Consider the following 57,671-nt stretch of genomic DNA (forward strand, 5'->3'; position numbering starts at 1 on the left):
GCTCAAAGACGAGGATCCGCGTGAGATACAACGGCGCGTTCACGGCCGTGGATGGCTGCCGCACGGGGTTGCGGGAAATCTGCTTTTTGAGGTCACATGCCTCTTGGTTCAGGACATGGCTAGTAAGGTGGCGAATTATCGAGGCACGTTGCGACCTCCAGTGGAAGTGGATGTGCCCGCTGGTGGGGTGCGTATTCGAGGCTGGCTTCGGGACGTGACGGAAAAAGGCCGTTTGGTCTACCGCCCGGCAAAAATCAAGGCCAAAGACCGTCTGCGACTTTGGATTCGGCATCTGGCTCTGTGCGCCGTTCACCCTTCGGGCATTCTTCTGGAAAGCGTTCACATCGGCACGGGGAAAGATGGTGTCTTTCGGCTGACTCCCGTGGACGATCCGCACAAACACTTGGCGGATCTTGTTGAGCTCTGGCGCGTAGGGCATCAGCGCCCCTTGCCGTTCTTTCCTGAATCCAGTTGGGCCTATGCCGAAAAGAGCGGCAAAGCGTCGGCGACGGCTTCCCCGGCGCAAATTTGCGGAAAAGCCTGGAAGGACGAGTACAAGAAACAGGGGGATGCGTATCGGCCGTCAGTTCGAACGGCCTTTCGCGGCGTCGATCCTTTGAACGACACCTTCGTTGATGTGGCCCTGCGCGTTTTCGGCCCCATATTGAAGATGATCGAAGCCTCGAAAGCCTAAAGAAAATCAGATGAGCCGTCGAATGGCCGTTCGGGCCGTGTGATCAACAAGAACTTTAGTAAAGCCTGCCTGTGGAATCAATGAATAGGATCATGACACAAAGCCTAGATTCGTTTCAGCTCCCCTTGAACGGCGTGCGGCTCATTGAAGCCAGTGCCGGCACGGGGAAAACGCACAACATCGTCACCCTCGTCCTTCGCTTTATTTTAGAAAAGAACCTTTCCATCGGCCAAATTCTCGTCGTCACCTACACCAACGCGGCCACCGAGGAATTGCGCGACCGCATTCGCCAGCGACTTCATGAGGCGTGGCGGCAGATGTCCACCGGGCAGTTCAACGATCCTGAGCTCGCTGCATTCTGCAAGACGCTTGATTCATCCCAGAGGGCAAACTTTTTACGGCTTCTCAGAAAAGCCGTCTGCCGCATGGATGAAGCGGCCGTTTTCACCATTCACGGATTTTGTCAAAGGGTCCTTCAGGAATTCGCCTTGGAGTGCGGGCTTGCCTTTCATTGGGACGTGTTGCCCGACGATGCCGCCTTGTATCGAGAAGCCGCCGCCGATTTCTGGCGCCACCTCATGAAAAAAGCGCACCCCATGGAAGTGCTATGGCTTCTTGAGAACTGGAAAGGGCCGGACGGATTGCTGCAGCACCTGGCGCCTCTCAAAAGCCCTGTGCCTCCAAAGATTCTCCCCGAACCTTCCGCGACACATGGGCCGAACTTTTCTCAGGCGGATGCATTGTTTCAAGTAATTCGAACCATGTGGCTCGAACACCAAAAAGACATCGAAGACACTCTTCGCAACCACAAGGGACTCGATCGCAGGACCTATAACAATAAAGCTGTGGACGATCTTCTTGAGACCGTGAAAGCACTCTGCGCCTCCAACACACCGCCCCCCACGCTGCCACCCTCCTTTGAAAAGCTGACCGCATCAATGCTGGCCCGAAAGACCAAGCCCGGAGAGAATCCACCCGCTCATCCTTTCTTTGAACTTTGTGAACGCTTCTGGCAGTTTATGCCAAAGCTGCTCGAAGGGCATCGAATCGAGCTCTTGAAGTCCGCCGAAGCTTTTGTGAGGCAAGCCGTATGGCGACGCAAGGAGGCCGAGCGGGTTCTCGCCTTTGACGATCTTCTGGTACGGCTCGAACAAGCCCTTTCTTCCGACCCATGGGGTCGAGTCCTTTCCGAAAGGATTCGGCAAAAATACCCAGTGGCCCTCATCGACGAATTTCAGGACACCGACCCCCTGCAATACGCCATTTTTCAAAAAATTTATGCCACACCGAACGGGTCTGCGCCTCTGTGCCTCATCGGCGACCCGAAGCAGGCCATCTACAGCTTTCGCGGCGCCGACATCTTTTCCTACGTGCGCGCCAAGCGAGATGCCGGGCCCAAGAACACCTACACCATGGACACCAATTGGCGCTCCTCATCGGGGCTCGTTACCGCCGTGAACCACCTCTTTTCCAGGCACCCTTACCCTTTCGTCTTTCATCAAGACATTCCCTTTCAAGCGGTGCGCAGCGCTCCCACGGCCGACACCAGGCCGCTGTGCCTTGATGGCAAGCCTTCCGCGGGCCTAATGGTACGCTTTTTGTCGTCGAGACATCTCGACACGAGTAAAGAAGGCTTCATCCTTTCCGAAGCGGCACAGAAGGGCGCTGCGGCGGACTGCGCGGCCTTCATCGCGACCCTTTTAAACCTTGCCGACCAGAACCGGGCCACCATCGGCGCAGGCCGCCTCAAGGCAAACCACATCGCCGTGCTGGTGCGGTCCCACCGAGAAGGCCGCATCATGCAAGAAGCGCTGCGACAGAGGGGCGTGGCCAGTGTGAGTTTGCAAAGGGAAAGCGTTTTCGATTCCCAGGAGGCCGAGGACCTCACGGCAATCCTTGGGGCAGTGGCCAATCCCGCCAACGAACGCCTGCTGCGCACGGCCTTGGCCACGGAAACCCTCGGCTGGAACGCATCCCGGATCATCGCCATGGAACGCCACGACACCCTCATGGAAGATGTGCAATCCCGGTTTCATCGCTATCGAGAGCTGTGGAATCGTCGTGGGTTTCTGGCATCGTTCATGGCCCTGCTCAAGGAAGAAAACGTCCCGAGCCACGTGCGATCCCTTCCCGCCGGAGAACGACGTTTGACCAATCTGCTGCACCTTGCGGAACTGCTGCATCAGGCCGATCAGACCCATTCCGGAGTAGACAGACTGCTGCGTTGGTTCAAAGATCGTCGACGTGCACAGTACGCTCCGGAGGAAGAACAGCTGCGCCTGGAAAGCGATGAAACTTTGGTGCAGGTGGTGACGATTCATAAAAGCAAGGGTCTGGAATACCCGGTCGTGTTTGTGCCCTTTCCCTGGACCATCAAACCCCGAGGCGCCCAAAAGAACGATCCGGTGCGCTTTCATGACCCTCATAACCTGTCGCTTCGTGTGGATTTGGGGTCCGTGAATATCGAAGAAAATCGGCGACGCGCCTACCGGGAAGAGATGGCGGAAAACATGCGCCTGCTCTACGTGGCCTTGACGCGAGCCAAGTCCCTATGCGTCCTATGCTGGGGCCGCATTCATGGGGCCTCGGCTTCGGCCATGGCGTATTTGCTGTTTCCCCGCCTCAATACGGACCCTCTTCAGGAGTTGCCGCAAAGCGCCATGGACAATTTCTTCAAAGATGAAGACCTGAAAAACAGCCTGGAAGACATCGCTCGGTCTTCCTCGGGGGCCATCACCGTGGAAGATGCCGATGTGCACGGTCGGGCACGCCGGCATCCTTCCAGCGAGAAGACTCCCGAGTTTCGGGCGAGGAAATTTCACAGGGATTTGGGTGTGCCGTGGCGCGTCACCAGCTACACTCACTTGGCCCTGGGAGCGGAACCGTACACGCCCGACGACGATGCCGTGGCGGAGGAAGAACCTGAGCGGGGCGCACACGATCAGGAAATCGAACCCGTTTTTCTTTTCCCTCGAGGCCCACGAGCAGGTCAGTGTCTCCATGAAATCTTTGAAAAAGTGCACTTCTCCATGGCATCGGCTCAAGACTTGCAGGCAAACGTGGCCGCCGCTTTGGCGCGTCATGGACTGGAACCTCATTGGCAGGAGCCGGTCCTTTCCATGGTCGAAAACGTTCTGGAAACCTCTCTCCACCATGACCACGGTTCGCTCACCCTCAAAGACCTCGAGGCCGGGGATGCTTTCCCCGAATGGGAATTTCACTTTACCTTGGGTCCACTGGACCCTTTGCGCCTTTACAACGCCTTGAAGGATACGGCCTTATACGAAAGGTCGGTCAATGGGTTGCAATTCGAGATGCTTCAGGGGCTGGTGCGAGGCTTTATCGACCTGGTCTTTCGACGCCATGGCCGCTATTTCATCGCCGACTACAAGTCCAATCATTTGGGAAATCGCGTGGAAGACTACGCGCGTAGCCGGCTCGAATCGGCCATGCATGAGCACCGCTATCCTCTGCAAATGCTCTTGTACACCGTGGCTTTGCATCGATACCTTTCGGTTCGCCTACCCGATTACGACTACGACACCCATTTCGGGGGAGTCTTTTACCTGTTCCTGCGAGGCATGCGCCGGGATAATCAAGGAAGCACAGGGGTTTTTTATCACCGTCCCGAAAGAGGCGTCGTGGATCGGCTGGAGGATCTATTTCGCCGAAATGGCCTTGAGGACCACACGCATGGAGAACGGATTGGAGGCGTTGGACCAACTGGGGACTCTGCGCTCCATTGACCGCTGCTTTGCGCAATGGGTTGCGGCAAGAGACTCCGATGGGCTGCAGAGTGCTGTAGGATTGGCGGCAGCTCTGGCGAGCCTGCGGCTCAGCCATGGGGATGTGTGCGTCGATCTGCAGGATTGGGCCGGAAAACCCCTTTTTTACGAAGCCCGAACCAGCCAGGCGCACTTTGTGGGGTTGCCACTGGATAACTGGCTCGATGCCCTGGCCCAGTCCCAGGCAGTCTATCACGTGAATGCCAATTCCACGCCTGCCACCTCAATTGATCAACGCCCCCTTGAAAAAGCCGCCGTGTCGCAGGCCGCCATGCGGCCCGATGGCCACGAAGCCTTTGTCCCAACTCGCCCCTTGGTCCTGGACGGGACGCGGCTCTATCTTGCCCGATACTGGTTTTACGAATGCGACCTGGCGCGGCGCCTAAGAAAAGTTGCCGAGGGCTGGATCGATCTTGCGCCGCAAGCCGTGCGTGCCGCCATCGAAGCAGTTTTTTCGCCGGTTTCGCAGGACGATGCCATAGACTGGCAAAGGGTTGCCACGGCCGTTGCCGCCATGAAAAGACTGTGCATTATTTCTGGAGGTCCCGGCACGGGAAAAACGCACACGGTCGCCTGCATTCTCGCCGTTCTGCATCAGCTCCACGGACAGCGGCCTCCGCGCATTGCCCTGGCCGCTCCAACGGGCAAAGCCGCGGCCCGCATCACCGAGTCTCTGCGCCAATCCCCGGCCTCCTTTGCCCATAGAATCCCGTGGAAGGAAAACTTTCCCAAAGAAGCCATGACACTTCACCGGCTTCTCGGAGTGCGCCAGGGACGCGCCGTCCCTCGACACAGCCCGGAAAATCCTCTTCATCTAGACGTTCTGATTGTGGACGAGGCCTCCATGATCGATCTGCCGCTCATGGCCCATACGGCAGCCGCTTTACCACCTCATGCCCGGTTGATCCTCCTTGGAGACAAAGATCAGCTGGCCTCGGTAGAAGCGGGCCATGTGTTTTCCGACCTGTGCGGGCGACTTTCCCAGGGGCTCGTTCATCAAAAGAATCAGGGCCTTATCAGAAGCCGCGAATGGATGGAAAAGCTTCAGGCGGTAACAGGCATGACATTTCCTGAATCATCCTTCTGTGGCGTTAAGGCTCGCTCCCCTCTCAGTGAGTGCACGGTTTTTTTGGAAAAAAATTATCGCTTTCCGCCTCATAGCCCCCTCGGCCGTCTGGCTGCAAGCATTCGGGCCGGAGCCTTCGATGCCGAGGTTTTCAAGGGAAAGCCGTTTTCACCACCAAAGGTCCTACCACGAGCGGAACATGCCGAGGTGCGGTGGCGCTGGGCCCAAGAACACGAACTCTTTCAGGCCTTGAGCCCTGTGGTCAATGGGCGCTTTCAGAAGGTGGCCTGCGCCGAGAGTCTTCAAGAGGCCTTCGGAGAGCTTGACTCTTTTCGCATTCTATGCGCGGTGCGGGAAGGCCCCTATGGAGTGATGGCTATTAACGATCTCGTGGAAACGGCTCTAGCGCGATGTCAACGCATCCCGGCAGGAGCCCGTGCCTACAAGGGCAGGCCCGTGCTCATTCTTGAAAACGATTACCGCGTGGGTCTTTTCAACGGCGATGTGGGCCTTCTGTGGCCAGACCCCGAGGACAATCGCCTTAAAGCCTGGTTCCGTAAGATGGATGGCACTCTTCACAAAGTGCCTCTCTCTCGCCTGCCTGCTCATGAGACCGCCTACGCCATGACGGTGCACAAGTCCCAGGGGTCCGAATTCTCCCACGTCCTCGTGATCCTTCCGGATCGCCACGTCAGCGTACTTACCAGGGAACTGCTCTACACTGCGGTCACCCGCGCGCGGGACGGCGTGGAAATTTGGGCTCACGAAGACATTCTTAAAAACACCTTACAGCGCGTGACCCAACGGCGCTCCGGCCTGGGTTTCCGCCTGTGGGGCGGCCCGTGAAAACCGTCCGTGCCTTCCTCAGCTCCCTCGGCCCTCACGCACCCTCAGCCGTCACCTTTCTAAGGACAGCTCATTTCCACTAGGCCACGGCCAAAGGCGGGGTGCGATGGGCGTGCTTGGAGCGGCCGCTGCACCGTCGCGCAAGGCCTTCGGCACAGGATTTCCGCATCATGAAAAACCTCGTCGCGTGGTCGCTTTGTTCTTTAGGCACCGTCCTCGTGCAAAATGAACCTGACAGCCGGTGCCGAACGGGATATAAGAACCAAAAAGCCAAGCACGGCGGCGGACTGTGTTCGTAGGAGCGCCGCAAGGCCCAATGCTCTTTCCGCGACCGCATGTTCCTTGAATTTGCCTGTCTCCTTTATCTCCGTGGCGCCGCTCCTACGGATGATGATTCGGGATCGGCCCGCTCCATCAAAGGCCGACAAGACGGCATCTTCGTGTTAACCCAAGGAGGTGAGCCATGAGAATCACACTGACGGCCATCAAGGCGGACATCGGCAGCGTCGGAGGGCACATTCAGCCCAGCCGCAGGTTGTTGGAAACGGTGCTGGAGTATGTCAAGCAGCACCACCGGGGACTGCTCATCGATTTTCGGGTCACCTACACCGGCGATGACATCGCCATCCTGTGCACGCACACCGGGGGGGTGGGCAATGAGGATGTGCATCGATTAGCCTGGGAAGCTTTCAAGGCGGGAACGGACGTGGCCAAAGATCAGGGGCTCTACGGCGCAGGCCAGGATCTTCTCAAAGACGCTTTTGCGGGCAATGTTCGAGGGCTCGGGCCTGCGGTGGCGGAAATGGACATCGAAGAAAGAACGTCGGAGCCTTTTTTGTTTTTCGCCGCCGACAAGACCGATCCCGGCGCCTACAACCTGCCCCTCTATTTGGCCTTTGCCGATCCCATGTATTGTTCCGGTCTCATACTTTCCCCGGGCATGTTTCAGGGCTTTTCTTTCACCATTATGGATGTGAGCCATGTGGAAGCCGACCGCGTCATCACCTTGAACGCTCCGGAAGAACTTTACGACATGGCCGCTTTGCTGCGGGATCCCGAACGATTTGTCATCGAATCCATCCATTCTCGGCAGACGGGGGAGCAGGCCGTGGCGGTGAGCACCACGCGGTTGCACAACATTGCCGGCAAATACACTGGAAAGGACGATCCCATCATGCTGGTTCGCGTGCAGGGAGCGTTCCCGGCCACAGGAGAAGTCCTGGCACCGTTCAATCTGGGAGCGTACGTGGCAGGGTTTATGCGCGGCAGCCACAACGGGCCGTTGATGCCCGTCAAGCAGAATACAGGAACGTCCTTCTTTGACGGCCCTCCGATCGTCTCGTGCGCCGCTTATTGCGTTCATCATGGGCGTCTGTCCGGAGCCGTGGACGCTTTTGATCATCCCTACTGGGATCGCGTACGCCAGAAGGTCTCCGACAAGGCCACGGAAATTCGTCGTCAAGGCTTTTTCGGCAATGCCATGCTGCCGTACGCCGAATTGGAATACGGTGGCATTGTCCAAAAGCTCAAAGACTTGGACCAGCGCTTTCAGCTCCGCTGATTTCACGGGCAGGCGCATGTGGCCCAATAATTGCGGCACAGATTGCCGTCCTCTTCAAATCGCCTAAACTTTATAAATGGGGACAAGCAAAAAAGGAGCCGTGATGCCACTCCATCACGGCTCCTTTTTTGCCTATCCGCCCTTGGATAAGCCACTGGTCGGGACGGGCGGATTTGAACCGCCGACCCCTAGCTCCCCATGCTAGTGCGCTGACCAGACTGCGCTACGCCCCGACACTGTCGCGCTCTCATAGCACCAAACCCTCGAACCTGTCAAGGGAACCGGACCGAGCGGTTTTCACCGATTTTTTCCTTTTCGCTGGCAGGGCGCAATCCCAAGGTTTTCATCTTTCGATGCAGGTGGGTTCGTTCCAGGCCGATGTTTTGGGCGGTGAGCGATACGTTCCAGTCAAATTCCCTGAGTTTTCTCCACAGGTATTCCCTTTCGAAATGGGCGCGGGCTTCCCTGAAGGTCGGGCACCCATAGGGGTCGGTTGTCGATTCGTCGTGGCCTAGCCGGTGCAAAAAATCCCCCGGCAAATCCTTGAGGGTGATGGTGCGAGAGGGTGTCATAATGACCAGACGCTCCACGAAATTTTTCAGTTCCCGCACATTTCCCGGCCACGCATACCGACTCAGCAAAGGATAGACTTCCGGGGCGATGACCTTGCGGCCCATGGAACTTTCTCGAGACAATTGATCCAGAAAATCCTCCACCAGCAAGGGAATGTCCTCCAGGCGCTCCCGCAAAGGGGGCACGTGAATGGGAATGACGTTCAATCGAAAATAGAGATCCTGGCGAAACCGGCCCGCTTGAATTTCTTCGGCCAAATCCTTGTTGGTGGCCGCCACGATGCGCACATCCACGCGAATGGTTCGAGAACCGCCCACCCGTTCAAAGGACTGTTCCTGCAAAATGCGCAAGATCTTGGCCTGAGTCTTGAGGCTCATGTCCCCAATCTCATCGAGGAACAAGGTGCCACCGTCCGCCAGGTCAAATTTCCCTCGCCGCCTTTCCTGAGCCCCCGTGAATGCCCCTTTTTCATGGCCGAAGAGTTCGCTTTCGATGAGTTCTTCGGGAATGGCGGCACAATTGACTTCGATGAGAGGCCTCTCCCTTCGGGCACTGAGAAAATGAATGGCGCGCGCAGCCAGTTCTTTGCCTGTGCCGTTTTCTCCGGTGATCAGCACCGTGGCATTGCTGGGAGCCGCCCGTTCGATGAATTCCCGCAGCCGCACGATGGCCGGGCTCTGGCCCGTGATTTGGTACCGTTTTTCCGCCTTTTGGCGCCAGATAAGATTGTCCGACTCTAGCCGTGAAACCTGCAAGGCATTTTGCACGCTCACCAACACCCGTTCCAATGACAAAGGCTTTTCCACAAAATCAAAGGCTCCCATACGGGTCGCTCGCACGGCGGTTTCAATGGTGCCGTGCCCGGAAATGATGATCACAGGCAGTGACGGATATATCTCCTTGATCTGCCGAAGCACCTCCAAGCCGTCCATGCCCGGAAGCCAAATGTCCAGCAGCACCACATCGGGAAGCTCCTTGCGCAGTTCCTCCAAAGCCGCCTCGCCGGTGGCGGCCAAGACCGCCTCATAGCCCTCGTCTTCTAAAACGCCCTTGAGGGATCGAAGGATATTCGGTTCGTCGTCCACCACCAAAACTTTCAATGCCATGGCTTTTCATGCCCTCCATGCCGTATTGTGGAGCGCCCCGTGCGGAAGGCTTTTCCGGCGACGGGATCATTAGGTATCGAGCCGACGAGCGCTTGCCCCGCGAGATTTTTCTGCCGGGCACGTAAGGGTCTCGCCGGCTGCACTGGTCGACCGCAGGCCGCGCTTTCTGGTCGGCGTTCCCTCGGGCGTTCTGCAAAGCCTTTTGGGAGCATGCTCGAGAGGGCGCAGCGCAGGGATCCTGTAGAGGCAATGCAAGGAGCGAAACCTCATTGAGGTTGGCAGCAGCCGATTCAAGGATAAAACATTTGAGCCCTACCGCATAAATCAAGATGTGACCCCCGTTACGGGGCATTGTCGCCAAAGGTCGCCGGCAGTTCGATGACGAACACCGTGCCGCGCGGTTCGTTGTCTCGAAGCCGCACAAAGCCATGATGATCCGCCACGATCTTGGCCACAATGGCCAACCCTAATCCCGTGCCCTTTTCTCTGGTGGAATAATAGGGTTCAAAGGCCCTTGCCTTGGCTTCCACGGACAATCCGGGCCCCGTGTCCGCGCATTCCAATCGAGCGATTTTAAGAATAGGATCATAGTCCAGTCGAATTTCCACCTCTCCCTCTTGACCGTTCAGAGCCTGCACGGCGTTTTCCAACAGATTGTTCAAGACCTGGCGAAACTGATCCGGATCCAGCAAAAGGTCCGGAAAGTCCTCATTGAATGTGACGTGAAACCGAATGTTTGTATAAGTGTGACGGTACAACGTGACGGCTTCCTGGGCCAAGAGCTTTAAATTGCAAGGCTGAGGGCGGGCTTCCGGCATGCGGGCAAATTGAGAAAATTCATTCACCAGTCGCTTCATATGGTCCACCTGCTGAATAATGGTTTCTGTGCATTCGCGGACCACCGTATCCGCCACCGCCATGCCTTTATCGCAACGGCGCTGCAGCCTTTGGGCGGAGAGTCGAATCGGAGTGAGGGGGTTTTTAATTTCATGGGCGATGCGGCGCGCCACTTCCCGCCAGGCCGCCGCACGCTGCGCCCTTTGCAGTTCGCTGAGATCGTCCAAGACGACCACGGCACCCTGAGGCCTCTGGTTCTCATCTTGCAAAACACTGACCTTGACCAGCAGAGCTAGGGGGCGGTTGCCCACCAGAACCTCTACCTGTTTTTCCAAGTAGGTTTGCCGACTGATGCCATAAAGCCGGAGAAAGGATTTAACCACGTCCATGTGTTCCGGCTGCAGAAAATCCCCGTAATGCCGCCCCGTGATCTCGTCGGCGCGAATTCCGGACATCTGTTCGGCCGCCTTGTTCATGGCCCGGACTCTTCCATCCGCGTCCACTCCCACAACCCCGGCGCCAATATTGGCCAAAACGATTTCCATATACCGGCGCCTCGCTTCCAATTCCATATGGCTTTCCTGGAGCGCTTGATACGCCTGGGTCAGTTGTTCTCGGTTCGCTCGCAAATCGCGCACCATGTGGTTGAAGGAGGCCATGAGCAGGCCCATTTCGTCTTCTCGGTCCACGTGCAGGCTCACGCCCAGATCCCCTTGAGCCACTTGGTTTGTGGCCGTCAGCAAGCTTTGAATCGGGCCGGTGATGTGACGCGCCAAGTACAAGCCGAACCAGATGGCCGCAAAAGCCACCAAAAGCGTCACAATGGAAAAGGCAATCACATAGGTGATTTTCAAGGGGGCCTGAAAGAGCTTCAATTGCCGGTAATTTTGATAGCCCTGCACCACCGTGTTCAATTGCGCTGCAAGGTCCGGCGGGAATTTTCGCAACACCCCCAGGTAGCTCGGCTGGAACGGTTCATGGCGTGCTTCGCGCAGAGGGTGCCACACCACAAGGGCGTCCCCGTCTTCTCCCAAGGGCATCAGCAACCCCTCCATCATCGCCCTCGAATCCCGAAGGCGTTCTTGAATTGTTTGGGCAAGAGCCGTCTCAAACCGTGCCCACTCCGGCCGCTGCCAGACCACTCGCAGTGCCTTTCCCTTCCCGTCCACGACAAAGACGGCGTCCAACTGATGCCTCTGCCAAAACATGGGAGGCACATCGAAAAGGAACACGCCGTTTTCGTGGGCGGACTCCTGGGGAAACACCTCAGCCTCCACCAACTCCAGTTCTTGGAGCAGATCCCGCTGCACCTGGCGCACATACCCCTTTCCCAACTCCACACTCTGCGCCAATGACTGCTCCACCTGGGCGCTGAACCAATAATCCAGACTAAGGCTCATGAACTGCACGGCCACGCCAAAAAGAGGCACGGTGGGAATGAGGGTTAAAGCCACAAAGGCTAGAGTAAGTCGCGTGCGAAGTCTGTGGCCCAGCACGCCTTTTTTGCGTTCAAAGACCAACTTTACCAACTGGCGAATCACCAGATACAGAAGCAGAAGCAGCAGAATTAGGTTGATGTTCACCAGGGCGATGAGCAAAACGTTGCCGAAAAGGGGCAGTTCCGATTGGTAGTGAAAGAGCCAACCCTGAAGGGATCCCAAGACCAACACCACGGTCAGGACCGCCAGAATCACGACCCTTTCTCGTCGACGGCGTCGGCGAATCATGGCGGCATCTGGGGACTTCATGACGGCATCTCAACGGGTCGGTGCGTGGGTATAAGCGGCGGTCACCCAAGGTGTTTCAAAATCCCATAGACTCACGAAGAAGAATATGTATCGAAGAATGGAAGGCACTTGAGCCTTGGACAGTTCCGCCTTGACTTGAATGAGGTAGGTCTGATCCGGAACCAACCGCCACAGAGCCATGACCGGCAGGCCCCTCACCTCGCTCATCCATGCTTTGGCCTCTTCCCAACGCTTGGTCGAAAGCCACGAGCTGGGGTCTTCCGCGCGGGAGACGAAATACTGCTCATGCAAGGTGTCGTAGCGAATTGTGCGCTCCACGGTGGCTTGCAGCAAACGCTCACGAATCCACGGCAGCCCCGCCTTGTCCACGACAAGGTGAATGCGAAAGGTCGTGGGCACGCCGCTCTGTACGGCCTGTTCCATGTCCTCATTGAAGCAGTTGTCGATGCGAAAGCTGATTTTGAGGCTGGGCGGGTCGGGGTAAACTTTTAAGTTCATAATATCGGCCCTGTTTCGGGCCCATGCCGGGTCTGAAACCGCGACCATCATGAGCCAAAGACACTGTGCAAAAAAAAACGCCTTGCGCATCGCGTCAAACCCTTCCCCGTCATGGATGTGCTGGGAACGGGATTCTAGCGAAGGCGCTCGGCGTTGACAAGAAGATAGGCCTTTGCCTTTGGGCCTTTGGCCTCAGGCAGGCACCACCGGTGGTTTCCAGTAAAGGTTCGGACGCAGCGGCATGAGCCGTCGCGCAGAAGCCGCAGCGGCCGGCATAAAGCGCACGTATCCAGGTCTTTCGCACAGCGCGCGCAAGAGCCGATTGTGCAGAGCGTGCCCTGCCTTGTAGGCTTCAAAGGATCCAAAGACCGGGAAGGGGCACAACCCCAAGTCGCCCACAAAGTCTAGGACCTTGTGCCGCACACACTCGTCCCGGTACCGCAGTCCGTCGGGATTGAGCACATTCAGGTCGTCAAAGACCACGGCATTTTCCAGGGATCCACCCAAAGCCAGCCCGCGACTCTGCAAACTCTCCACGTCCCTCAAAAACCCAAAAGTGCGGGCGGACGCCACATCCCGAGCAAAAGAGCCCGGATCAAACGACCAGGTCAAGGCCTGACGTCCCACCAAAGGATGGGGAAAGTCGATGGTGTAGCAAATGCGCAACACATCGGAAGGAAACACCTTAATATACGCATCTCCCTCGCTCACCATGAACGCACGCTGAACGCGCAAACACTGCTTGGAAGCCCTTTGGGCTTTCACGCCGGCATTTTGAAGAATTTCCAGAAACGGCTTGGCACTGCCGTCCAGAACCGGCATTTCGACTCCATCGATTTCCACCCGCAGGTTGTCCAGACCGGCCACCCGCACCGCCGCCATGAAATGTTCCACCGTGGACACGGACACGCCATCCTTGCCGATCACGGTCGCCAAGGATGTGTCCACCACATGGTCGTAGCGGGCCGGCACGGCCGGAGTTCCCGGCACATCGACGCGGTAAAAGACCACGCCGTGGTCGGGAGGCGCGGGACGAAGCCTGACATGCACATGAGCCCCAGAATGCAGGCCCGTCCCGCCAAATCGCACTTCCGCTCGAATGGTATGCTGCGTGAAAAGGTCATAGCGCACTGGTCTCTTCCTCCTCGCCGTCCTCTCATGGCAAGGGGCGTACCAGCCGAGCCCATCCCACTTCAGCACGTCCAAAATATCCGAGATTCCCTTTTCCATCCAAGAGTTAGCACCCTCACGCCTCCCAAGGACTCAGTCGAAGGCCCTCGCCCTGTTGTGGCGCAAAACCCACAGAGCTCCGCAAGGTGTGTGCTTTTTGCAACGCTACGCGCGTTTTAAGGTGAATTTCCAGGCACACCACCAGGCATCGGGGTGAGCGTCGGGTGGGCATCCCACGCACTCGGTCTGAATGCGCGGGTCGATGGCTTCCGCAAAATAGGGATATTCCACGAGTCCAGCCGATTTGCACGGGTAGTCCGGAAGGCCTTTGCGCTTGCGAGCCCCTTGAACGCGGCAGTCCACCATGCGAAAAATAAAGCTGTGCTCATCCACGTCCTCAATCGTCTGCCGGTTGATGCGCGCATAGAGGCGATAGCCCAGAGCGGCCTTGAGCCCTTCCAGGCCGGGCAAGGGGGAGAGGCCGAGGAGCTTCTTAATACGCAAGGCTTCGTAGGGTGAAAAGCGTGTCCAGCAGGTATCGTTACAGCGTTTGGCCGTATCCATGCCGAAGCGTTTTTCCACGGCCTGAAACCACACACCGTCGTTGGCCAGCCAGTTGATTCCCACGGCATTCATGAGTTCAAGCAGCTTGGCTTTGTCCAGGCTTTTCAGCGCCTTGGGCACCTCACCGTCCATCTCAAAGCCCAAAACCTTGGACAAGCGCTTCAAAATAATGGAAAAAGCCGCATCACCAGCTTCCGCCTCCACGTCCATGGCCTTGCTCATGCCCAGTTGGTATTCCACTTCCCGAAACCAGCATCCGTAATGCACCAGGGTGCGCCGAAGACCGTCCATCACCCAGGGAATGAGTTCCTCGGCCGTTAGTTCTTCAAAGTTCTTGATTGCCGGTTCCTGACTCATAAGGGCCACCTCCTGTTTTGATTGTCCGCATCCACACGCCAAGGGAAAATAACAGGTTTGGCCATGCTTCTCGGGCCTCATCCTTCGCTGCTGTCCAAGACTTGCCGAACCCGAAGGGCCAAATCTTGGTATCCGAAAGGTTTTGGCAAAAAGAACACGCCCGGGTCCAAGACCCCGTGATGGGCAATGGCATTGGCAGTATAACCCGATGTGAAAAGAACCTTTATGCCGGGGCGTCGATCTCGAATCTCAGCTGCGAGATTTTTTCCGTTCATATCGGGCATCACCACGTCGGTGATGAGCAAGTCGATGAATCCGGGGTGTTCTCGTGCCGCGTCAAGAGCCTGCACGGGACCTGCCGCCACCAGGACCTCATAGCCCAGATCCTTGAGCATCGTCTCCGTCATTTCCAAGAGCACACGATCGTCTTCCACCACAAGGATGGTTTCCCCCCTGGCCCGGGGGATTTCTGGGACGGATCGTTCCTCCACGGCCGTCACTTCCGCCTCGTGCGCTCGAGGCAAGTAAATCTTGAACGTCGTTCCCACCCCGACTTCACTATACACATTGACGAACCCTTGATTCTGTCGAACAATGCCGTAGACGGTGGACAGGCCGAGGCCGGTGCCTTTGCCCATCTCCTTAGTGGTGAAAAAGGGTTCAAAAATCTTGCCCAGGGTGTCTTTATCCATGCCGCAGCCCGTGTCGGTCACGGCCAGCATGACGTAGTCCCCGGGGACAAACTCTGCATGGGCGGCACAATACGCTTCGTCAAAGGACACATTGGCCGTTTCCAAGGTGATCGTTCCCACGCCGCCAATGGCATCCTTGGCATTGACGCACAGGTTGACCAGAATCTGATCCAGCTGCACAGGGTCTAGCTTAACCTTCCACAGGTTCGCCCCCGGCTGCCACACCAGATGGATGTCTTCACCGATAAGGCGCTGCAGCATCTTCAAGGTGCCGGCCACCGCGGTATTCACGTCGATGAGCACCGGATTGATGATCTGTTTGCGCGCAAAAGCCAGAAGCTGGCGCGTGATGGCTGCGGATCGTTCCCCGGCCCGAATTATTTCATGAAGGTACCTCGCCACGACGCTTTCCGATGGCACACGCCGCAGAGCCATATCCGCGAAACCCAAAATAATGGTCAAGCTATTGTTGTAGTCGTGGGCCACCCCGCCTGCCAGGCGCCCGACGGATTCCAGTTTTTGTGCTTGATGGAATTGCTCTTCCAGCCGAAGCTTTTCCGTGATGTCGCGCATGACGGCCACGAAGTTGACGATGCGGCCTTCGGCATCCTTGACCGGCGTGATGGTGGCTTCTTCGGTGTACAAGGTGCCATCTTTTTTCTTATTGACCATGCGGCCCGACCATTTCTTGCCGGCCTTCAAGGTGGTCCATAGTTCCCGATAGAACGCCTCATCCTGCAGCCCGCTCTTCAAGATGCCCGGCTTTTGGCCCACAGCCTCGTCCCGCGTGTATCCCGTGACCGTCTCAAAGGCCGGATTCACGTACTGAATAAAGCCCTCGGGATCGGTGATGAGCACCACCTCTCCGGCCTGCTCAATGGCCGTCAGCCATCGAGCCCGCTCCGCTTCCATCCGTTTTTTCCCCGTCACATCATGGATGACGGAGTGCAGATACGCTTTTCCGCCCACATCCACTCGGCTGCTGTACACTTCCACGTCGCGCACGGACCCGTCAGCGCATCGGTGTTGGAATTCAAAATAGCCCCGCCGGCCGCCTTCCACTTCCGCCATACGTTCTTTGACGACTTCCGGCGGTAGCGTGTTGATCTGCTGAATGAACATCTGGGTCAGTTGTTCATGAGACCAGCCGTACAAGGCGACGGCGGCCTGGTTGGCGTCCACGATGCGCCCGTCCGTGGGATCAATGAGCAGTTTGACGGCCTTGTGGTCTCGAAAAAGGCTTCTGTAGCGGGCCTCGCTTTGCCGAAGTCCCTCTTCGGCTTGGCGATGCTCCACCACTTGGTGGATGATTCCCGCCAGAATCTCAAGGGTTTCCGCGTCGGATTCCGTGTAGTCCGAAGTCTTGTTGGCCAGGGCCAAAAGTGCCCGCGGCACGCCGTCCCGCACAACAGGGACCACCAGAAGGCGCCGCAGCCGCCCATGCCCTTCGGGCAATCCCCTTTCGAGGCGCGACGAGCCGTATGCATTCACGATGACGGGTTTTCCTGTTCGAACCGCATCGGCCCACAAACCGGCCTGGTGCAGCTCACGATGCCCTTCGTCAACACGGCCTCCACAAAACGACTTGGGCACGTTTTCGGACCAGTGCACGCATGAAACGCGTGAGCCATCGCCGTTCAAAGCGACGTAAAAACCTTCGCCGCTTTCCAAAAGATCGGCCACGGCTTGAAGCGTTGGGGGCAGCACCTCGTCGAGCCCCTGAGTTTCCGAGCGTTCCATGAGTTCAAGGCGAATTTCCATGATGCGCCGGGACAGCCTTTCCCGGCTCTGATCCCGCACACAAAAGATGAGAGCCTTGGAGTCGTTCGAGGCCCCTTCCAGTTTTGAGATCTTCAGCGCTACCGGAACCTTGCGACCCGACCGCGTCTGGACGAAAATTGTCTCATCGCCCTCCAACTCTCCCCCCTGTCGAGCGAGTCGCCAGAGGCCTTCTTCCAGCAGATTTTTCCGCTCGCCGCACACCGTCACGACGTTGGCCAAGGGCTTTCCGTGAACCTCTTGGGCTGACCATTCCGTTAGCTTTTCCGCCTCGGCATTCCAGACCTCCACACGGCCTCGAGAGTCTGTGGCGATGACCGCCTCGCTCATGGCCTGGACCACGGCCGCCTGGCGTGCCAAAGATCGCCGCAGTTCGGCTTCAGCTTGATAGAGTCTTTTAAAGTGAGCTTTGTGCGCCCTTTGTTTAGCCCAAAAAACGAGCACGAACAGAAGAATTATAAAACCGATAATGTGCCCCACGGTGGACAGAAAGATTTTACGGCCGGCTGCTTCAATCTCGCGGCGGTCCATCTTGACCACCAGGAACCATGAGGTCCCCTGAACGGGCGTGATGGCCGCTTTCACAGGAACACCGCGGTAGTCGATTCCGTAAACCACACCGGTGTGCCCTTGAGCGGCCATGGCGGCTGGAGAATCTTGCCGGTTCAATGGCAGGCGAAGCCGGAACGCCGCATCGGGCGCGTAACGCAACGCACTGAGGAAAATCACCGCATCCCCTTCGCGCCGCACTAACAACACTTCACCACTGGCACTGGGCACGGGCCACACCTGGGTGACAGGATCGATGAACCGGGATGCCCTGGTGACAAGCAGAACACCCCCAGCGGCCTCGCCAGGAAAAGTTCCACTGCAGACCACGGGCACGGCCACGCCCAAATGAGCCTGCTTGGTGCGGGTATCGAGGTGCACGTCGGTCATGATGGGCCGCAAATTTCGAAGCGCCTCTTGGATGGCAGCAACCCCTTCAGAATGCACCTCTTCTGTTCCGCTTAGAGAAAAGCGCACCTTTCCGTCTCGGTCCAGCAGAATCACGTCGTCCACATCATGGCTGACGGCCACGTATCGGACCAGATCTTCCAGCGTTTTCGACGGCGCCGTCCCGTCACCGGCCAAATACTGTGACAAAGGTTCCATGAAAGCTGCAGATTTTTGCAGCGCCAAGGCATCGTCCATTTGGTCTTGCACCCAGACGGCCAGTTCTTGGGCTTTGTATTCGGCTATGGTCTTGAGAAATTGGTCGCTTTCTTTGGCGTGGGTCTCCAGATGAGCGCGAAGAACCCAAGCGCCACCCGCGGCAAAGGCTATGGCGGCAATGGCGCACAGCACAATCCATCGCCACGACATGGTCGGTTGTGCGTTTTCGCTTTTCACGGATCGGTTTCTCCTGCCTCCAAAGCAGCCAAAGCCTTTTGCGCCGCGTTCTGTTCCGCCGCCTTCTTGCTTTTGCCCTTGCCTCGAGCGAGCACACGCCCTTCAAGACTCACACTGACGTAAAAGGTTTTGTCGTGATCCGGGCCCTCTTCCCGTTCCACATCGTACTGGGGCACCAGACGTTTTTTTGCCTGCGTGACTTCTTGAAGCTGCGTCTTGAAATCCTTGTCCAGCCGGCGCAGGGGATCCTCTTCCGCGGCCACCTGTTCGAGTTTTTCATCGAAAAACCGTCGCACCACACGGAAGGCGGCATCCAGACCGCCATCCAGGTACACGGCTCCAAGAAGGGCTTCCACGGCATCCGCCAGAATGGACGGCTTGGCTCGCCCTCCCGACATTTCCTCCCCTTTGCCCAGTCGCATGAGGAGTCCCAATCCCAGCTGGGCGGCGATGGTCGCCAGACGATTTTCATTAACCAGGGATGCCCGCATGCGAGACAAGTTTCCTTCATCGGCGTGAGGAAATGTCTTTAGCAGCATGTGGGAAATGATGAGACTGAGAACCGCATCCCCGAGAAATTCCAGGCGTTCGTTATCGCCGACAGCCGTCTCAGGTCTTTCATGGGCGTAGGACCGATGCACCAGGGCCTGACGCAACAGATCTGCGTTTTGAAAGCGATGTCCCAAAAGCTCTTGCAGATGAAGAAGGGGTCTTGTGCTCACGAAATTTTCCTGTTAGGAGTGAGAGGGTGCTTTTCGTGCATATCAAGTGAAGATATTGTTTTCCGTAGCACCACCCACTGTCAAGGGACGAATGCATTGGAAGGCCGTATGATCATTTGGGTCTCTTTAGCCGAGCCCATGTCGGGCCGCTTCGTGTTCCTGGACCGCGACGGCATTCTCAACCGGGACCGCCCCGACTATGTCAAAAATCGCGATGAGTTCATTTTCTATGCCGATGCGCTGGAAGCGCTGCGATGGTTGCGGAGGCGGTCCATCCATGTGGTGATCATCAGCAACCAATCCGCGCTGCATAGAGGGCTGATGGATTGGCAGGCGTTTTTTCAACTGCACGGTCACATGGTTCGGGAAGTGCAGCGCGCCGAAGGGTGGATCGATGCGGCCTTTTATTGCCCGCACCGACCCGACGAAAAGTGCTCATGTCGAAAGCCGGCACCCGGCATGATTCGGGCCGCGGCCTCCTTATTTTCCATCCCTCTTGCCGAAACGGCCTTTATCGGGGACAAGCTCAGCGATGTGGCTGCGGCCGAAAATGCGGGCTGCCTTCCCGTCCTTGTGCAGCGGACATCGCAGTCGGTGGACGTGCCGGAGCACGTTCGGGTATACAACTCTTTGCTCGATGCGGTAAGAACACTGGTGTGAGGGCAAAAAATGGTGGAGGTCCCGCACAACGCCATGCCCTTTCGCGGCGCGTGCTGGATCTTTCAGAATGTTTTCTGGAACAACGGGCCAGGCCCTGGCCATTGAGGAGCGATGGAAGATGGAAACGTGTGACAGGCCCATGGACAGTCGAAAAGTCCCGGTGGACGCGCAAGGGATCGTCAACTATACGCGAGTTTTTTACAACGCCCCAACACCCGTGCTTTACGAACAGGCCATCAAACGCCAGGAAGGCCTTTTGGCCCGCAGTGGCCCTTTGGTGGTACGTACCGGAGCTTACACCGGGCGGGCGCCCCAAGACAAATTTCTCGTTCGTGAGCCTTCCAGCGAGGACAAAATATGGTGGGGACCCGTTAATCGAGCTTTTGACCCAGAGGATTTCGACAAGCTGGAAGCGCGACTTCTCGCGTACTTGCAGGGTCGAGAAATCTACGTGCAAGACTGTTACGTGGGGGCCGACCCCAAGTATCGCGTGGCCGTGCGCATCATCACGGAAATGGCTTGGCAGAGCCTGTTTGCACGAAACATGTTCATTCGCCTTCGAGATCGAACAGAACTGGCTGATTTTCAACCGGACTACACGGTCATTGCCGCACCCCATTTTCGCGCCTCCCCCGAAGGGGACCACACACGTTCTGGGGCCTTTATTATCGAACACTTCGGCAAACAACGCATCCTCATCGGCGGCACGGGCTACGGCGGCGAGATCAAAAAGTCTGTGTTCACCATGATGAATTTCATTCTGCCTGAAAAGGGCGTCTTTCCCATGCACTGCTCGGCCAACGTGGGCCCAAATGGACACTCGGCCATCTTTTTCGGCCTTTCCGGTACCGGAAAGACCAGCCTTTCCGCCGATCCCCATCGAACTCTGGTGGGTGATGACGAACACGGCTGGAGCGACAACGGCATCTTTAATTTCGAAGGCGGCTGCTACGCCAAAGTCATTCGTTTGTCCCAGGAAGCTGAGCCCCAAATCTATCGGTGCACGCAACGGTTTGGCACGGTCTTGGAGAACGTGGCCATTGACACGAACACACGGGAAATCGACCTGAACGACGATTCCCTGACGGAAAACACTCGCGCCGCCTATCCTCTGTTTTTCATTGAAAACGCTTCTGCGGACGGCATGGCGCCCCATCCCAAGGACATTGTCATGCTCACCTGTGACGCCTTCGGCGTCCTGCCGCCCATTGCACGGCTACAGCCTCACGAAGCCATGTTCCACTTCCTTTCCGGTTACACGGCCAAGGTAGCCGGCACGGAAGCCGGCATCACGGAACCTCAGGCCACCTTCAGCACCTGCTTCGGCGCCCCGTTTATGGCGTTGCCGCCCCCCGTGTACGCCGAACTGCTGCGGCGCCGCATGGAAGCCCACGGGGCTCGATGCTGGCTCATCAATACAGGCTGGACGCAAGGTCCCTACGGCGTCGGCCACCGCATTCCCATCGCCTATACCCGCGCCATGGTCCACGCGGCCTTAAATGATGCTTTGGACACTGTGGCCTTTCACAAGGAACCCTATTTCGGGCTGCTGGTGCCTGAAGAATGCCCCGGCGTTCCCAAGGAACTCCTGACCCCCGCCGCCACGTGGCAGGACCTTCGAGCCTATGAAAACCAAGCGAAACACTTGAAAGGACTTTTTCGAAAGAATTTCGAGCAATACGCAGACCATGTGGATCCTGCCGTTCGCGCCGTCTTGGGCTGAAAGGGGGCGCCATGTTTTTTCCGCCGTTTCTCGTGGTCTTTTTCTTTCTGTTCGTCTTCTTACTTTTTCTGGTCTTCGGGCTCGTCAAATTCGGGCTCTTTGCCATGGCTTTCGCCCGATTGGGCATTCCACCGGAACACCTTTTTTCCCTTCTTTTTCTTTGCATGATCGGCAGTATGATCAACATTCCCGTCAAACGGCTTTCACTGGACGACGAGCCTGCGCCCATCGATCTGGTCTCCTTTTTTGGCCTGCGCTACCGACCGCCCCGGTGGCGGCGGCCTCGAGAAATGGTTCTGGCCGTCAATGTGGGCGGTGCCGTCATTCCCACCATGATCTCCCTCTATCTTTTGATTCACGCGCAGCATCCCTTTCGAATGCTCTTGGCCACAGGCGTCGTCACCTACGTGATCCATCGCATGGCCCGACCCGTTCCCGGCTTAGGGATTGCCACACCCATGTTCATTCCACCTCTGGTGGCCGCCTTAGCCGCTCTCGTCTTAAATGCCTCGTGGGCGCCTCCCACGGCCTACGTGGCCGGGACCTTGGGAACCCTTATCGGGGCCGACCTTCTGAACCTTCATCGCCTTCGTGAATTGAGGGCTCCCGTGGCCTCCATCGGCGGAGCTGGCACCTTTGATGGCATCTTTCTTACGGGCATTCTTGCCGTTCTCTTATCTTGGTAACTGGGGGGAAAAAACATGCCGACCAGCGCCGTCTATTTCATCGATCTTCGAGCCGATGATGCGTGCAGTCTTTTGGACAAGATCACGTGGCTTCTCAAGGAAGCCGGCCTTGCCAAGAGGATTCCCAAGCGGGCCTTGACTGCCGTCAAGATTCATTTTGGAGAACGAGGCAACACGGCCTTTGTGCGCCCTCTTCTGGTCAGGCCGATCGTCGATGCCATTGAGGCGGCCGGAGGACGACCGTTTCTCACCGATGCGGGAACCCTGTATGTGGGCACGCGAGGCAATGCCGTGGATCATCTGGTCACGGCCATGCGCAACGGCTTCGTTCCGGAAGTGGTGGGCGCTCCGGTGCTCATCGCCGACGGCCTGGACGGCCGGGATGAGGTGGCGGTTCCAGTCTGTCTACAGCGGTGCCAGGATGTCTATATCGCCTCGGCCCTGGCTCGCGCCGATGCTTTGGTGTCCGTCGCGCATTTCAAACTGCACGAATTGGCAGGATTCGGCGGCGCCATCAAGAATGTGGGCATGGGCGGCGCTTCCCGCCGCGGCAAGCTCGCGCAGCACAGTGTCATGGAACCCAAGATACGGCCGAAAAAATGCATCGCCTGCGGATCCTGCGTCGCGGTGTGCGCCCATGACGCGCTCGCTTTGGTAGAGCGCCCGGAAGGCATGGCGCGTCCCAAGGAAGCCATCAAAAAAGTCGCTCGCATCGATCCCTCCAAATGCGTGGGATGCGGTTCATGCATTCATGCGTGCCCTGAAGGTGCTATTGATATTCAGTGGGACAAAGACATTGCAGGCTTTATGGAGCGCATGGTGGAATACACCGTGGGTGCCCTTTACAGAAAAGAAAACAAGAGCTTTTTTATCAATTTCCTCACCCAGATTTCCCCCGCGTGCGACTGCCATGCTTCCGCCGACGCGCCCATTGTGGCCGATATCGGCATCATGGCCTCGGCCGATCCCGTGGCCATAGACCAGGCGTCCGTGGATATGATGAATGCGCAACCCGTCCTGGCCAACAGCCGTCTCGGAAACATGAACCCACCGCCTGCGGACAAGATTCGTGCCGTGTATCCGCACATTCCGTGGGAACATCAACTGGAATATGCCGAATCCTTGGGTCTGGGTTTTCGAAGCTACGAGCTCATCACCGTCAAGCCTCCCAAAAAACGCAAGCGCCACTAAAGTCTTCGGGGCCAAAGCCTTGCCAAAAGCGTTTCACTGCAGTAAAAGAGGCGGCGGAAGTGCCAAGCTCACTGGTGGGGCTCCCGGACTTCAAATCCGGTGTGGGGCGCTGAGGGGCGTCCCAGGTGGGTTCGATTCCCATGCACTTCCGCCATGTCACATCACTTACGGCTGATGCCGCACATCAAGGCGTAAAGTGTTTCCATGTGGGGAACCTGCACGCCATGGCGCCGGGCGATGCGCACCGCGTTGCCCAAAATGGCTTCCACTTCCATGGGCCGTCCGGCTTCGTAATCTAAGAGCATACTTGTCTTGTACGGGGTCATGGTGCGCGTGTCGGCGATCATGCGATCCACCACATCGTCGGGAAGCGCATGCCCCACCGCCGACGCCACGGCACACACCTCTTGCATGACCGCGCGCACGAGATTCTCTGTTTCCTCGTGGCCCAACATCTCTGCGGTGCTGGCGCCCCCACACAGCACGGACATGGGATTGAAGGGAGCATTCCACACAAGCTTCTGCCACCGTGCCGTGACCACACTGGCCGTCACCTCACAGGGCACACCGGCGCGTCGAAAGATTTCGGCCAGTTTTTCGGCGGTGCTGGAGGCTCCTTGGGGGTATCGGCCCAGCACCAAGCGGCCGTAATCCTGATGCAGCACATAGCCGGGGGCCGTGCGATGAACGCAAATGAAGGCCAGCCCGCTGAGAATTTCATTCTCGGGAAAGGCTTCGGCCACGGGTCGCTCCACATCCACGCCGTTTTGAATGAGGAGCACCGAAGTTTTCGGCCCCATCGCCCCTCGAATCAGTTCTTCTGGCCTAATGTGCTCCAGAACCTTAAGACCCACCAGAATCACGTCAGGATAGCGGCCCAGATCCTCGGCCTCTCGCACCACGCGATCCGGTCGAAAATGAAAATCTCCTGCCGGACTCTGAATACGAATCCCTTCCCGGACCACCACGGCATAGTCAGACCGGGCGACCACGGACACGCACGCGCCCCCTTGGGCCAAACGCCCTCCGTAGTAGCCGCCGATGGCGCCCGCCCCCACAACCAAAACATCCATTCGCTGCACCTCCTTAAAGATCGTCAAGGCACGCCGGACAATTCGTGAACTATTCTCGATCCGGCACCCTGGCTTGCGCTTTGACGCTTGGGCCTTCCAAGAGGCGTACTTCTACGGGAACACCGAATTCCTGCCGCAGTTCAAAGGCGGTTTTTCGCACCAGGTGTTCCAATTCTTTGATCTCGTCGCTGAAAAGCGCCTCTTCCATGCCCAGGCGCACTTCCAAGGCTTTGATGCCGCCTTGCTGCACAAGATGCACGGAAAGCCGCTGCGGCGCAAAGCCCACGGTCTGGGCGACGCGAACCGCCACCTGGTCCCTTTGTATCTTGACCCCTTGGATGACCATAAGGTCATCCACGCGCTCCGGAAGCCATTCCAGTCGAAGAAGGGTTCGCCCGCACGGACATGGTCCATTCAACACGCGCACGAGGTCGCCGGTGCGAAAACGAATCAAAGGAAACGCCTGAATGGTCAGACTGGTCAGCACCAGTTCCCCGCTCTCCCCTTCTGCCACCGGTTCCTGGGTTTTGGGGTTGAGCACTTCCACCGCGAAATGGTCCTCGGCCACATGCAGTCCCTCATGGGCGTCGCACTCATAGGCCACTGCCGGGCCGGGCACTTCGCTCAGTCCGTAATGTTGCCAGGTGGTCACATGGAGATGGTCTTCGATGGCCCGGCGCACCGGGCGTTCGGCCGGTTCGCCCACCAGGATCAAGGTCTTGAGGGACAGTTCGTTGGGATTGATGTCGGCGGCAAACAAGAGTTCCTGCATCTGCAGGGCCGAGCTGGGCGTTGTGACCAGCACCGACGTCTTGTAATCTCGAAGCACCAAAATCTGTTTGCTGATGTGCAAAGCATTCAAGGGAATGACCCCCGCCTGCAGCGCCTCGGCCCCGTCCTTGTAATCTCGGCCCCAGTTGGCCAAACCGGGATGCAAAACAATCTGCACAATATCGTCGGCACTCACCCCCGCGGCTCGCAGCGCTCGGGCCACCAATTCCTTCCACACTCTAAGGTCCCTGGCGGTGTAGCCGCTCACCGTCAATCCACCCGCGGCTCCCGGGGCCGTATGAATGCGCACGATGTCCCGCAAGGGCACGGCAAATAACCCGTAGGGATAGTGCTCGATGAAATGACGCCGTTCGGTAAAAGGAAGGCGCCTGAGGTCTTCAAGGCTCCCGATGTCCTGAGGGGACAAGCCCAAGGCTTGAAAACGGTTGCGATAAAACGGCACGCTTCGATACGCTCGATTGCAGGAAACCTGAAGCTGCTCCAACTGCTGTTGCCGTCGGTCTTCAGGTGACCACCCTTCTCCGTTGCCGTTCTTTACATCGACCATCAGGCCCTCCCCTCCGCAAATTCCCGATAATCCTTGCCCAGGTACGCCCTTTTGACTTCTTGATCGTCCAACAGGTCTTGAGCCCGCCCTTGCAGAACCATGCGGCCGGTCTCCAAAACATAGCCTCGAGAAGCTATGGTCAAAGCCGCTCGAGCATTTTGTTCCACAAGAAGAAAGGTGATCCCTTCGGCATTGAGCTGCACGATGATGTCAAAAATCTTTTCCACCAACAGGGGGGCAAGGCCCGTGGAAGGCTCGTCGAGCAGCAGCATTTTGGGGCGGCTCATGAGGGCTCGAGCCATGGCCAGCATCTGCTGTTCTCCTCCGGAAAGGGAACCTGCCGGTTGTTCTTTCCGCTCAGCCAGTATGGGAAAGAGCTCATAGACGCGTTCCAGATCCTGACGGACCCCTTCCTTGTCCCCCCGGCGCAGACGAAGGTAAGCTCCAAGCACCAGATTGTCCCTGACGCTCATGGGCGGAAACAGCCACCGCCCTTCGGGCACCAGCCCGATACCCGCCGCAACGATCTCGGGCGGTTTTTTGCCGGCGATAGGACGATCCTCCATGAGGATTTCCCCATGCCAGGGAACAATCAGACCGGCCACGGCCTTCAGCAATGTGCTTTTCCCCGCCCCGTTGGCGCCCACCAGGGCCACAATTTCCCCACGCCTGACGGAAAGGCTCGCGCCGTGCAAGGCTTCAATGCGGCCGTAGCCGGCTCGAAGGTTGCGAACCACCAACATAGAATCCAGCTGCCTTTCCGCTCTTTAGCGTTTCTTTCCCAAATAGGCTTCCATCACCGCCTCACTGGCCTGAATTTCTCGAGGAGTGCCTTCCGCCAGCTTGCGCCCCCGATCCAGAACCACGATGCGATCGCAGATATCCATGGTGAGGTTCATGTCGTGTTCAACCAAAAGCACGGTCACGCCCAAAGAGCGGATCTTTTGCACGAGCTGGGACAATCTTTCCGTTTCCACGGCATTAAGTCCGGCCGCGGGCTCATCCAACAACAGCAGCTTCGGACCACTGGCCAAAGCGCGCGCGATTTCGACGAGGCGCTGCCATCCAAAGGGTAAATCCACGGCCATGCGCTGGGCGGCATTCGCCAGCCCGACCATGTCCAAGAGTTCCATGGCCCGTTGTCGCGCCCACCGCTCTTCGCGACCCACCCACGGCCAGCGCACCATGGCATCCAGCAAGCCGCAACGGGTTCGACTGTGGAAGCCTACGAGGACATTTTCCAGCACGGTCATAGTGCTGAAAAGTTCCACGTTCTGAAAGGTTCGTCCGATGCCGCGCCGCACCAATTCGTGCATGGGCCGACCGTGAATGGCCACGCCGTCCAGGAACACGGATCCTCTGTCGGGAGTGAAGGCGCCGGAGATGATATTGAAGAGGGTGGTCTTTCCGGCCCCGTTGGGTCCGATGAGGGCATGAATGTGGCGGGGCGCCACCGAAAAGGAAACCTCATACAAGGCCTGAACGCCTCCAAAAGCCTTGCAAACTCCGTCAATTTTCAAAAAAGCCTCCCCTACGCTCACTACCGTCTCCCACCCCCGCAACAACGCTTTCCCTATAATTGATGCGCGCGGGACCGAGCGCGCTGCACGGCATCTAGGACGCCTCGCGTGAGTCCCTGGGGAAGAAAAATCATGACCACCATGAGAATCAGACCGTAGACCATCATTTCATAATCGCAAAACACGTGAAGCCACTCCGGAAGCAGGGTGATGACCGAAGCGCCGAGCAAGGAACCCCAAATACTGGCCATGCCGCCGATGACCACCATGGTGACCATGCGTATGGACATGAGAAAATCAAAGGAACTGGGGCTGATGAACCCCAAAAGATGCGCATAAAGGTATCCGGCCAAGGCGGCCATCAGGGCGCTGAAGGAAAACATCACGGCTTTGAAGTGCGCCGTATGGATGCCACTGGCGGCCGCTCCGCCCTCACTGTCCCCAAGCGCTCGAAGCGCCCAGCCCACGCGTGAATCCACCACTCGAGCGCACAAGACCAAGAACAAAACCACCGTGGCCCACACAGTGTAAAACCCGCTTCGGCCGAGTTCCACTGTGATGAACCCTAAGGCCAATGGAGGAATGCCCACCAATCCTGAGGCCCCTCCGGTGTAAGTGTCCCATTCTCGAAAGATCACATGGGCAATGATGCCCAAGCCCAAGGTTCCCATGGCCAGGTAATAGCCGGAAAGGCGAAGCACAGGCCGCCCGATGAGATAGCCCACGAGGCACGCCGCCCCCAGGACCACGGGCAGCGCAGCCAATGGGGACCACTGAAAGTGGGTGGTGAGAATGCCCGTGCCGTAGGCTCCCAAGCCAAAAAAAGCAGCATGCCCCAAAGAAATCTGCCCCGCATAGCCCATGAGCATGTTCAAGCCCAGCGCCAACAGGGTGTGAATGCCGATGACAATGAGAAGTTGCAGGGTGTAGGGGTTGTGAACCCAAAAACCGACGGCCACAACCCCCACGGCCAACGCGGCGGTCGACCACAGCCTTTTTTCGAAACCCACCGACGCTCCTTTGCTTCACCAAACCCTAGAACCGTTTCACCGCCGAAGCGCCCAACAGCCCGGACGGACGCACCATCAAAATGATCAAAAGAACCAGGAACGCAATGGCATCCTTGATGCCCGAAGAGAAATAGCCCACACCCAAGGATTCCAACACACCCAGCACAACACCTCCAAGGGCCGCCCCCCAATGGCTTCCCAGCCCTCCCAGCATGGCGGCACAAAAACCTTTGAGACCCAGCATGGTGCCCATATCGTAACTGCACATGGTGATGGGCGCGATGATCACGCCACCTACAGCCCCCAAGGCGGCACTTAGACCAAAGGCCAACAGCACCATGCGTTCGCTGGGAATGCCTAAAATCCACGCGGCGTGTCGATGAATGGCACAGGCTTCCATGGCCTTACCGCTCAAAGTGCGCTTGGCGAAAAGATGCAAGCCCGTCATCAGGGCCACCACGATGCCCAAAATCCACAGGCTTTGCGGCATGAGCGCCGCCCCCAGCACTCGCACGGGTTTCACCGAAGCCGTCAGGGCCGGCACGCTGTAGGGATCCTTGCCCCACAATCGCATGGCCACCCCCCGAAGAAAAATGCTCGCGCCCACGGTGATGATGATGAGGGTGATCGGTTCCGGTTTCTTGACCGGCCGCAGCGCAATCCGTTCCAGACAAAGGCCCAGCACGGCTACCAGAACCACGGCTATGGCAAAGGCAGCCACCAGGGGCCATCCCAGCGCCACGCTCAGAGTATAAAAACCCAGGCCACCCAACATCACCCATTCGCCTTGAGCAAAGTTGATGAGGTCCGTGGCGTTGTAGAGCACATTGAAGCCCAGGGCGATGAGCCCGTAGATGGCCCCCGTGGTCACGCCGGTAAGAAAAAACTGCAGGAACTCACTCATGGTATTGGATGCGCCCTATTTCAATCCAAAAGCTTCCAGGTACCGTTGCGAATTTCCACCATGACGAACGCGTCAGGCCCCAAGCCGTTATGGTCTTGAGCTGTCATGGTGAACACCCCGGTGATGCCCACATGGCCGGAAATCTTCTCCAGATTGTCACGAATCTTGGCCTTGTCGCCACCGGTGCCCTTGAGGGCCTTGGCCAGCATGTGCATGGCATCGTAGGCGTAGCCTCCGAAACCGGACACGCCCCCGCCGTAGCGCTTGGTGTACTCGGCGATGTAGCGGGTCAAAACGGCCTTTTGAGGATCAGAGGCCGGCAAGAGATCGGCCACGAGAATCTTCCCCGTAGGCAGACGAATGCCTTCGGCCGCTTCGCCGGCTAGTTCGATAAACTTGGGCGACGCCACGCCATGGCTTTGATACAGAGCGAAAGTGAGCCCCAGCTGGCGCATGTTCTTGGCCACCACCGCAGGCCCCGGATTGGTGCCCCAGCACACCACAGCGTCCGGATTTTGCCCTTTGATCTTCGTTAGCTGGGCCGTCATGTCCGTATCGTTGGCTCCATAGGCCTCTTCCTTGACGATTTTGATGCCGTATTCAGGAGCCTGCTTGACCAGCTGATCGCGACCGCTCACACCAAAGGCGTTGGTCACCGACAAAATGCCGATCTTTTTGATTCCGTGTTTGTGCATGTGCTTGTAGATGGTCGCCACGGCCAGGACATCGCTTTGGGCCGTCTTGAAAACGTAAGGCTTGACGGGTTCCACAATCTGAATACCGGCGGCGCAACTGATGAGCGGTACCTGAACCCGTTCCACAATGGGCATCACGGCCAAGGTGGTGGGCGTTAGGCTGGGGCCGATGATGGCCAACACATTGTCTTTACTGATGAGCTTGTTGACGGCCAGGACCGCTTTGGTGGGATCTCCCTCCGTGTCATAGATCACCGCTTCCACCGGTCGCCCGTCAATGCCTCCCTGCGCGTTGATCTCCTCAACGGCCATCTCCAGGCTTTTCTTCTCGGGGTCGCCGAGAAACGAGGAAGAGCCCGTGATGGAAAAAACACCTCCGATCTTGTACGGCTCGGCACCCCAAAGGCCCTTGGGCCCCACCATACATCCCAGCATCACCGCTGCCGCCGCCATCCAAGAAACCCACGGTCTTGCTCTGCATTCCATCGCTCTTCCTCCCCTTTTTCTAACCCTGTCTTCATGAACGGCGGCTCGCCCTTCCCCGCGACTTCATCGCACGAAGGCTTTGAGCCGCCACGCCACCCGCTACATGGTGTACAGCTTGCTGCCGTTGATGACGGTGACGCCGTTTTCCATGAGCACGCGCACCGCTTCGTCCAGATTGTCAAAGCGGAAAATGATCACCGCATTGTTTCCACTCTGCTGCACAAAGGCGTACATGTATTCCACGTTGATGCCCGCCTTGCGCAGAATGTCCAAAATCTTGTACAAGCCTCCGGGACGGTCTTCCACTTCCACCGCCACCACATCGGTCTTGCCCACGGTAAAACCGTTGGCTTTCAGAGCCTCTTTGGCCTTTTCGTTGTCATTGACGATGAGGCGCAGGATGCCGAAATCGGACGTGTCCGCCAACGACAGCGCTCGAATGTTCACGCCCGCTTCGGACAAAATGCGCGTCACTTCCGCCAGGCGCCCCGCCTTGTTTTCCAAGAAGACGGAAATCTGCTCCACTCGCATGCTCGGCCTCCTTTCTCTAGGGCCCATTAAAGTTTCCTGTTATCTATCACGCGAACGGCCTTCCCTTCGCTTCGAGCGATGGTCTTGGGTTCCACCAGTTTCACCTTGGCCGAAACCCCAAGATATTCCTTGATGTTCTTGGTGATCATCTTTTCCAGATCCTGAAGACTTTTCACCTTGTCGGAAAAAGCGGATTCTCCCACTTCAACCAGAACCGTCAGCTTGTCCAGATTGTCTTCTCGGTCCACGATGAGCTGATAGTGGGGTTCGACGCCCTGAATTTCCATGAGGACACTTTCGATCTGAGACGGAAACACGTTTACGCCCCGAATGATGAGCATGTCGTCGCTTCGGCCGCTGACGCGGTTCATGCGGACGAAGGTTCGGCCGCACACGCACGGTTCAGGGTTCAAGCTGGTGATGTCCCGCGTGCGGTAGCGAATCACAGGAAAGGCTTCCTTGGTGATGGAGGTGAAGACAAGCTCACCCGTGGATCCGGGCGGCAGCACCTCTCCTGTGTTGGGATCAATGATTTCTGCAATGAAATGGTCTTCAAAGATGTGCAAGCCCGCTTTGGCTTCCAGACATTCCACCGCCACGCCGGGGCCGATCACTTCACTGAGCCCGTAGATGTCCAGGGCGCTCAAGTGCATCTTTCTTTCGATTTCCTCTCGCATCTTTTCCGACCAGGGTTCTGCGCCGAAAAGACCCGCCTTGAATTTCAGGTCTGCGAAGTCCACACCCATTTCGCGGGCCACTTCAGCCAGATGCAGCGCGTAGGACGGCGTGCAGGTGAGAATCGTGGCCCCAAAGTCTTTCATGATCATGATCTGGCGCTTGGTGTTTCCCCCGGAAATGGGAATGACCGACGCGCCCAGTTTTTCCGCCCCGTAATGGACCCCTAGCCCGCCTGTGAACAGGCCGTAACCGTATGCGTTGTGAATAATATCCCCACGCGTGGCCCCGGCGGCGGAAAGCGAACGTGCCATGAGGGTGGCCCAGGTTTCGATGTCGCGCGCCGTGTAGCCGACCACGGTGGGTTTTCCCGTGGTGCCGGAAGAGGCGTGAATGCGCACCACGTTTTCCATGGGCACGGCAAAAAGGCCGTAGGGATAATTGTCCCGAAGATCCTGCTTGGTGGTAAAAGGGACGCGGCGAAGATCTTGCAAGCTCTTGAGATCCGACGGCTTGAATCCCACGTCATCAAAGCGCTTTCGATAAAAAGGCACCGTGGCGTAAACGCGTTGCAGCGTCGTCTGCAGGCGCCTGAGCTGAATGGCTTCCAAGGCCTCTCGGGGCAGGGTTTCGTACTCCATGTCGTAGATCATTGCTGGTGTCCTCCTCGTTCTTTGAATGCCGTGCGCGTTCAAGTAAAGAAAACAAAAAAAAGCCGCAGGTTTCATGAACCCACGGCTTTTTTTTCAAGACCTTTCGCCATGGGTTCCGTTTCCGTCTACCCATGGCTGGTTTTCCCGCTTCGGCGGGGCTTTCCTCTGGGCCCTTTCACCTACCCCGCTCGGCCATGGGTAGACTCCCTAAAAAAGAAGCCCCCCTCATCGCCGATAAAGCCCAAGTGAAAGAACCGCTTCATGATGGCCCCTGTCCTTCGTGCTATGCGCCTTTGTCAGGTCCTCTTGCGCTGCATGTTCACTCCGGTCCCTTACCCAAGGGAACGTTTCGTGTCAAGGCAAAACCCAAGGTGTCCTTCCGTGAAAGCGACCTTCGAGCTCGTGCCTTCTAAAGGCGGCTTTTTTCTGCTCTCAACAAGGCATCATCCGGATAAAAGCCCTTGACGGCCAGAGCCGCATCATAAATCTGCCGGGCTTTTTCACGGTCTCCCTTGATGGCGGTTAAACGCGCCTGATGCCATAGAGCCTCCCGCTTCAAGCCTCCTTCCACCGTGTCTGCCAGAGCCGCCCAGCCCGAGAGCGCCTCGTCCACTCGGCCCAAGGATTCCAGGCACATCATTCGCCCGTAGCTCATGATGATATCCACGGTGCCCTCTTTGGAAAAATTCTTCCCGGCTCGATCGTACCACTGCAGAGCCTCACCGTAGCGGCCATTCTCAAAAAGCAGCCGCGTCATGGTCAAAGCAGCTCCGCCCGCAGCCGCCGTCCCGTCATGCTTTTCCGCCACCGATTGCAGGCGGCTCAAATGTTCGTTTAGAGCCGCCTCATCTTTGGGATCCAAAGCTTCGGTGTCCCTCCACAAGGCAGCCAGTTCTCTTTGAGCTCGACGCTCCTTCATGTCCGAGTGTACCTCCACAGCCCAAGAGACCAGAACCACCACGACAAGCCCTCCCACGGCACCCAGGATAAGGGTTGTGTGACGCCGCCCCCATTCCAACACCCGTTGTGACAAACTCAGAATCTCGTCGGCCTTTTGCATATCCTTTTTGCGAACCTTGATCTTCTTGGCCCCCATGAAAAATCTCCTTTTTCGGCGAGGCTTTTCATCGCGTGTCTGCCCATGTGCTGGGTCTTCGCGCCCCCCTTAGCAAAGGTTTCCTTCTTTCGTCAAGAAGGGGACAAGAAGCACAGCGGGTGCCCAAAAGGGGCGGTGGCACGGCCTCGACTGGACTGACAGCTTCCATGTGGACTGTGAGCGATCGTTTTAGTGAAAGCAGAACGCCGATCAACACCACCTCGCTCAAATGGTTGACAAAGGCGTCGATGTTTCCTAGGTTGGCTTTGGTGAATCAGGCGCTTTTGGTGCGTCACGGGCGCTGGAAGCATGGCGCCTTTTTCTTTTCCCTTCACGACATGGCAGAGAACTCCATGAATGTGCAAGCCCATCATCACCTGGTCATGGAAAGCGACGCGATGAGCCGAGCTCTGGAACGCATGGCCCGCGAAATTTATCAGGAAGCCGATGATCCTTCCCTCCTGGCCCTTGTAGGCATTCACACCGGTGGCGTGTTTCTGGCCCGACGCCTGGGCCACATCTTGAAAAATCTCTACGGGCTGTCCGTCCCCATAGGGACCCTCGACATCAACCTTTACCGCGACGACTGGTCTCGGCTGCACACCCAGCCTAAGGTGCGCGCCACGGTGCTCCCTTTTTCCCTTGAAGACAAAGATATCGTGCTGGTAGACGATGTCCTCTTTACGGGTCGGACCATTCGAGCCGCCCTGGACGCTTTGATGGATTACGGCCGCCCGAAAAGAGTGCGCGTGGCCGCGCTGGTGGATCGAGGACACCGCGAACTGCCCATCTGCGCCCATTTCGTGGGTCTGGAACTGAAAACGCGATCCGATGAACAGGTCAATGTCTTCTTGCAGGAAAAAGACGGCGCGGACAAAGTGGTGCTGGAATGCCGTTCGGCCGCCTAGAGCGAGCCGTTCAAAAATCGGAGGCAAGACACCCGCCGCAACAGGCTTGAGCGCAGTGCCGCTTCCCCATGGGCCTTTCCACACTCGGTCCGCGCGAGCCGTGCTTTCTTGGCCGCCGCGCTGGCGCGCGAACGGGGTCCCTCGACGCTCTCGCCGGTGTTCCGCAAGAGTCCCTTCGGGTTAGGCCGCGGCCTGCCCGGCCAAAATCTTTTCCAACCTCTCGTACGTCATGTTCCCACCCGTCATGACTACCACCACTTTTTTCCCCGCAAGCCGGTCGCGAATCTTGTACGCCGCCGCCAAGGCCGCCGCCCCGGCCACTTCCGCCAGATTGTGCGTGTAGCGCAAAGCTAAACGCACCCCGTCCAACAACTCCTCTTCCGTCAGCAATACCACGTCGCTAACCACATCCTTCAAAAGAAGAAACGGCACTTCAAAAACCGATCGGGCCGCCAACCCATCGGCCACCGTATACGCCGAAGGCACGGTGACCTTTTCTTTGCGCTTCCATGATTCGTAGAAGGACGGAACATTGTGCGCCTGAACCCCGATGAGTTCCACGCGTGGATTGATGCCGCGAATGACCGTGGCCAGAGCGGCACACCCAGTGCCTCCTCCAATGGGCATGAGGATCGTGTCCACCTCGGGCAGCTCTTCAAAAATCTCCAAGCCCATGACCGCCGTGCCGGTTATCAGATGAGGATCATTGCCCTGCCTCAAGTAATAATAGCCGGCGTTTTCTGCCAATTCTTCGCAGTAATCCTGCGCCTCGTAAAAATCCGCTCCCTTGATGATGAGCTGCGCTCCGTAGGAGGCAATCTCAGCGTTTATTTCCGGATCGTTACCCTCCGGAACCACCACGTTGCAAAAGATGCCCTTTTCGCGCGCCGCCCAGGCCACCGCCATGCCGTGATTGCCCCGAGTAGCCACCACAATGCCCGACCGCTCCACTTCTGGCGTCACGTGGGCCATAAAATTGACGGCACCCCGCACTTTAAAAGAATTGGTGGGTAAGTGGTTTTCATGCTTCACATACACGTCCGCCCCTAAATCCGCACACAACCTTTCGTAACGAGCCAAAAGGGTTCGAGGCAATACGCGCTGCACGACACGCCGGGCCTTGAACACGGCCAACATGTTCACCTGCTCGATCATCTCTCGAAAATGCTTTTCCATGGGACCTCCTTTCGACGTCATTCACAGCCAAGGCGCACCCATGAACCAAACGTTATGGACAAACAATGTTTCATGAAATCGAATCCCACGTTCTGGCGTTAAAAGCAAGGTAAAATTCTCGTTGAAAGTTCAACGGGGCCTGTGTTAAAAGAAATTAGCTTGTGCGGGAGTAGCTCAGCTGGCTAGAGCATCAGCCTTCCAAGCTGAGGGTCGCGGGTTCGAAGCCCGTCTCCCGCTCCACAGTGCTTATTCGGAAAAGGCCCGCTCAAGGGCCTTTTTCATTTGGCCTGTTTTGGTCCATTTTCGTGCGAGTCCAGTGTTCCTTGCCAGGCCCGACAGATGGGGGATCTCCGGGCCGGCGCTTTGGGTGGCCTTATGAGTTTGATCCCATCGGCGGTGGATTTGGCCGCGGCTGCATTGAGTCAAAAGCGGTCAGGCAAAGGCCTGAAACGTTTCCTCAATTTTGGCACGCCAGCGCTCAAGGCATTGAGCCATTTCGGCGCCATTGATGCGCAGCGCTCTTTCCACGGGGCCAAGGTTCAGCATGGGCCGGCAAATGGGCCCGTATTCCATTTTGTGACACAGGATATCGGCGATGCGGATGACGCCAGGCCAAACGGATCTTCCTTGGACGTCCTTGGGTCGATGATGGTAGGCGCAGGCCACGGCGGCCTCTTCGCCGCATTGCCACACATTAAGGCAGACGGCGCCGACGCGCGCGTGGTCGATGCCCAAATGCTCCTTTTCCATGGCCACGGAGCAGATGGCTGCGTCTTCGCCCTGGGACTGGTTGTATTGGTCTTCCAGAATGGCGTGCATGGTTTCCGGAAATCTTAGGCACATCACCGTCTTGCCCACATCATGCAAGAGCCCGCACACATAGGCGGTCTCCACGTTCTTAGATCCTATGAGGCGCACGATGTCGGAGGCGATGACGGCGCAGGCCAAGGCATGTTCCCATAGAAGTTTCTCCGCAAGGGATGAACGCCGAAGCATACCCCGCAGGGCGTAGCTGAGCACAGCCGATTCGATGATTTTTCGGCCAAGCATTTGGACGGCTCGAGGTATACTCAAAGTCGTCGGATTGGAAAAACCCGGTCGATAGAGAGGCGAATTGGCGAGGCGCAGCACCAGAACGCATAGGCCAGGGTCTCCGGAAATGGTGGCGCAGATATCCTCAAGGCTGGTGTCTGGATCTTTGAGCTGTTTCATGAGATGGGAGACGGCACGGGGGAAGGTGGGGATTTCACCCACCAGGGCGAGAACCTTTTCCGTAACCTTTTCCGTGGCGTATTCGTTGAGGTTGACCATGGTCGTTGCCTGGTTTCTTTCGATGCGTACCTTTTCCCTACCCCAATCCTTAATGTCCTTTAGTAACCTTGAAACAGTCTTTTGTGCAAGCCATACGACGGATGCGTTTTTTTCACGCTTTGAGCTCTGTGGGGCCTCGGGCGGGAGTGTCCCAACGCCAAACGGGGGCAGTAAAGCACTCTGAAGATCGACTTTTCTCAGACCGTGAGCTTTGGTATGAGGAAGTGTGCTTTACACTCTGGTAACCTGAAGGAGCGTCGCGTGAAACTGCCCGTGCGACACCGCATGCGCTTATGGATTGCTGCGTTTTTAGGTTGCGCTCTGCTGCTTTTTGTGTTCCTGCGGGCGGATTTTCCTATCCTTGCCCAAAAGCTCTACGAAGTGGAACCCTTGTGGGCCTTGATGGCCGTAGGGGCCAGCGTGGTGAGCTATGTGTTTATGGGCGCTGTTCTTTTTGAATTGCTGAAGACCCTGGAGCATGGGCGACCTTTGGGTCTCGTGCTTTCCATCTCCCTGGTGTCTTGCTGCATAAACTACCTTATGCCCGTGGGCGGACTCAGCGGTCTCGCTCTGAAAGTCTATTTACTCAGCCATCAGCGCATTCCTCCAAGCCGAACCTTAAGTATTTCCATGGTCCATGGATTCCTGACCAACACCGTGGCCGTTCTCTTAATCTATCTCGGTTTTTTTTATCTTTATGGCCATGCGCAAATCCATGCCAGGCAATTGGGCATCGCGGTCGTCGTGTTGGGAATCGCTTTGGTGTTTACGTGGGTGACCTTTCAGATCCTCATCAGCTCTACTTTTCGTCGCCGAGCGTGGAACGTCAGTGTTTGGGTCGTTTATCGCATGGCGGCGCTCCTGAAGAAGTCCCAGTGGATCATTCCCAAGAAGGCGGAGGCGTTCTTTCAAAACTTTGACGAGAGCATGACGCTCATGGTGCAGAACACCTCTCGACTTGTTCTTCCCCTACTCTACGCGGCTCTGGACTGGACGTTCATGTTTCTATGCCTCAAGTATTCCTTTCAGGCCGTCCGGTGTCCCATATCCTTGAATGAACTTGCCATAGGGTTTTCTGTGGGTATTTTTGCTGGGTTGTTTTCCATCACACCCGTTTCTTTGGGTATGATGGAAGGGTCCATGGCCGGGGCCTTTTACCTTTTGGGCAAGGATTATAATCAAGCCCTTCTGGCGGTACTTTTGTACCGATTGGCCTATTATTGGCTACCTTTGGCTGTGAGTTTTGTTGTGAGCCGGCGCGTTTTTCCCCACCTTCGGCTTGAAGAGCCGACGCGTGCCAAGGAGTCCTACGGTGAACCCTCCTCATGAACCTCCCGATCTCAGAGCGGATCGTGACCAGGTGCTCGTGTGGATTCACCGGGGGGATCAGGCCTGCGCTTGTCGCCATTTCATTAAAGCCATTCGGTACTATCAGTTGGCTTTGGATTTGGCCAGGCATCGCGGGTTTCGGGACCTTCAGGGCCGCTTGTGCCGGGATTTGGGTTATCTTTACCTGCATCATCACGCCACGGACAAGGCTCGCACCCTCCTTCAAGAAGGACTGCAAGTCTGCGCCGACGACGCCGTTCTGAGCTTTGGGCTCTTGAGCAACCTAGTCTCCGTCTCCATGTTGGAAAACGATTACCGGCAGGGACTAGCCCAACTGAATGAAGCCCTGGACGTCTTTGAAAAAGCCTATCCCGACATCAGCGCCGCCCCGTTTGACGTGATGGCCTCCTATGCGGCGCTTTACCGACTGCGGCGAAGTCTTCGGCGCATTGTGGCGCTGCTGGACGAAGGGATTGATCCGAACAGAATCCGCGTCATCTATCGCCTGGCGCCGCCGCCCTGGGAGCCCAAAGGATGATCTTTCCAGGCGTCAAGGAGCATTTTGAGCGGATAGGCCAGCACGGGTTGCCATCGCACGCGAATGTCCAAAAAAGCTCCACGGTCGTGGAGATCTTGGAGTTCGATTTCCGGCTGCTTCTGCCATTGCAGCCTTGGAGGGTCGAGAGATTCCAGAGCCATGGGAAACGCGCTTGCGGCTACGGACGGATGCAGACGGCCTGAAGAATTGAATCGGTACTGTTCCTCCACAGGTGGGCCGTCATCCAGCGGCCGGTAACACAGGCGAAAGGAACTCCAGGGTAACACAGGGCGCTCCAAAATGAGTCGTTGGTCCGGCCAGGAACGAAATTGCGCGAAAGGCATGGGAATAAGTAAACAAAGCGCCATGGCTGCGGTGACCAGAATGTCCCACCGCCGCGCGCGGCGCTGGGCGCGCGATTCATTCCATGCGGATGCGGAAAGGGCCTCTTTCATTCAAACACCACCAGGGTCCGGAAATCTTTGGAATCGTCATGTGCACCGCTTCGCATTGTAAAGACTTGATCCGTGCGTCGCAATGAGTGAAAAAACCCGGCGGTTCGTGAAAACCTTTTTGGGTAAGAGAGGGTCTTGGATGGGCACAAAGCTTCAGGACATCATAGAAACGTCCATGCGCGCTTGGGCCGACCGTCACGGCGGGAACATCTATTGGCGACTTCCTGTGTGTGTCGGCGTCGCTGGAGTCGAGGATCCTTTGTTTGAAAAACTGAGGGAGGTTGCCGCGCCCGATCATGCTCGGCCGCAGGACCTTCTGCCTTTCGCGGCTTCGGTGATCGTCTTTTTTTTGCCGTTTCGAAAAGACCTCGCCAAGAAAAACCGATCGGATACGCCTTACGCTGCCCGCTCCTGGGCCGAAGCCTACGTGGCCACCAACGCCCTCATTGCCGAGATCTGCGAAGCCCTGAAGCATCATTTGGCCCAGGAAGGCTATGACAGCGCTACCACGCCGGCAACCCACAATTTCGATGAAAAACGCCTCGTCAGCCGATGGTCTCACAAGCATCTGGGCTACATTGCCGGGCTCGGAACCTTTGGCGTTCATCACCAGCTCATCACGCATCAAGGGGCGTGCGGCCGACTGGGCAGTTTGGTGACGACCAAACCCATGGCGCCGACGCCACGCCCCACCGTGGAATACTGCCTCGCCAAATCGGGTCATCCGTGCACGGCATGCGTTCGCCGCTGCACCTTTGGAGCACTCACCCTCGACGGGCTGGACCGGCATCGCTGCTACGCCCAGCTCTTGGAAAACGATCGCCACTTCAAGGATCTTCCCCTGGTGGATGTGTGCGGCAAATGCGTGGCCGATGTACCGTGCAGTTATGGCATTCCCAAAGCCTCCATGGCCGATTGCAGGTGACGGATCCAAACGTCCACCACCGCCGGAACTTCTCCCATGCCGCGAAAGACCGGAACCGCCTTAATGCCCTGGGCTTCCAGCTGAGATTTCCAACTGTCGGGCTCTTCACCTGCCATATCGTTGCGAGCGTGGTCACCGGCGACAACCATGAAGGGCACCAAGTAGGCCTTGGGCACGCGGCGGCTTTTTAAAGTGGACAGAACGTTTTCAAAGGGAAGAGCCCCTTCCACCGTGGCAAGATACATGTTGCTATCCTGTTTTCGAAAGTAGCTGTCCATGGCGACGTAGGCGGCATCGGCGGGATGGTGCTCACTGCCGTGCCCCATGTAGATCACCGCTTCATTGGGCTTTCGCTCTAAAGGCACACTCTCTGCCATGGCTCGCGCCACCTGGACCATGTCTTCGGCGGATGAGATGAGGGGCTGTGCAAAGGTGACTTTTTTGAAGCCGCCCACCATCTGCGCGAAGAACCGGGCGTTTGTGTAAAGATCATGAAACTCCGCTCCCGGAATGATATGCAGTGACATGACGGCCACGTGTGTAAAACCATCCTCCATGAGCTTGGCCAGGGCGGTTTCCGGAGCATCGAGGGATTGGCCCTGAGCGCGAAGTTTTTTGCGTATGATGCTGGAGGTGTAGGCCCAGCGCCTTTCCACTTTAGGGAAAGCCGCTGCGATGCGCTGGTCGATGAGATCGTAGGCTTTTTGGGCTTCCGGAACACTCGTTCCAAAGGCCACCACGAGAATGGCCGGCTTTGCCTCTTCGGCGGATTCATGCTTGGCCATCGCCTTTTTAACTCCCGTGCTTCCCAGAACCATCCCCACCAATCCCAGTTGTACGAGAAGAACCCACGCGCCTTTTCTTAACTTGGCCACCATACGATATTCCTCCCTTTGAACGCAAAAGGCTTGACTTCTTGCCTGCGAAGCGCCGCACAACCCCAAGCCCTTTCCAGGGTTGCACCGCGTCCACGCGGTGTCCTCGCCGGCTCTCCCTTAACCGCAAAGACGCAGGGGGGCTCCGATGATGGACATGCCGCGTTCGCCGTCCACCTGAGCTCGAACACAGAGGATTTCCTGCATGCCTTGGGTGAGCATGCGCCACCAGTTTTCGGCAATCTCGAATTCCGAGCGAGCCACGCCGATGGCGTGCGCGCCAAAGCGGTCCATGCAGGCATAGGAACCCCAGCTGTCCTCGTGGAGTTCTCCCCCTTGGGTCACATAGACAATCAATCCTCTTTTCATCAGAATCCTCCGTTTTTTGAAGGCGCCCGGGGCCCATGGGTGCAACCCCGGGCGGTCAAAGGGTAAATGGAACGATGAGGAGGGTGGTGCTGGGAAAAAGGTGGGCCGCCTTTTTCCCCAAAAAAAATCCTTAGAGCCGACGGCTCTAAGGATTGCACCCAGTTTCGCTTAGTCCTCACGCGGGAAACATGACGGCATGCACCCGTGCCGCATTTCCCAACGATCAGGCAGGTCTTCTGGCTCACGGATCGTCCGAGCGCTTGCACCTTCCCAACGCCTTGGCGGCGTCAGTGGTTTCGTCGCAAGCGCCGTCCCCGTTCACAGCGGCGGGACCGCTCCCGACTTTCACGGGATTCCCTTTTAAGCAGCAAGCACCTGATCGCTCCGGCAACTTGTGACTTCCTGCTACCGCTCCGGCCTCACCCTTGTCAAGAGAAATTTTCTCGACCCCCTGCGGGACCATTTGAGACGCCAAAAGCCCCCTGGCCCTTCCTCTGTGAACGGTCCCTGCAGAAGCGGCATACGGTGCGAAATATTGTGGCGCCTTGCGAAGCTCTTGGACTGTGAGCAGCCCCGTTGGGATTTTACGACCCCTGGTAGACGCCAACATATCCTACACCTCAGGGGCTTTGCCCACGGTCATTTGGATGGCGTCTTCCGTTTCCACAATCTGAAGCACCGTGCCGCCGTTATGGGCCACCACCCGTTCCATCTTGGGTCTTTGCGCCGCCGTGATGAGAAAGCGAAAACTCTGACCGGGCCGCACGAATCTGAGACGTAAACTTACGTCCAGAAACCCCGCTCAGCAATCATCCCTGTAGTCGGCCACAAGATCACTGCTCGCTGCCTGGTTATTCTCAGGGCGGTCTTGTCGCATTCTTGAATCCTTTTTAAAGCGGTCTGAAACCTGTGAGTGCCTTGACACGTGTTGTGTTTTCCTTCACTTTAGTTCGTTAAGGAAAGGTCGAAGCCTTTCAAGCCCGGCCCACACAGCTTGAGGGATGCCGTCCCTCACGCCATGAACCTCCGGTCACGAAGACCTCGTGGAATTTTTTCTCCTTCAACAACCCAAGCACATCGAACAAAGGAGGTTGTCATGAATCATCGCATCGCCGTTTCGGTCTTGGCCATGGTTTTATTGAGCGGTTTTTTGGGCACGGGGTCGTCCCTGGCTCATTTTGGGCTCATTCTGCCTTCCGACGACATTGTCACGCCGGAAGATTCTAAGACCCTCACGGTGCAGGCCAAGTTCCTCCATCCCATGGAGGGGCACTACATGGAAATGGTCAAGCCCAAGCGTTTCGGCTTTGTGCGCTTGGGCCAGACAACGGATTTAACCACTTCCCTGCAAGCCCGCAAAGGGCGTGGCGCCGATCAGGACAGCGACTTCACGTACTGGGAAACCACCTATACGGTTCGAAAGCCCGGAAACTATGTCTTTTTCATGGAACCCAACCCGTACTGGGAACCCGCGGAGGACAAATACATTGTGCACTATACAAAGGTGTGCGTCCAGGCCCTTGGCCTGGAAGAAGGCTGGGACGAGCCCGTGGGGCTGGAGACGGAAATCGTGCCGTTGACAAGGCCCTATGGACTGTGGACCGGCAATGTGTTTACCGGCCGCGTGCTTCTCAAAGGAAAGCCCGTCCCGTATGCGGAAGTGGAAGTGGAATACCTCAACGAATCCCCGGATAATCCATCCAGGGTGGCAGCCCCTTCCGATCCGTACGTGACTCAGGTGATTAAGGCCGACGGGAACGGTGTGTTCACCTACGCCATGCCTCGCGCGGGCTGGTGGGGCTTTGCCGCGCTCAGCGAGGCTTCCTGGAAGCTCAAAAAGGACGGGAAACCCAAACCCGTGGAGATCGGGGCCGTCTTTTGGGTGCACACCACGGACATGAAATGATTTCGCGGGCATGGAGGGCAATCATGGGCCATCATCACGATGCCACAACCCCAAAACATGAGCACGATCACTGCACCCAGGCTTCCCATCAGGCTCATCACGGGGGCAAGCACGACGCACATTTCGGCCACGAAGGCCATACCGCTTTGGCAGAATCCGAAGGTGGTGCCCTTTCCATGAGAGAAAAGCTGGCCAAAATGCTGGATCACTGGCAGCACCACAACGAAGACCATGGGACGTCCTATCGCCGCTGGGCGCAGCACGCGCGATCGGAAGGCCTCGAACAGGTGGCTCAGACGCTGGAGGCGGTAGCGGAGCGTTCTTTGGCCCTGAATGAACTGCTAAACACGGCAAGAAAACAACTAGAGGCGTAAAACGACACCCTGCCCGGGAGGATCCCATGGCTCAGGAATGGTTTCGGACCCATTGTGCGCGATTCGATCACGGCGGTTGCGGCCTGAAAGTTTCCCTTAAAGACGGCCGTGTGGACAAGGTGGTTCCCGACCCTGACGATCCTTTCAGCCACGGCTGGCACTGCCGCAAAGGCCTTTCCGCAAAGGAACGACTGGAAAGCGATCTCAGGCTCACGCAGCCGCTGCGCCGCAATGGACCACGAGGTTCCGGGCTTTGGGAACCCATCGGCTGGGATCAGGCCCTGGATTTTCTGGCCCAGCAATTCATTCGAGCCATAGAAACAAGTGGGCCGGAAAGCGTCGCCTTTGCCCAGGGAGCACCTAAGGGACCGGAATTTTTCCTGCTTCTTCGCCTGGCCAATCTGCTTCGATGCCCCAATGTGGCGGGAAGCCAGCATGTGTGCCACATGCCTCGAGAACAAATGGCTCTGGTCACCTGCGGATTTTTTCCCGTGGCGGACCTGGAGGGTCCGTCCCGATGTGTGCTGCTGTGGGGAAGCAATCCTCCGGCCACCAATGAGGAAGGCGTGCTGGGAGGCCACCTGCACGCCTGCCTCAAACAGGGAGCGCGGCTGGTGGTCGTGGATCCCTTGCGCACGGCCCTTGCCGAAAAAGCCGATGTCTGGCTGCAGATTCGCCCCGGCACGGACGACCTTTTGGCTATGGGCTTCTTGCATATCATCCTGGAAGAAGGGATCTACGATCGGGAATTCGTTGAACGGTGGACCGTGGGCTTTGACGACCTGCGCCAGGCCGTCAAGCCTTACACGCCGCAACGGGTGGCGGCAGGATGCTGGGTCTCGGAGGAAAAGATTCGAGCGGCGGCTCGACTGTACGCTCAGAGCCGCCCGGCCTGCCTCCAGTGGGGCAATGCCGTGGAACACACCCCAAAAAGCGCCAATACCTGCCGGGCCCTGGTGCACCTCATGGCCGTTACCGGAAACCTGGAGCAACCCGGGGGCAATATTCGCGCCGAGATGCCCCGACTCCTGGCCCTCAAGGACATGATTGCTCTGGACGAGTTTCCCGATCGCCCCAAGAAGCTCCTGAACCGTCACCACGGCATCCTTCCGCGCTTGATTTCAGTGCCCAGCTGGATGGTGGTGCAGTCCATTGTGGATCAAGCCCCCTACCCCATACGGTGTCTCTACGTGCAGGGATCCAATCCCCTGCTCAGTTACACGGAAGCCGAGGTCGTCAAAAAGGCTTTGGAATCCTTGGATTTTCTTGCCGTTGCCGATCAAGTCATGACGCCCACGGCCGCTTTGGCCGACCTGGTACTCCCCGTGGCCTTGCCCATGGAATACGACGACATCGGCCACTACGGGTTGCCTCACGGCTTCATCACGGCTCGGCCAAAGCTGGTGGATCCTCCGGATGCCTGCCGATCCGACCTGTGGATTATCAATGAATGGGCCAAGCGCATGGGGTTGGGCGATCGTTTCTGGCCAAAAGCGGAAGACATCCTTGAAGCCATTGTGGCCCCTTCCGGGCTGACGTACGGGGAATTTTGCCAAAGGGGCGTGCTTTTCGGTCCCAAACGCTATCGCACCTACCAGGACAAAGGGTTCAAGACACCATCCGGGAAGGTGGAATTGCGCTCAAGCCTTATGGAAAAATGGGGTTTCGCCGGGTTGCCGGCCGCCGAGGATCCTGAACCCTTACCGGATGATTTTCCTTTCCTGCTCACCAGCCGAAAGCCTAAGGATTTCTTTCATTCGGCGTATCGCCACCTGGAACGCCTTCGCCGAGAGCATCGAGAACCTACGGTCTGGATTTCGTTGGATTCGGCATCACGGTTAGGCATCAGCGAAGGCCAGGAAATTTTCATTGAAACCGCTCACGGGCGCATCACTCAGCGCGCCCATCTCACGGACGCCCTGCAGCATCCCGTGGTTCTCGCAGACTTTGGGTGGTGGTTTCCGGAAAAGGTCGATGATCCCATGCGCGGATGGCAGGTATCAAATCTCAATCGAGTGACGGCAGTCACGCGAACAGATCCCGTGATGGCTACGCCGCAGGTTCGGGCCATACCATGCCGCCTCATTCCCGCATAAGGCGGGTCACCAACACCATCCATGGCCGAAATAGAACCGCCACCAGATGGGAGGGTACCGGTAGCAGTCGTAGTAGGGATCCCGAACGACCACGGGTTCCTCAGGCCACAGGTGCATTTCCATGACGGTCACCACGGGATAAACGTAAGGGACGGCTCCCAGGGGTCGTTGTTGGGTTCCCGAAAGGGTTCCCGCCACCGTGACCAAACGGTTGGGCGCATACAGCGCGGTATCCAGGAATCTGAAATCCTTGGCTAAAAAACGGCCTCCGGAACGCGTGGTGCTCGAGGGCTTTCCCTGCCGGTTGGCTGGAAGTTCCAGAATTTCCAGCCAGGTCCCGTCGCTCTTGTTTTCTCCGGAGAGAATCACGCCGCTCCAAACGACCACGGTGCCCTTGTAGGCCTCGGGGTTTTTTCGAACCTCCTCCAGGCTCAGCTTCATGGCAGCCTGCTGGCGCACCTGGGGTGAGATCACGTGGGCGCAGCCGCTTAGGACCAAAACCACGCTAAAGCACCCCAAAAGCTCTATCCATCTTTTGCTTTTCATGGCCCTACTCCGATCCGGCCACGGAACATGCGGGCGCATGCTTGGCCAGCGTCTCTGCCATCGCGCTCAGCTCCAGGAACCATTGGCGCTTGGGACGCCCTTCCCTCACATCCATCTCCTCCATAACCTGCTGCAGCGGTGTGACCTCGAGGTCTCCTCCTTTTTGCCCCAAAGCCAACACTTCCTTTTGATCCTGACGCAACATGGTGCTCATTTGTTGAGCTGCCGCCGATCCCATACGGCTCGCCAAAATGCGATCAAAGGCCGAAGGAACGCCCCCTCGCTGCAGATGCCCCAAAATGGCGGTGCGCACTTGATAGAATCCCCGACTCTCCTCCTCCAAAAGCCGAGCGATGAAGTCGGTGGTATAGTGCTTCGACGCATTCTCGTTGCGTAAATAAAGAACCATTCTCTTGCCGCATTGAAAGCTTGCCCGAAGGACGGCCACATCCTCGTTGAGTTCCGCCAGAGTAATGCCTTTTTCCGGCAAGTACGCCTTTTCGGCGCCCGAGGCCAAAGCGGCCATCAAGGCCAAATACCCGGACTGGCGCCCCATGACTTCTACCACAAAGGTGCGCTTGGTGGCTCCCGCCGTGTGGCGGATTTTGTCCAGGTCTTGAACGATGTTGTTGAGAGCGGTGTCTCCTCCAATGGTAAATTCCGTCCCCGGCAAATTGTTGTCGATGGTTGCCGGGACCAGGACCATAGGGATGGCCAAGGCCTTTAGTTCTGGCATGTGGTGCATGAGCGTGGTCACGTTCATGTAGGTTCCGAGGCCACCGATGGCGATGAGGCCGCGAATGTTGTGCTTTTCGATGGTTTCCGCCACGCGCTGCACATCCTCTTCAGTCAAACTGTGGCGCACGGTGCCCAGTTCAGAACTGGGGCGATTGACCCACGAGGTGAGCTCGTTCCATTCGAGCATCATGAATTCGCCGCGAATTAAGCCCCAAAAGGCATCGCGCACGCCCACCACGGGAAACCCCTCGTTCATGAGGCAGCGGGCAGCGATGCTTACCGCCGTGTTCATGCCCGGCGCATCGGCCCCCCCGGTCAGGATGGCCACGGGGCCGTTTCCCTGCATCGCGGCGGCTGGTTCAATGCGCGTCAAGGTCTTGAAAAGTTCCAGGGTGCGGACAAAACTCTCTCCTCGCAGCCGCTGGGCTTCTCTGTAGGCGCCCTGATCGATCTGTTGGCCCACCGCCTGGCTCTTTTCCACCACTTCCATCAAGAGCGTCATATGGATTCGGTTTTTTTGCAATCCGATCATGTGCCGCAGCGGCCGATCGCCTGCCTGAACCAAAGCGTCGACGGCAGCTACACCCAAGCGGGTGGCCAAAATGCGGTCAAAAGCCGACGGAGCTCCCCCTCGCTGGACATGGCCCAAGACGGTCACACGCACATCGATGCCCAATCGATCGGCCAAAATCTTTTTGAGCTCCTCCGTGCGAATGGGCAAACCATCGGGATGACGCGCCCCTTCCGCCACGACCACCATCTGGTGCGGGCGGCCGATGGCTCGAGCCTTTTCGATGGCCCGAATCATCTTATGATGCCATCGCAGGTCCAATTCTTCTTCGGGCACCAGCACCCAGGAAGCCCCTCCACCCAGGGCGCCCATAAGCGCCAAATAGCCGCAATGGCGCCCCATGGTTTCGACCACAAAGGTGCGCTGATGGGATGCTGCCGTGGATGTGAGATCGTCGATGGCGCGCACGATGTGGTTCAGGGCCGTGTCCACCCCGATGGACATGTCCGTGCCGTAAAGGTCGTTGTCGATGGATCCGGGAAGACCGACCACGTCCAGAGACGGGGGCACTTTCCCTAATTCGCCCAAGAGTCCTTCTTTCTCCAACGCTTCCACATGGGAAGGCCACTCTTCGGCCAAGACATGAGCTCCCATCAAGGACCCGTCGCCGCCGATGACCACCAAGGCATCCACGCCTAAGGTCACCAAATGGCGCACTGCCTGGCGCCGCCCTTCAAGGGTGCGAAACCGTTCCGATCGGGCCGTGCCCAAAAAGGTGCCGCCTCGCGGCAAAATGCCGCCGACGTCATTCCAGCCCAAAGGCCGAATGGCTTCTCCGCCGGACACGAGCCCCTCGTAGCCGTTGTAGATGCCGTAGACTTTGAACCCGCAATCCAAAGCGCGGCGCACCACAGCACGCACTGCCGCATTCATGCCGGGCGCATCGCCGCCGCTGGTTAGCACTGCGAGGCTTCGTTCCATGGTTTCCTCCCCATTGCCAAGGGATCATATAGAATGGAAAAAAGGTTCATGCCTTTGAGACGGCATAGCTGGCCAGAGCTACGGCCGTCAATCGCCCTTCTGTGTCCACAATCTGCACATAGGCTGTGCCAACGCGCGAGCCGCATTTGAGCACCTGGGCTTCGGCCGTGAGGTCGGAGCGGCCGGGGCCGAGATAGTTCACACTCATTTCGATGGTGGGCGTGAAGTCTTTTTCGTCCAGCAATGAAAGCAGAGCCATGGCCCCTGCAAAATCCGCCAGAGTGCTCACAAGACCTCCGTGCACCATGCCTCGAGAATTGCACATATGGGACTGATAAGGAAGCTGCACACGGGCTCTTCCGCCTTGCGCTTCCAAAACCTGAAGTCCCAGCCACTGCACCGCGGGGACCAGCCTCACTCGATGCGCCACATGATCGCAGACTCCATCCATCACAATCCTTAATGCCTCCTTTTTGGCTATTTTCTATTCAATCAAAGCCCCCATGAGGGGCGGTGCCAATCGTCTTGCATTTCCCTGATCGCTATGGTAGGCACCGAGCCAGTCCCGGTCCGCTCGGGACACGTCGGGGCGTAGCGCAGACTGGTCAGCGCACCTGCCTTGGGAGCAGGGGGTCGGCGGTTCAAATCCGCCCGTCCCGACCAGGAAAATCCACCTCCATCCGTTCACCTTCGGCATAGCCTTCCGTAAGGTTCTCTCAAAATGGTCCCCTGGCTTTATCAGGAAGGAGGGCCTTGCGCACACGATCTGGAGGCCTATGGCTCATGCCTGGCGCCCGCCGCACGGCGCGATAAGATTTCGCGTCTTGCGCCGCTTCAACAGTTGGGCTTTCCGAACAAACCCATCCCCCCACGTTCCCCCTCAATCACTCGCCGACAACGATGACATTTACCCCAGGCAAAAGCGTTCGTCAAAGTTGTGCACTCCATAGGCCTCTTGAGTGAATCCACAGCAGGCTGATTTTTCTATCGTGCCTCGCCTTTCTTTGGCTTAAGAACAGCGCCGCTGTAAAAAGGGTCCAACCTACAGGCCGAGTCGATGATGTTGTCGGTAAGGCCCAAAATTGGCTCCATTTCTGGTTCCCTGACTTGAAAATAGATTGATGTCGCCACGCATTTTTCTGGCCATCGCGTTTGTTCTGAGCTCATTGGGACACGAAAGCGTGGTCTGATCGCTGTGCATCCATGGACGCATGGGAACGGAAACCAGGAGGACCACTCTGTGAGAACCCGTTCTTCGTTGCATCGACCTCCACCAGACCCTGCCTGATGGTCGCTCCATTTTTGATGGCTTCTGCTTGGAGATTTACCCCTCACAATGGATCCAGATTGTGGGGCCTTCAGGGTGCGGGAAAACCACGCTGCTTCGCATGCTGGCCGCCTTTGAACACCCTGAGGCGGGCACCATCTTGTGGAACGGAGCCCCGCTGGAAACCGTGCCGGGGCCCGTTTTAAGAAGCTCGGTGATCTATGTGGCGCAAACAACCGGCGCCATCGCCGGCACGGTGCTCAACAACCTGCTCGTTGCCTTTGGCTTTCGAAGCCATCGAAGCCGATCTCGACCGCCCTTGGAAAAACTTCGCCATCGCTTGGACCGAATAGGCCTGGAGGAGGTGGCCTTGGACCGACAATTTCACGACCTGTCCGACGGCAACGCCATAGGGTAGCCCTCCTGCGCGCCCTGCTCCTGCACCCTCAGGTGCTTTTGCTGGACGAACCCATGAGCACCCTGGACAGGGAAAGTCAGGGCTCGGTGGAGGCCTTGTTGGGGGAGGTGCGGGTTCAGGAGGCCACAAGCATCGTCATGGTGAGTCATCAAGAACTCGTGCACACGAGATCCGATGCGGTGCTTCGCCTGCATTTGGGACGTTTAGTACCCAAAGGAGCGCAAGGGCATGGAACAGGCTCTCGCTGAAATCGGTACCTTTTACCTTCTGGTGGCTCTGGGCTTCATGTGCTTGGGGACATCACATCCCTCATACACGGCCTCGGTCTCGAGAAGGACCTTTTCTGGGGCACCCTTCGAATGTTTGTTCAGCTTTTCGTCATGGGCTACGTCTTAACCGTGATTTTTCGCGTTCCACACCAGGCTCCTGTTCTGGGCTTCTATGGCCTCATGATCTTTGCCGCCGCCTGGATCATTCGCAGCCGTGTATCCGAAAAGACCGTGGCTTTCTTCCTGCCCACGCTGGCTTCCATGCTGACCAGTTATTTTATCATCACTTATGTGGTGACCGCCTTGGTTGTTGACGTCCACCCCTGGCGGCGGCCTCAGGTCTTCCTGCCTTTGGGCGGCATGCTCATTGGCAATTCCATGAACGCAGTGGCCATAGCCCTGAACGTCTTTTTGGCGAACTTCGCCGTCGTCGAGGGGATGTGGAAACGCTGCTCAGCCTGGGAGCGGACTACAAGGAAGCCAATACGGAAATGTTTCGAGCGGCCATCAAGGCGGGCATGATTCCTTCCATCAATACCATGATGGGCGTGGGCATCGTGTTTTTGCCCGGCATGATGACCGGGCAGACTCTCGTCGGCGCGGATCCACTGGTATCCATCCGCTACTAGATCGTGGTCATGCTTATGCTTGTGGGGTCCACCACCTTGGGGACGTTATTGGTGCTCTGGCTGGTGCGCCAACGCTGCTTCGGCCCTCAACACGAACTGCGGCTGAGCTGACCAACAGGCAGCGCCCCGTTATGTTTTCTGACAACCCAGCCACTTGGCCACGCACCGCGGCACGCACGGCCAAGCCTTTTCCAGCAACCAGCTCGCACCTTGTCCCCAAATAGCTCTGGGAGCAGCGGCGCACGCCGCGACACCGTATCGCCCCTTGCGGCCTTCTATCAAACCAAACACAAACAGCCTGCTCGAACAGATGGCTGAGAATTCGTCCCTTTAGGGTTAGGCAGCCTCTTGGCCTTCATTGCGTTGATTTGGAAGCAAGGCCTCCGGGTGCGAAAAGAGGCGGTGTACATTCAGCAAAATGCGCACCTTATCGCCGTCTTTGGCCAGGCCGGCGATGTACTCCAACGGTGCGCCCAAACCGTAGGCAGGCGCATCTTCGATCTGGGTTGCCTTAATGTTTTCCACATGGGAGACAGTGTCAACGACGATGCCCAATGGGATAATGCGATCTGTGCGAGGAATGTCCAAAATGATGATGCATGTGCGGTTGTGGTACGGAAGCTCGGGAAGGCCGAATTTGAGCCGAAGATCCACCACGGGAATGACCTTTCCTCTCAAATTGACCACTCCTTTTACTTCCGAAGACACCTCCGGCACGGACCGTATGGGCATCATGCCGACAATTTCCTTGACGGTCAAAACGTCCAGCCCGTAGGTCTGATCCATAAGGGTAAAGATGAGGTATTGACCCTCGCGATCCAGATTCGCCTTGCTGGACCGGACAGCTTGGTTTTCCAGATCGGCCACTTTTTTATGGGCAAAGTCGGTCGCATCATGGAGCACCGACCGACGCGAGACACCTCCAGCTTGCAGGCAGGCCTTTTCCGCAAATCGAAGGTCTAAAAGGCGGTTCACGTCAATGCGCGAACCCAAACCCATACGTTCCACCATGTAATCTTGAATTTTGACAAAATCGTCGGCTAGGGGCAGCAAGTCGTCCGTTTTGACCCCCATGGGATCGGCGAGCACGTTTTTGAGGATGGCCTTTTTCAACCCCAGAGTGCCTTGAGGGTCCAGAAAATCGACCCCGATTTCGGCGGCATTGTCCGGGTTAACGCTTATGTACTTGCCCGCATGGACCAACATGCCGACCAATTCCTGCGCGGCCTCGGGGTGCTGCTCGAGGATCTCATCGCGCATGGCCACCACGCAGCAGGGATGATTTTCCCACAGTTCACCGGACAGGAAAAGCTCATCGGCCAGCCCGGCGGCGATTGCCTTGGTCCCGATGGGTTCGGCCACCATAAAGCCGCATGCACTCGACTGCCCGGACAGAAACTCCGGCATGCGCACCGGCGGGACCACTTCATAGAGAACATCGCAGCCGGCGTTCGAACCCATACCCGGATTCAGTCCCAGCCCGGTGAAGAACATGTGAGACAGGATATGGTGGATGGACAATTCATGAGGAATGTAAAAGGTTTTTCCTTGGAACATAGCCTTGAGGGACTGGGCGGAAGCCTTTTTTCGCACAGCAATGCTCCCGTTCTTATGGGCCAAAAGGATAATGTGCAGGGGCACGCCGTAGGCGAATAGGTCCATGGCCAAAGGAGCCAGGACGAAAGCCGCATCCACCTCTCCTTCCGCCAGGGCTTTTTGCACGGGATTCCAGCTGGACATGCACAACGTTTCCAGTTCAAAGTGCCGCGGTTTCAGCTTCCCGGTTTCGATCAAGCTTTTAACTACGCCCAGGGTGAGGTGATCGGTAATCTGAATATGGGCCACTTTGAGCCGCAGCCGCCCCGAGGTGGTGCGTTCGGGCTGTCGTACGCGGCTGTGCTGGCGTCCGGCCAACGTTTTTCCCGCAAAGGTCTCGTCGATGGCGCTCTGGAGCTCCTGGGGAGCAAAGGGCTTCGTGATGACATTGTTGGCACCGGCCTCTGCTGCCTCCATTCTCTCTTTCATCTGGGCACGGCCGGTGGCCATGATGAAAGGCAAATCGCGATAGGCTTCCTGAGAGCGCAAAGCGCGAACGAGCTCAAGGCCTCCCATGCCGGGCATGTTCCAATCGCTGATCACCAGGGCCACATGCGGATTGTCGCGCAACAGGCGCAGAGCGTGCTCTCCGTTTTCGGCCTCCAAAATATTGTGGTAGCCGAGGGAGTTCAGAACCTTTATTTCCATCTTTCTCGTGATAGCCGAATCCTCCACGAGCAGAATGAGTTGATCTTTTCCCGATGTCATGGTTTTCCCCCGCCGTTTGTCGTCCAAGGAAAGCATAGCGCACCCACACCCACCTCTTTCCCTTTGCGCTCGGTTCGGTTTCATGCCGCGACTAATCTTTGTAAACATCGGCCGATCAGGCAAAGAACTTGAGACCAAAATCCACCCCAGAGTGTTTTATTGCCCATTGCATCACACATCACGCCATCGACCCAAGTAAACTTGGGCGCCATTTCAATGGACCCGACCTCGGTTGTCTTTAAGAGATGAGAAAGCTGTGGGGACCGTATCAGGGGCCATCGGTGGTCAGGCGAAGGATATGACAGCAAAGGGATTGACATGACTGGCCGGGTTTGTCTAGATTGGCGCCCCTAGAATGAACCATGATTCAGTAGCCTCTCGAGAGGTTTTCGAGGGGTTTTTTGTTCTCCCATGGGCAATGTCGCATGGAACAAGGAAGGCCGCTATGGATGTGACCAGCGTACTCAAGCCTTTTGTCGAGGTCAGCCGCGCTCTGTGTGACGGTGTGGAAGCGGCGGATGTCATGAACCTCATCACGCGACGCCTCACCGAGTGTCTGGCTCTTAAAGGGGCGGTCATCAAGGCTTACGACCGAAGCCGATCCCGGCTGGAACTGGTGGCCGGCTATGGGCTCAGCGAAAATTTTCTCTTTTCCAAACCACGGGAAGGGAGCTTGTGCGCTTCCGTGCCCCGGCAGGTGGTGCAGATTGAAGATCTGCGCCTCGAAGGCAACGGCGCCGACTTTGAGGGGCTGCTTCTGGAGGGCGTGCGCGCAGCGGTCGCGGTGCCTTTGGAAGTGGAGCAGCAACCGAAGGGCATGCTGGCCTTGTTTGCCGCCGAGCCTCGAAAGTTCACTCGGGAAGAACTCCAGTTTGCGGAGGCTCTCGCGGGCCGAGGCATCGTCGCGCTGGCCTGGGAACACAAGCTGGAGGACATCATCGAGCGGGAGCGGCGCTATCTTTCCAGTTTTCAAGAAATCTCCCACGCCATCAATTCCACGCTGTCTATCAACAAGGTCTTGGAACTGGTGGTGACCAAAATCACCCAGGTCATGGGTGTTTTGGGCACAACCGTGCGGCTTCTGGACACCAAGACCAACACCTTGTATTTGGCCCAAGCCTACGGCCTGAGCGAACGATTTCTCAAAAAAGGGCCTGTGGACGCGGCCAAGAGCATCGCCGAAAACATGGCAGGCCGCATTGTGGTCATCGAGGATGTGTTCACCGACCCTCGCATTCAGTACCGAAGCGAAGTCATCGAGGAGGGCATTCGCAAGATCCTTTCCATTCCCCTTCAGGTGCGAGGCAAGGTTATCGGTGTGCTGCGCATTCTCACCGGCGAACGGCCTCCGTTTCACGACCTGGAAATTCAATTTGCCGCCGCCATCGCCCAGCAGTGTGCCATGGCCATTGAAAACGCTCGCATGTACCAACGCGTCAAGTACGAGTACCAGCAGCTTCTGATCGATTTCGGCTACGAGGGAAGCAGCCGCTAAGGGCGAAAAGATCATGAAAAACGGCCAAAACTTTCTGAAGATTCAGGCACAGAGCGATCCCGACTTTGTGCGCCGCGTCGAAGAGTCCAGCGGTCAGCGGATTTCTTTTTGTTACCAGTGCGGCAACTGCACCGCCAGCTGCGCCTTTACGGGCGATTACGATTTTCCCGTCAACCAGGTCATGCGGTTGGTGCAGTTGGGCCAACAGGACACCGTGCTTCATTGTCGAGCCATCTGGCTGTGCGGCCAATGTCAGGCCTGCACGGTCCGGTGCCCGTGCACCATCGACGTGGCACGGGTCATGGCAACGCTTCGATTCATGGCTCTGGAAAAGGGCTGTGTGGCCGACAAGAACGTCAAGCGCTTTGCCGAGGAGTTCTTGCGGTCGGTGTCCATTTTCGGGCGCGTTTTTGAAAGCGGCCTTCTTGCCGCCTACAAGGCCCGCTCGGGAATGCTCCTTGCCGATGTGGGTCTGGCGCCTGAACTTTTCAAAAGAGGCAAGCTCAGCTTTGTGCCTCATCGCATTCCAGGACGTCGCCACGTGGCCGCATTGGTGAAGCGCTTTGCGAATGTTCCGTGAGCCCCCTTTATGCGTTCTCAGGTGATGTATGCTCATGAACGATCCCGTTGCCTACTACCCTGGATGTTCCCTGGAAGGCCTGGCCGTGGAATACGACTTATCCACCCGCAGCGTTTGCCACGCCCTCGGCCTTTCGCTCGTGGAATTGGAAGACTGGAACTGTTGCGGCTCGACTCCGGCATCCCTTTACGATCCGATGTTGTCCGCGACCCTTGCCGGACGCAATCTCCTTTTGGCTCAAAGGGCCCGCCTGAAAACCGTCATGACCCCTTGCCCCGGCTGCCTGAAAGCCCTCAAAGGGGCCATCAAGGCCCATGCCCTGCACTCTGAGGCCTTTGAAGAGGCCCTTGGGCATCCATACGAGGGCACGGTGCGCGCCGTCTCCGTCCTGCAGCTTCTTTACGAAAAGGTGGGTCCGAACACCTTGGCGCACGCCGTACGATGGCCTTTGGATGGCCTCTCGGTGGTCCCCTACTACGGATGCCTTTTGACGCGGCCTGAAAGATCGGCTCAGTTTGACGACCCGGAAAACCCCGTCTCCATGGACCTTCTTTTGGAAGCTCTGGGATGTGTCGTGCCCCACTTTCCTTTCAAGACGGAGTGCTGCGGTGCCACATCGGGCATCACGCGTGCCGATGTGGTGGCCCGCCTCTCGGGTCGCCTTTTGGACATGGCACGCCGCTCGGGCGCGCAGGCCATCGTCGTGGCCTGCCCCTTGTGCCAGCAGAACCTGGACCTCAGGCAGGCCCAGGCGGAAAAGGCCATGAGGTCTCGCTTCGGTCTGCCGGTCCTGTACCTGACCCAAATCATCGGGTGGGCTCTCGGGCTTCCCGAACAGGATCTGGGGTTGGGAAAGCTCGTGGTGTCTCCCTTTGGGGTTCTTCCTGTGCGGAACCGTCGGGAGCCATCGCATTCGGAATGTGTCGAAAACCGTGGATCCCCGCTTTCACGGGGATGACCCAAGGGACGTGAAACGGCATATCGGGAAAGTTATCTCGCCGACCATTGTGGACCGTGAATTAAAGGAACCCTCATGCGCATTGGTGTTTTTGTCTGCCGCTGCGGCACCAACATCGCCGGCACCGTCGACACGCAACACGTGGCGGCCGAGGCCTTGACCTGGCCCGACGTGGTTTACGCCACGGAGCTTCTGTACACCTGCTCCGAACCCGGCCAAAAGGAGATTCAAAACGCCGTCGTGACCCACGGATTGCAGGGCGTGGTGGTGGCCGCCTGTTCCCCGCGCATGCACGAACTTACCTTTCGGCGTGCCGTGGAAAAAGCGGGACTCAACCGCTACATGCTGGAAATGGCCAACATTCGAGAGCATGTGTCCTGGATCGGCACGGACAAGAGCGTCAACACGCGCAAGGCAGCCGATCTGGTGCGCATGGCCGTGGCAAAAGTGCGGCGCAACGAACCCCTTTTCGGCTCCCAGGTTCCCCTCACCAAACGGGTCATGGTCATCGGAGGCGGTGTCGCGGGCATTCAGGCCGCTTTGGATTGCGCCGACGCGGGCCTGGAAGTGGTCCTGGTGGAACGGGAAGCCACCATCGGCGGCAAGATGGCCAAGCTGGACAAGACCTTCCCCACCATCGACTGCTCCTCGTGCATTCTCGGCCCCAAGATGGTCGATGTGGCCCAAAAGGAAAACATCACGCTGCACACCTTTACGGAAGTGGAATCCCTGAGCGGCACCATCGGCAACTTCACGGTCGCGTTGCGGAAAAAAGCCACCTACGTGGATTGGAGTGCCTGCACGGGCTGCGGCGTGTGCATGGCAAAATGCCCGGCCAAGAAAAACCCCGATCCCTTCAACGAGGGTTTGGGGACGGCTTCAGCCATTCGCATTCCCTTTCCCCAAGCCATTCCCAAGAAGGCCCACATTGACAAGGAAGCCTGCCGCTATTTCAAGACAGGCAAGTGCCGAGTGTGCCAAAAAATCTGCCCGGTGCATGCGGTCCACTTTGATATGGAGGATCGCCACATCACGGAAAATGTGGGAGCCATCATCGTGGCCACAGGCTACGACCTTTTCA

47 protein-coding genes, 4 tRNA genes, 1 pseudogene and 1 riboswitch (2 of these 53 cut by a window edge) are annotated in these 57,671 nt (G+C 57.5%); of the genes and pseudogenes, 25 read left to right on the plus strand and 27 right to left on the minus strand.

What is annotated here, in order from left to right; genetic code table 11:
- The 4 genes from recC to fbp form a co-directional block, all read left to right on the plus strand.
- Window positions 1-694, plus strand: the 3' portion of a protein-coding gene (gene recC / locus EDC27_RS04830) for an exodeoxyribonuclease V subunit gamma (protein WP_123289471.1). The gene continues 2,609 nt to the left of window position 1, outside the view; the window shows 694 of its 3,303 coding nt (coding positions 2,610-3,303); its start codon lies beyond the left edge, outside the window; the stop codon is at window positions 692-694.
- A 92-nt stretch (window positions 695-786) separates the two neighbouring features.
- Window positions 787-4,440, plus strand: a complete 3,654-nt coding sequence (recB, locus tag EDC27_RS04835; RefSeq protein ID WP_170161591.1) for an exodeoxyribonuclease V subunit beta — start codon at window positions 787-789, stop codon at window positions 4,438-4,440.
- A complete protein-coding gene (recD, locus tag EDC27_RS04840; protein WP_170161592.1) occupies window positions 4,388-6,391 on the plus strand; it encodes an exodeoxyribonuclease V subunit alpha in 2,004 nt (667 codons plus the stop codon). Before recB ends, recD begins: the two co-directional genes overlap by 53 nt.
- 463 nt (window positions 6,392-6,854) lie before the next feature.
- Window positions 6,855-7,952, plus strand: a complete 1,098-nt coding sequence (fbp, locus tag EDC27_RS04850) for a fructose-1,6-bisphosphate aldolase/phosphatase (protein ID WP_123289475.1) — start codon at window positions 6,855-6,857, stop codon at window positions 7,950-7,952.
- Between the two features lie 155 nt (window positions 7,953-8,107).
- Here the strand turns inward: fbp and EDC27_RS04855 are convergent.
- The 8 genes from EDC27_RS04855 to rnc form a co-directional block, all read right to left on the minus strand.
- A tRNA-Pro gene (locus EDC27_RS04855) sits at window positions 8,108-8,185 on the minus strand.
- Window positions 8,186-8,224: 39 nt separating this feature from the next.
- Complete coding sequence (locus EDC27_RS04860) at window positions 8,225-9,631, minus strand: sigma-54-dependent transcriptional regulator (protein WP_123289476.1); 1,407 nt, start codon at window positions 9,629-9,631, stop codon at window positions 8,225-8,227.
- A 341-nt stretch (window positions 9,632-9,972) separates the two neighbouring features.
- Window positions 9,973-12,216: a sensor histidine kinase gene (locus EDC27_RS04865; RefSeq protein ID WP_123289477.1), complete on the minus strand. Its 2,244-nt coding sequence runs from the start codon at window positions 12,214-12,216 to the stop codon at window positions 9,973-9,975.
- Between the two features lie 9 nt (window positions 12,217-12,225).
- Window positions 12,226-12,714: a DUF4390 domain-containing protein gene (locus EDC27_RS04870; protein WP_170161593.1), complete on the minus strand. Its 489-nt coding sequence runs from the start codon at window positions 12,712-12,714 to the stop codon at window positions 12,226-12,228.
- 192 nt (window positions 12,715-12,906) lie between these two features.
- The gene (gene lpxC / locus EDC27_RS04875; RefSeq protein WP_123289479.1) at window positions 12,907-13,944 is read right to left on the minus strand and encodes a UDP-3-O-acyl-N-acetylglucosamine deacetylase; all 1,038 of its coding nucleotides are present in this window, start codon (window positions 13,942-13,944) and stop codon (window positions 12,907-12,909) included.
- A 105-nt stretch (window positions 13,945-14,049) separates the two neighbouring features.
- Window positions 14,050-14,805: a DUF6125 family protein gene (locus EDC27_RS04880; protein ID WP_123289480.1), complete on the minus strand. Its 756-nt coding sequence runs from the start codon at window positions 14,803-14,805 to the stop codon at window positions 14,050-14,052.
- A 77-nt stretch (window positions 14,806-14,882) separates the two neighbouring features.
- A complete protein-coding gene (locus EDC27_RS04885; protein ID WP_123289481.1) occupies window positions 14,883-18,668 on the minus strand; it encodes a PAS domain S-box protein in 3,786 nt (1,261 codons plus the stop codon).
- Window positions 18,665-19,390, minus strand: coding sequence for a ribonuclease III (rnc, locus tag EDC27_RS04890; protein ID WP_123289482.1), 726 nt, complete (start codon window positions 19,388-19,390; stop codon window positions 18,665-18,667). The genes EDC27_RS04885 and rnc overlap by 4 nt, the downstream gene beginning before the upstream one ends.
- A gap of 108 nt (window positions 19,391-19,498) precedes the next feature.
- Between rnc and EDC27_RS04895 the strand changes: the two genes are divergently transcribed.
- The 5 genes from EDC27_RS04895 to EDC27_RS04915 all read left to right on the plus strand — a co-directional run bounded on the left by EDC27_RS04895 (window position 19,499) and on the right by EDC27_RS04915 (window position 23,804).
- Entirely contained in the window at window positions 19,499-20,050 is a 552-nt protein-coding gene (locus EDC27_RS04895) for a D-glycero-alpha-D-manno-heptose-1,7-bisphosphate 7-phosphatase (RefSeq protein ID WP_170161594.1), read from the plus strand.
- Between the two features lie 118 nt (window positions 20,051-20,168).
- On the plus strand, window positions 20,169-21,773 hold the full coding sequence (pckA, locus tag EDC27_RS04900; RefSeq protein ID WP_245994272.1) for a phosphoenolpyruvate carboxykinase (ATP): 1,605 nt from the start codon (window positions 20,169-20,171) through the stop codon (window positions 21,771-21,773).
- Window positions 21,774-21,784: 11 nt separating this feature from the next.
- Window positions 21,785-22,459: a DUF1614 domain-containing protein gene (locus tag EDC27_RS04905; RefSeq protein WP_123289483.1), complete on the plus strand. Its 675-nt coding sequence runs from the start codon at window positions 21,785-21,787 to the stop codon at window positions 22,457-22,459.
- 15 nt (window positions 22,460-22,474) lie between these two features.
- Complete coding sequence (locus tag EDC27_RS04910) at window positions 22,475-23,650, plus strand: DUF362 domain-containing protein (RefSeq protein WP_123289484.1); 1,176 nt, start codon at window positions 22,475-22,477, stop codon at window positions 23,648-23,650.
- A 55-nt stretch (window positions 23,651-23,705) separates the two neighbouring features.
- Window positions 23,706-23,804 (plus strand) — tRNA-Sec (locus EDC27_RS04915).
- A 7-nt stretch (window positions 23,805-23,811) separates the two neighbouring features.
- On the opposite strand, the gene EDC27_RS04920 is transcribed toward EDC27_RS04915, so the two are convergent.
- The 10 genes from EDC27_RS04920 to EDC27_RS04970 form a co-directional block, all read right to left on the minus strand.
- Window positions 23,812-24,723 carry a 2-dehydropantoate 2-reductase gene (locus EDC27_RS04920; RefSeq protein WP_123289485.1) on the minus strand — a complete coding sequence of 304 codons (912 nt, stop codon included), beginning with the start codon at window positions 24,721-24,723 and terminating at the stop codon, window positions 23,812-23,814.
- A 49-nt stretch (window positions 24,724-24,772) separates the two neighbouring features.
- A complete protein-coding gene (locus EDC27_RS04925) occupies window positions 24,773-26,062 on the minus strand; it encodes a phenylacetate--CoA ligase family protein (protein ID WP_123289486.1) in 1,290 nt (429 codons plus the stop codon).
- Window positions 26,062-26,805 carry an ABC transporter ATP-binding protein gene (locus EDC27_RS04930; RefSeq protein ID WP_123289487.1) on the minus strand — a complete coding sequence of 248 codons (744 nt, stop codon included), beginning with the start codon at window positions 26,803-26,805 and terminating at the stop codon, window positions 26,062-26,064. Before EDC27_RS04930 ends, EDC27_RS04925 begins: the two co-directional genes overlap by 1 nt.
- A gap of 24 nt (window positions 26,806-26,829) precedes the next feature.
- Complete coding sequence (locus EDC27_RS04935) at window positions 26,830-27,582, minus strand: ABC transporter ATP-binding protein (RefSeq protein WP_211334776.1); 753 nt, start codon at window positions 27,580-27,582, stop codon at window positions 26,830-26,832.
- Between the two features lie 53 nt (window positions 27,583-27,635).
- Window positions 27,636-28,592, minus strand: a complete 957-nt coding sequence (locus tag EDC27_RS04940) for a branched-chain amino acid ABC transporter permease (protein ID WP_123289489.1) — start codon at window positions 28,590-28,592, stop codon at window positions 27,636-27,638.
- Window positions 28,593-28,617: 25 nt separating this feature from the next.
- Entirely contained in the window at window positions 28,618-29,496 is an 879-nt protein-coding gene (locus EDC27_RS04945) for a branched-chain amino acid ABC transporter permease (RefSeq protein ID WP_123289490.1), read from the minus strand.
- A 20-nt stretch (window positions 29,497-29,516) separates the two neighbouring features.
- The gene (locus EDC27_RS04950; protein WP_170161595.1) at window positions 29,517-30,677 is read right to left on the minus strand and encodes an ABC transporter substrate-binding protein; all 1,161 of its coding nucleotides are present in this window, start codon (window positions 30,675-30,677) and stop codon (window positions 29,517-29,519) included.
- A 99-nt stretch (window positions 30,678-30,776) separates the two neighbouring features.
- Window positions 30,777-31,208 (minus strand): ACT domain-containing protein, encoded by a 432-nt coding sequence (locus tag EDC27_RS04955; protein ID WP_123289492.1) that lies wholly within the window; start codon window positions 31,206-31,208, stop codon window positions 30,777-30,779.
- Window positions 31,209-31,234: 26 nt separating this feature from the next.
- Entirely contained in the window at window positions 31,235-32,536 is a 1,302-nt protein-coding gene (locus EDC27_RS04960; protein WP_123289493.1) for a phenylacetate--CoA ligase family protein, read from the minus strand.
- A gap of 409 nt (window positions 32,537-32,945) precedes the next feature.
- The gene (locus EDC27_RS04970) at window positions 32,946-33,632 is read right to left on the minus strand and encodes a tetratricopeptide repeat protein (protein WP_123289495.1); all 687 of its coding nucleotides are present in this window, start codon (window positions 33,630-33,632) and stop codon (window positions 32,946-32,948) included.
- A gap of 248 nt (window positions 33,633-33,880) precedes the next feature.
- Between EDC27_RS04970 and pyrR the strand changes: the two genes are divergently transcribed.
- Window positions 33,881-34,540 carry a bifunctional pyr operon transcriptional regulator/uracil phosphoribosyltransferase PyrR gene (gene pyrR, locus EDC27_RS04975; protein ID WP_245994273.1) on the plus strand — a complete coding sequence of 220 codons (660 nt, stop codon included), beginning with the start codon at window positions 33,881-33,883 and terminating at the stop codon, window positions 34,538-34,540.
- Window positions 34,541-34,720: 180 nt separating this feature from the next.
- Here pyrR and EDC27_RS04980 read toward each other — a convergent pair whose 3' ends face one another.
- Entirely contained in the window at window positions 34,721-35,716 is a 996-nt protein-coding gene (locus EDC27_RS04980) for a threonine ammonia-lyase (protein WP_170161596.1), read from the minus strand.
- A gap of 163 nt (window positions 35,717-35,879) precedes the next feature.
- Between EDC27_RS04980 and EDC27_RS04985 the strand changes: the two genes are divergently transcribed.
- Window positions 35,880-35,956 (plus strand) — tRNA-Gly (locus tag EDC27_RS04985).
- A 192-nt stretch (window positions 35,957-36,148) separates the two neighbouring features.
- Here EDC27_RS04985 and EDC27_RS04990 read toward each other — a convergent pair.
- Window positions 36,149-37,027, minus strand: coding sequence for an HDOD domain-containing protein (locus EDC27_RS04990; RefSeq protein ID WP_123289497.1), 879 nt, complete (start codon window positions 37,025-37,027; stop codon window positions 36,149-36,151).
- 261 nt (window positions 37,028-37,288) lie between these two features.
- Between EDC27_RS04990 and EDC27_RS04995 the strand changes: the two genes are divergently transcribed.
- Both EDC27_RS04995 and EDC27_RS05000 read left to right on the plus strand, forming a co-directional pair.
- Window positions 37,289-38,356, plus strand: coding sequence for a lysylphosphatidylglycerol synthase transmembrane domain-containing protein (locus EDC27_RS04995; RefSeq protein WP_170161597.1), 1,068 nt, complete (start codon window positions 37,289-37,291; stop codon window positions 38,354-38,356).
- Complete coding sequence (locus EDC27_RS05000) at window positions 38,340-38,894, plus strand: hypothetical protein (RefSeq protein ID WP_123289499.1); 555 nt, start codon at window positions 38,340-38,342, stop codon at window positions 38,892-38,894. Before EDC27_RS04995 ends, EDC27_RS05000 begins: the two co-directional genes overlap by 17 nt.
- Here the strand turns inward: EDC27_RS05000 and EDC27_RS05005 are convergent.
- A complete protein-coding gene (locus tag EDC27_RS05005) occupies window positions 38,855-39,349 on the minus strand; it encodes a hypothetical protein (protein WP_123289500.1) in 495 nt (164 codons plus the stop codon). The genes EDC27_RS05000 and EDC27_RS05005 overlap by 40 nt on opposite strands.
- Window positions 39,350-39,488: 139 nt before the next feature.
- Between EDC27_RS05005 and EDC27_RS05010 the strand changes: the two genes are divergently transcribed.
- On the plus strand, window positions 39,489-40,274 hold the full coding sequence (locus tag EDC27_RS05010; protein ID WP_123289686.1) for an epoxyqueuosine reductase: 786 nt from the start codon (window positions 39,489-39,491) through the stop codon (window positions 40,272-40,274).
- On the opposite strand, the gene EDC27_RS05015 is transcribed toward EDC27_RS05010, so the two are convergent.
- A complete protein-coding gene (locus EDC27_RS05015) occupies window positions 40,235-41,152 on the minus strand; it encodes a sirohydrochlorin cobaltochelatase (RefSeq protein ID WP_123289501.1) in 918 nt (305 codons plus the stop codon). The two genes, EDC27_RS05010 and EDC27_RS05015, sit on opposite strands and share 40 nt — an antisense overlap.
- Window positions 41,153-41,269: 117 nt before the next feature.
- On the minus strand, window positions 41,270-41,518 hold the full coding sequence (locus EDC27_RS05020) for a hypothetical protein (protein WP_123289502.1): 249 nt from the start codon (window positions 41,516-41,518) through the stop codon (window positions 41,270-41,272).
- A gap of 209 nt (window positions 41,519-41,727) precedes the next feature.
- Window positions 41,728-41,912, minus strand: a riboswitch (cobalamin riboswitch).
- A 702-nt stretch (window positions 41,913-42,614) separates the two neighbouring features.
- On the opposite strand from EDC27_RS05020, the gene EDC27_RS05025 reads away from it, so the two are divergent.
- From EDC27_RS05025 to EDC27_RS05035, 3 genes are read left to right on the plus strand one after another with little or no spacing between them, the layout of a single operon-like run.
- Window positions 42,615-43,424, plus strand: coding sequence for a DUF4198 domain-containing protein (locus EDC27_RS05025; protein WP_123289503.1), 810 nt, complete (start codon window positions 42,615-42,617; stop codon window positions 43,422-43,424).
- 23 nt (window positions 43,425-43,447) lie between these two features.
- A complete protein-coding gene (locus tag EDC27_RS05030) occupies window positions 43,448-43,798 on the plus strand; it encodes a hypothetical protein (RefSeq protein ID WP_123289504.1) in 351 nt (116 codons plus the stop codon).
- Window positions 43,799-43,824: 26 nt separating this feature from the next.
- A complete protein-coding gene (locus EDC27_RS05035; protein ID WP_123289505.1) occupies window positions 43,825-45,894 on the plus strand; it encodes a molybdopterin-containing oxidoreductase family protein in 2,070 nt (689 codons plus the stop codon).
- A gap of 6 nt (window positions 45,895-45,900) precedes the next feature.
- Here the strand turns inward: EDC27_RS05035 and EDC27_RS05040 are convergent, their stop codons facing one another.
- From EDC27_RS05040 to EDC27_RS05050, 3 genes are read right to left on the minus strand one after another with little or no spacing between them, the layout of a single operon-like run.
- Window positions 45,901-46,440, minus strand: a complete 540-nt coding sequence (locus tag EDC27_RS05040) for a Slp family lipoprotein (RefSeq protein WP_170161598.1) — start codon at window positions 46,438-46,440, stop codon at window positions 45,901-45,903.
- Window positions 46,441-46,444: 4 nt separating this feature from the next.
- Window positions 46,445-48,670, minus strand: coding sequence for a 6-phosphofructokinase (locus EDC27_RS05045; protein ID WP_123289507.1), 2,226 nt, complete (start codon window positions 48,668-48,670; stop codon window positions 46,445-46,447).
- Between the two features lie 46 nt (window positions 48,671-48,716).
- Entirely contained in the window at window positions 48,717-49,121 is a 405-nt protein-coding gene (locus EDC27_RS05050) for a PaaI family thioesterase (RefSeq protein WP_123289508.1), read from the minus strand.
- 134 nt (window positions 49,122-49,255) lie between these two features.
- On the opposite strand from EDC27_RS05050, the gene EDC27_RS05055 reads away from it, so the two are divergent.
- From EDC27_RS05055 to EDC27_RS16215, 4 genes and pseudogenes are all read left to right on the plus strand, one after another.
- Window positions 49,256-49,333, plus strand: a tRNA-Pro gene (locus EDC27_RS05055).
- Between the two features lie 653 nt (window positions 49,334-49,986).
- On the plus strand, window positions 49,987-50,355 hold the full coding sequence (locus tag EDC27_RS05060; protein WP_170161599.1) for an ATP-binding cassette domain-containing protein: 369 nt from the start codon (window positions 49,987-49,989) through the stop codon (window positions 50,353-50,355).
- Between the two features lie 53 nt (window positions 50,356-50,408).
- A complete protein-coding gene (locus EDC27_RS05065; protein WP_123289510.1) occupies window positions 50,409-50,603 on the plus strand; it encodes a P-loop NTPase family protein in 195 nt (64 codons plus the stop codon).
- A gap of 111 nt (window positions 50,604-50,714) precedes the next feature.
- Window positions 50,715-51,253 (plus strand): annotated as a pseudogene (locus EDC27_RS16215) (ABC transporter permease).
- A gap of 336 nt (window positions 51,254-51,589) precedes the next feature.
- On the opposite strand, the gene EDC27_RS05075 reads toward EDC27_RS16215, so the two are convergent.
- Entirely contained in the window at window positions 51,590-53,557 is a 1,968-nt protein-coding gene (locus tag EDC27_RS05075) for a chemotaxis protein CheW (protein ID WP_123289687.1), read from the minus strand.
- 445 nt (window positions 53,558-54,002) lie between these two features.
- Here EDC27_RS05075 and EDC27_RS05080 point away from each other — a divergent pair, with 445 nt between their 5' ends.
- The 4 genes from EDC27_RS05080 to EDC27_RS05095 all read left to right on the plus strand — a co-directional run.
- A complete protein-coding gene (locus EDC27_RS05080; protein WP_170161600.1) occupies window positions 54,003-55,052 on the plus strand; it encodes a GAF domain-containing protein in 1,050 nt (349 codons plus the stop codon).
- A 13-nt stretch (window positions 55,053-55,065) separates the two neighbouring features.
- Window positions 55,066-55,632: a 4Fe-4S dicluster domain-containing protein gene (locus EDC27_RS05085; protein ID WP_123289512.1), complete on the plus strand. Its 567-nt coding sequence runs from the start codon at window positions 55,066-55,068 to the stop codon at window positions 55,630-55,632.
- A 34-nt stretch (window positions 55,633-55,666) separates the two neighbouring features.
- Complete coding sequence (locus tag EDC27_RS05090; RefSeq protein WP_123289688.1) at window positions 55,667-56,590, plus strand: CoB--CoM heterodisulfide reductase iron-sulfur subunit B family protein; 924 nt, start codon at window positions 55,667-55,669, stop codon at window positions 56,588-56,590.
- 75 nt (window positions 56,591-56,665) lie between these two features.
- On the plus strand, window positions 56,666-57,671 hold the 5' portion of the coding sequence (locus EDC27_RS05095) for a CoB--CoM heterodisulfide reductase iron-sulfur subunit A family protein (RefSeq protein ID WP_123289513.1). The gene runs 953 nt beyond the window's last position; only the first 1,006 of its 1,959 coding nucleotides appear in the window; the start codon lies at window positions 56,666-56,668; its stop codon lies off the right edge, out of view.

This window comes from Desulfosoma caldarium, assembly GCF_003751385.1.
In the GTDB taxonomy this organism is placed as follows: Bacteria; Desulfobacterota; Syntrophobacteria; order Syntrophobacterales; family DSM-9756; genus Desulfosoma; species Desulfosoma caldarium.

Excerpts from the sequence above, each read along its gene's own strand:
- EDC27_RS05005 (WP_123289500.1), bottom strand. The coding sequence starts at position 39,349 with ATGAAAGAGGCCCTTTCCGCATCCGCATGGAATGAATCGCGCGCCCAG.
- EDC27_RS05065 (WP_123289510.1), top strand. The coding sequence starts at position 50,409 with ATGAGCACCCTGGACAGGGAAAGTCAGGGCTCGGTGGAGGCCTTGTTG.
- EDC27_RS05040 (WP_170161598.1), bottom strand. The coding sequence starts at position 46,440 with ATGAAAAGCAAAAGATGGATAGAGCTTTTGGGGTGCTTTAGCGTGGTT.
- EDC27_RS05030 (WP_123289504.1), top strand. The coding sequence starts at position 43,448 with ATGGGCCATCATCACGATGCCACAACCCCAAAACATGAGCACGATCAC.
- EDC27_RS04980 (WP_170161596.1), bottom strand. The coding sequence starts at position 35,716 with ATGGAAAAGCATTTTCGAGAGATGATCGAGCAGGTGAACATGTTGGCC.
- EDC27_RS04905 (WP_123289483.1), top strand. The coding sequence starts at position 21,785 with ATGTTTTTTCCGCCGTTTCTCGTGGTCTTTTTCTTTCTGTTCGTCTTC.
- EDC27_RS05085 (WP_123289512.1), top strand. The coding sequence starts at position 55,066 with ATGAAAAACGGCCAAAACTTTCTGAAGATTCAGGCACAGAGCGATCCC.
- EDC27_RS04950 (WP_170161595.1), bottom strand. The coding sequence starts at position 30,677 with ATGGAATGCAGAGCAAGACCGTGGGTTTCTTGGATGGCGGCGGCAGCG.
- pyrR (WP_245994273.1), top strand. The coding sequence starts at position 33,881 with ATGTTTCCTAGGTTGGCTTTGGTGAATCAGGCGCTTTTGGTGCGTCAC.
- EDC27_RS05020 (WP_123289502.1), bottom strand. The coding sequence starts at position 41,518 with ATGAAAAGAGGATTGATTGTCTATGTGACCCAAGGGGGAGAACTCCAC.
- EDC27_RS05090 (WP_123289688.1), top strand. The coding sequence starts at position 55,667 with ATGAACGATCCCGTTGCCTACTACCCTGGATGTTCCCTGGAAGGCCTG.
- EDC27_RS04930 (WP_123289487.1), bottom strand. The coding sequence starts at position 26,805 with ATGTTGGTGGTTCGCAACCTTCGAGCCGGCTACGGCCGCATTGAAGCC.
- EDC27_RS04910 (WP_123289484.1), top strand. The coding sequence starts at position 22,475 with ATGCCGACCAGCGCCGTCTATTTCATCGATCTTCGAGCCGATGATGCG.
- recD (WP_170161592.1), top strand. The coding sequence starts at position 4,388 with ATGGAGAACGGATTGGAGGCGTTGGACCAACTGGGGACTCTGCGCTCC.
- lpxC (WP_123289479.1), bottom strand. The coding sequence starts at position 13,944 with ATGGAAAAGGGAATCTCGGATATTTTGGACGTGCTGAAGTGGGATGGG.
- EDC27_RS05075 (WP_123289687.1), bottom strand. The coding sequence starts at position 53,557 with ATGACATCGGGAAAAGATCAACTCATTCTGCTCGTGGAGGATTCGGCT.
- EDC27_RS05025 (WP_123289503.1), top strand. The coding sequence starts at position 42,615 with ATGAATCATCGCATCGCCGTTTCGGTCTTGGCCATGGTTTTATTGAGC.
- EDC27_RS05080 (WP_170161600.1), top strand. The coding sequence starts at position 54,003 with ATGGATGTGACCAGCGTACTCAAGCCTTTTGTCGAGGTCAGCCGCGCT.
- EDC27_RS04870 (WP_170161593.1), bottom strand. The coding sequence starts at position 12,714 with ATGAACTTAAAAGTTTACCCCGACCCGCCCAGCCTCAAAATCAGCTTT.
- EDC27_RS05050 (WP_123289508.1), bottom strand. The coding sequence starts at position 49,121 with ATGGATGGAGTCTGCGATCATGTGGCGCATCGAGTGAGGCTGGTCCCC.
- EDC27_RS05010 (WP_123289686.1), top strand. The coding sequence starts at position 39,489 with ATGGGCACAAAGCTTCAGGACATCATAGAAACGTCCATGCGCGCTTGG.
- recB (WP_170161591.1), top strand. The coding sequence starts at position 787 with ATGACACAAAGCCTAGATTCGTTTCAGCTCCCCTTGAACGGCGTGCGG.
- EDC27_RS04990 (WP_123289497.1), bottom strand. The coding sequence starts at position 37,027 with ATGGTCAACCTCAACGAATACGCCACGGAAAAGGTTACGGAAAAGGTT.
- EDC27_RS04860 (WP_123289476.1), bottom strand. The coding sequence starts at position 9,631 with ATGGCATTGAAAGTTTTGGTGGTGGACGACGAACCGAATATCCTTCGA.
- EDC27_RS04880 (WP_123289480.1), bottom strand. The coding sequence starts at position 14,805 with ATGAGTCAGGAACCGGCAATCAAGAACTTTGAAGAACTAACGGCCGAG.
- EDC27_RS04955 (WP_123289492.1), bottom strand. The coding sequence starts at position 31,208 with ATGCGAGTGGAGCAGATTTCCGTCTTCTTGGAAAACAAGGCGGGGCGC.
- EDC27_RS04960 (WP_123289493.1), bottom strand. The coding sequence starts at position 32,536 with ATGATCTACGACATGGAGTACGAAACCCTGCCCCGAGAGGCCTTGGAA.
- EDC27_RS04970 (WP_123289495.1), bottom strand. The coding sequence starts at position 33,632 with ATGGGGGCCAAGAAGATCAAGGTTCGCAAAAAGGATATGCAAAAGGCC.
- fbp (WP_123289475.1), top strand. The coding sequence starts at position 6,855 with ATGAGAATCACACTGACGGCCATCAAGGCGGACATCGGCAGCGTCGGA.
- EDC27_RS05015 (WP_123289501.1), bottom strand. The coding sequence starts at position 41,152 with ATGGTGGCCAAGTTAAGAAAAGGCGCGTGGGTTCTTCTCGTACAACTG.
- EDC27_RS04920 (WP_123289485.1), bottom strand. The coding sequence starts at position 24,723 with ATGGATGTTTTGGTTGTGGGGGCGGGCGCCATCGGCGGCTACTACGGA.
- EDC27_RS04945 (WP_123289490.1), bottom strand. The coding sequence starts at position 29,496 with ATGAGTGAGTTCCTGCAGTTTTTTCTTACCGGCGTGACCACGGGGGCC.
- pckA (WP_245994272.1), top strand. The coding sequence starts at position 20,169 with ATGGAAACGTGTGACAGGCCCATGGACAGTCGAAAAGTCCCGGTGGAC.
- EDC27_RS04895 (WP_170161594.1), top strand. The coding sequence starts at position 19,499 with ATGATCATTTGGGTCTCTTTAGCCGAGCCCATGTCGGGCCGCTTCGTG.
- EDC27_RS04925 (WP_123289486.1), bottom strand. The coding sequence starts at position 26,062 with ATGGTCGATGTAAAGAACGGCAACGGAGAAGGGTGGTCACCTGAAGAC.
- EDC27_RS05045 (WP_123289507.1), bottom strand. The coding sequence starts at position 48,670 with ATGGAACGAAGCCTCGCAGTGCTAACCAGCGGCGGCGATGCGCCCGGC.
- EDC27_RS04865 (WP_123289477.1), bottom strand. The coding sequence starts at position 12,216 with ATGAAGTCCCCAGATGCCGCCATGATTCGCCGACGCCGTCGACGAGAA.
- EDC27_RS05035 (WP_123289505.1), top strand. The coding sequence starts at position 43,825 with ATGGCTCAGGAATGGTTTCGGACCCATTGTGCGCGATTCGATCACGGC.